Annotated in this window: 68 protein-coding genes; 53 read left to right on the top strand and 15 right to left on the bottom strand. The window is 44.7% G+C overall.

What is annotated here, in order from left to right; genetic code table 11:
* Positions 1-71: 71 nt before the first annotated feature.
* Positions 72-920, bottom strand: a complete 849-nt coding sequence (locus tag IM753_RS02405; RefSeq protein WP_065255115.1) for a DUF2382 domain-containing protein — start codon at positions 918-920, stop codon at positions 72-74.
* A 529-nt stretch (positions 921-1,449) separates the two neighbouring features.
* Here IM753_RS02405 and IM753_RS02400 point away from each other — a divergent pair.
* From IM753_RS02400 to IM753_RS02370, 7 genes are all read left to right on the top strand, one after another.
* Positions 1,450-1,863: a ribosome-binding factor A gene (locus tag IM753_RS02400; RefSeq protein ID WP_194108571.1), complete on the top strand. Its 414-nt coding sequence runs from the start codon at positions 1,450-1,452 to the stop codon at positions 1,861-1,863.
* Positions 1,863-2,786: a tRNA pseudouridine(55) synthase TruB gene (gene truB / locus IM753_RS02395; protein ID WP_194108570.1), complete on the top strand. Its 924-nt coding sequence runs from the start codon at positions 1,863-1,865 to the stop codon at positions 2,784-2,786. Before IM753_RS02400 ends, truB begins: the two co-directional genes overlap by 1 nt.
* A 186-nt stretch (positions 2,787-2,972) precedes the next feature.
* Positions 2,973-3,239 (top strand): 30S ribosomal protein S15, encoded by a 267-nt coding sequence (gene rpsO / locus IM753_RS02390; RefSeq protein ID WP_065255111.1) that lies wholly within the window; start codon positions 2,973-2,975, stop codon positions 3,237-3,239.
* A gap of 231 nt (positions 3,240-3,470) precedes the next feature.
* Positions 3,471-5,561, top strand: coding sequence for a polyribonucleotide nucleotidyltransferase (pnp, locus tag IM753_RS02385; RefSeq protein ID WP_194108569.1), 2,091 nt, complete (start codon positions 3,471-3,473; stop codon positions 5,559-5,561).
* A 133-nt stretch (positions 5,562-5,694) separates the two neighbouring features.
* Positions 5,695-6,924 (top strand): antiviral reverse transcriptase Drt3a, encoded by a 1,230-nt coding sequence (gene drt3a, locus IM753_RS02380; protein ID WP_194108568.1) that lies wholly within the window; start codon positions 5,695-5,697, stop codon positions 6,922-6,924.
* Between the two features lies 1 nt (position 6,925).
* Positions 6,926-8,080: an antiviral reverse transcriptase Drt3b gene (gene drt3b / locus IM753_RS02375; RefSeq protein ID WP_194108567.1), complete on the top strand. Its 1,155-nt coding sequence runs from the start codon at positions 6,926-6,928 to the stop codon at positions 8,078-8,080.
* Positions 8,081-8,163: 83 nt separating this feature from the next.
* On the top strand, positions 8,164-8,940 hold the full coding sequence (locus IM753_RS02370) for a hypothetical protein (protein WP_194108566.1): 777 nt from the start codon (positions 8,164-8,166) through the stop codon (positions 8,938-8,940).
* A 234-nt stretch (positions 8,941-9,174) separates the two neighbouring features.
* Here IM753_RS02370 and IM753_RS02365 read toward each other — a convergent pair whose 3' ends face one another.
* On the bottom strand, positions 9,175-9,747 hold the full coding sequence (locus tag IM753_RS02365; RefSeq protein WP_194108565.1) for a biliverdin-producing heme oxygenase: 573 nt from the start codon (positions 9,745-9,747) through the stop codon (positions 9,175-9,177).
* Positions 9,748-10,018: 271 nt separating this feature from the next.
* Here IM753_RS02365 and IM753_RS02360 point away from each other — a divergent pair, with 271 nt between their 5' ends.
* A complete protein-coding gene (locus tag IM753_RS02360; protein WP_083108270.1) occupies positions 10,019-10,468 on the top strand; it encodes a YbaN family protein in 450 nt (149 codons plus the stop codon).
* Positions 10,469-10,540: 72 nt separating this feature from the next.
* Positions 10,541-12,346 (top strand): DUF294 nucleotidyltransferase-like domain-containing protein, encoded by a 1,806-nt coding sequence (locus IM753_RS02355; RefSeq protein ID WP_194108564.1) that lies wholly within the window; start codon positions 10,541-10,543, stop codon positions 12,344-12,346.
* Positions 12,347-12,499: 153 nt separating this feature from the next.
* Here the strand turns inward: IM753_RS02355 and IM753_RS02350 are convergent, their stop codons facing one another.
* Together IM753_RS02350 and IM753_RS02345 are read right to left on the bottom strand one after the other, a co-directional pair.
* A complete protein-coding gene (locus IM753_RS02350; RefSeq protein ID WP_194108563.1) occupies positions 12,500-13,087 on the bottom strand; it encodes a hypothetical protein in 588 nt (195 codons plus the stop codon).
* A gap of 15 nt (positions 13,088-13,102) precedes the next feature.
* Complete coding sequence (locus IM753_RS02345; RefSeq protein WP_194108562.1) at positions 13,103-13,255, bottom strand: hypothetical protein; 153 nt, start codon at positions 13,253-13,255, stop codon at positions 13,103-13,105.
* A gap of 138 nt (positions 13,256-13,393) precedes the next feature.
* On the opposite strand from IM753_RS02345, the gene rarD reads away from it, so the two are divergent.
* Complete coding sequence (rarD, locus tag IM753_RS02340; protein WP_194108561.1) at positions 13,394-14,308, top strand: EamA family transporter RarD; 915 nt, start codon at positions 13,394-13,396, stop codon at positions 14,306-14,308.
* A 7-nt stretch (positions 14,309-14,315) separates the two neighbouring features.
* Here rarD and argA read toward each other — a convergent pair whose 3' ends face one another.
* The gene (gene argA, locus IM753_RS02335; RefSeq protein ID WP_194108560.1) at positions 14,316-15,608 is read right to left on the bottom strand and encodes an amino-acid N-acetyltransferase; all 1,293 of its coding nucleotides are present in this window, start codon (positions 15,606-15,608) and stop codon (positions 14,316-14,318) included.
* Positions 15,609-15,865: 257 nt separating this feature from the next.
* Between argA and IM753_RS12930 the strand changes: the two genes are divergently transcribed.
* From IM753_RS12930 to IM753_RS02315, 4 genes are all read left to right on the top strand, one after another.
* Positions 15,866-16,717, top strand: a complete 852-nt coding sequence (locus IM753_RS12930) for a hypothetical protein (protein WP_227713051.1) — start codon at positions 15,866-15,868, stop codon at positions 16,715-16,717.
* Between the two features lie 236 nt (positions 16,718-16,953).
* Positions 16,954-18,231: a glutamate-5-semialdehyde dehydrogenase gene (locus IM753_RS02325; protein ID WP_194108559.1), complete on the top strand. Its 1,278-nt coding sequence runs from the start codon at positions 16,954-16,956 to the stop codon at positions 18,229-18,231.
* Positions 18,232-18,337: 106 nt separating this feature from the next.
* The gene (locus tag IM753_RS02320) at positions 18,338-18,661 is read left to right on the top strand and encodes a hypothetical protein (protein WP_194108558.1); all 324 of its coding nucleotides are present in this window, start codon (positions 18,338-18,340) and stop codon (positions 18,659-18,661) included.
* A 26-nt stretch (positions 18,662-18,687) separates the two neighbouring features.
* Positions 18,688-19,044: a hypothetical protein gene (locus IM753_RS02315; protein WP_194108557.1), complete on the top strand. Its 357-nt coding sequence runs from the start codon at positions 18,688-18,690 to the stop codon at positions 19,042-19,044.
* A 92-nt stretch (positions 19,045-19,136) separates the two neighbouring features.
* Here IM753_RS02315 and IM753_RS02310 read toward each other — a convergent pair whose 3' ends face one another.
* Complete coding sequence (locus tag IM753_RS02310; protein ID WP_370582810.1) at positions 19,137-19,403, bottom strand: hypothetical protein; 267 nt, start codon at positions 19,401-19,403, stop codon at positions 19,137-19,139.
* Positions 19,404-19,423: 20 nt separating this feature from the next.
* Here IM753_RS02310 and IM753_RS02305 point away from each other — a divergent pair, with 20 nt between their 5' ends.
* Both IM753_RS02305 and IM753_RS02300 read left to right on the top strand, forming a co-directional pair.
* Positions 19,424-19,564 (top strand): hypothetical protein, encoded by a 141-nt coding sequence (locus IM753_RS02305; RefSeq protein ID WP_194108556.1) that lies wholly within the window; start codon positions 19,424-19,426, stop codon positions 19,562-19,564.
* Positions 19,565-19,574: 10 nt separating this feature from the next.
* Positions 19,575-19,931 carry a hypothetical protein gene (locus IM753_RS02300; RefSeq protein WP_227713050.1) on the top strand — a complete coding sequence of 119 codons (357 nt, stop codon included), beginning with the start codon at positions 19,575-19,577 and terminating at the stop codon, positions 19,929-19,931.
* A 110-nt stretch (positions 19,932-20,041) separates the two neighbouring features.
* Here the strand turns inward: IM753_RS02300 and IM753_RS02295 are convergent, their stop codons facing one another.
* The 6 genes from IM753_RS02295 to gatC all read right to left on the bottom strand — a co-directional run bounded on the left by IM753_RS02295 (position 20,042) and on the right by gatC (position 28,166).
* On the bottom strand, positions 20,042-22,903 hold the full coding sequence (locus IM753_RS02295; RefSeq protein WP_194108554.1) for a TonB-dependent receptor plug domain-containing protein: 2,862 nt from the start codon (positions 22,901-22,903) through the stop codon (positions 20,042-20,044).
* Positions 22,904-23,236: 333 nt separating this feature from the next.
* Positions 23,237-24,706, bottom strand: coding sequence for an Asp-tRNA(Asn)/Glu-tRNA(Gln) amidotransferase subunit GatB (gene gatB, locus IM753_RS02290; protein WP_194108553.1), 1,470 nt, complete (start codon positions 24,704-24,706; stop codon positions 23,237-23,239).
* Between the two features lie 33 nt (positions 24,707-24,739).
* Positions 24,740-25,681 carry a class A beta-lactamase BRO-1 gene (locus tag IM753_RS02285; RefSeq protein ID WP_003657002.1) on the bottom strand — a complete coding sequence of 314 codons (942 nt, stop codon included), beginning with the start codon at positions 25,679-25,681 and terminating at the stop codon, positions 24,740-24,742.
* Positions 25,682-25,756: 75 nt separating this feature from the next.
* The gene (gene gatA, locus IM753_RS02280) at positions 25,757-27,235 is read right to left on the bottom strand and encodes an Asp-tRNA(Asn)/Glu-tRNA(Gln) amidotransferase subunit GatA (protein ID WP_194108552.1); all 1,479 of its coding nucleotides are present in this window, start codon (positions 27,233-27,235) and stop codon (positions 25,757-25,759) included.
* Between the two features lie 26 nt (positions 27,236-27,261).
* A complete protein-coding gene (locus IM753_RS02275) occupies positions 27,262-27,864 on the bottom strand; it encodes a hypothetical protein (protein ID WP_194108551.1) in 603 nt (200 codons plus the stop codon).
* Positions 27,865-27,878: 14 nt separating this feature from the next.
* A complete protein-coding gene (gene gatC, locus IM753_RS02270) occupies positions 27,879-28,166 on the bottom strand; it encodes an Asp-tRNA(Asn)/Glu-tRNA(Gln) amidotransferase subunit GatC (protein ID WP_065255099.1) in 288 nt (95 codons plus the stop codon).
* Between the two features lie 131 nt (positions 28,167-28,297).
* Here gatC and IM753_RS02265 point away from each other — a divergent pair, with 131 nt between their 5' ends.
* From IM753_RS02265 to IM753_RS02095, 36 genes are all read left to right on the top strand, one after another.
* Positions 28,298-28,465 carry a hypothetical protein gene (locus IM753_RS02265; RefSeq protein ID WP_194092537.1) on the top strand — a complete coding sequence of 56 codons (168 nt, stop codon included), beginning with the start codon at positions 28,298-28,300 and terminating at the stop codon, positions 28,463-28,465.
* A 294-nt stretch (positions 28,466-28,759) separates the two neighbouring features.
* The gene (locus IM753_RS02260) at positions 28,760-29,791 is read left to right on the top strand and encodes a rod shape-determining protein (RefSeq protein ID WP_065255098.1); all 1,032 of its coding nucleotides are present in this window, start codon (positions 28,760-28,762) and stop codon (positions 29,789-29,791) included.
* An 86-nt stretch (positions 29,792-29,877) separates the two neighbouring features.
* Complete coding sequence (mreC, locus tag IM753_RS02255) at positions 29,878-30,729, top strand: rod shape-determining protein MreC (RefSeq protein ID WP_065255097.1); 852 nt, start codon at positions 29,878-29,880, stop codon at positions 30,727-30,729.
* 32 nt (positions 30,730-30,761) lie between these two features.
* A complete protein-coding gene (gene mreD / locus IM753_RS02250) occupies positions 30,762-31,250 on the top strand; it encodes a rod shape-determining protein MreD (RefSeq protein WP_065255096.1) in 489 nt (162 codons plus the stop codon).
* Positions 31,250-31,837 (top strand): nucleoside triphosphate pyrophosphatase, encoded by a 588-nt coding sequence (locus IM753_RS02245; protein ID WP_194108550.1) that lies wholly within the window; start codon positions 31,250-31,252, stop codon positions 31,835-31,837. The genes mreD and IM753_RS02245 overlap by 1 nt, the downstream gene beginning before the upstream one ends.
* 198 nt (positions 31,838-32,035) lie before the next feature.
* A complete protein-coding gene (locus IM753_RS02240; RefSeq protein WP_065255094.1) occupies positions 32,036-33,694 on the top strand; it encodes an Rne/Rng family ribonuclease in 1,659 nt (552 codons plus the stop codon).
* A 478-nt stretch (positions 33,695-34,172) separates the two neighbouring features.
* On the top strand, positions 34,173-34,484 hold the full coding sequence (gene rpsJ / locus IM753_RS02235) for a 30S ribosomal protein S10 (protein WP_003656991.1): 312 nt from the start codon (positions 34,173-34,175) through the stop codon (positions 34,482-34,484).
* A gap of 44 nt (positions 34,485-34,528) precedes the next feature.
* Complete coding sequence (rplC, locus tag IM753_RS02230) at positions 34,529-35,167, top strand: 50S ribosomal protein L3 (RefSeq protein ID WP_029102628.1); 639 nt, start codon at positions 34,529-34,531, stop codon at positions 35,165-35,167.
* Between the two features lie 14 nt (positions 35,168-35,181).
* Positions 35,182-35,784, top strand: a complete 603-nt coding sequence (rplD, locus tag IM753_RS02225) for a 50S ribosomal protein L4 (protein WP_029102629.1) — start codon at positions 35,182-35,184, stop codon at positions 35,782-35,784.
* Positions 35,781-36,110, top strand: coding sequence for a 50S ribosomal protein L23 (gene rplW / locus IM753_RS02220; RefSeq protein ID WP_029102630.1), 330 nt, complete (start codon positions 35,781-35,783; stop codon positions 36,108-36,110). Before rplD ends, rplW begins: the two co-directional genes overlap by 4 nt.
* 11 nt (positions 36,111-36,121) lie before the next feature.
* Positions 36,122-36,949: a 50S ribosomal protein L2 gene (gene rplB, locus IM753_RS02215; RefSeq protein ID WP_029102631.1), complete on the top strand. Its 828-nt coding sequence runs from the start codon at positions 36,122-36,124 to the stop codon at positions 36,947-36,949.
* 12 nt (positions 36,950-36,961) lie between these two features.
* A complete protein-coding gene (gene rpsS, locus IM753_RS02210) occupies positions 36,962-37,237 on the top strand; it encodes a 30S ribosomal protein S19 (RefSeq protein ID WP_062498708.1) in 276 nt (91 codons plus the stop codon).
* An 8-nt stretch (positions 37,238-37,245) separates the two neighbouring features.
* A complete protein-coding gene (rplV, locus tag IM753_RS02205) occupies positions 37,246-37,575 on the top strand; it encodes a 50S ribosomal protein L22 (protein WP_194108549.1) in 330 nt (109 codons plus the stop codon).
* Between the two features lie 2 nt (positions 37,576-37,577).
* On the top strand, positions 37,578-38,303 hold the full coding sequence (gene rpsC, locus IM753_RS02200; RefSeq protein ID WP_065255093.1) for a 30S ribosomal protein S3: 726 nt from the start codon (positions 37,578-37,580) through the stop codon (positions 38,301-38,303).
* Positions 38,304-38,306: 3 nt separating this feature from the next.
* Positions 38,307-38,720 (top strand): 50S ribosomal protein L16, encoded by a 414-nt coding sequence (gene rplP / locus IM753_RS02195; protein ID WP_029102635.1) that lies wholly within the window; start codon positions 38,307-38,309, stop codon positions 38,718-38,720.
* Complete coding sequence (rpmC, locus tag IM753_RS02190; protein ID WP_065255092.1) at positions 38,720-38,917, top strand: 50S ribosomal protein L29; 198 nt, start codon at positions 38,720-38,722, stop codon at positions 38,915-38,917. The genes rplP and rpmC overlap by 1 nt, the downstream gene beginning before the upstream one ends.
* Positions 38,914-39,183, top strand: coding sequence for a 30S ribosomal protein S17 (gene rpsQ, locus IM753_RS02185; RefSeq protein ID WP_065255091.1), 270 nt, complete (start codon positions 38,914-38,916; stop codon positions 39,181-39,183). Before rpmC ends, rpsQ begins: the two co-directional genes overlap by 4 nt.
* Positions 39,184-39,314: 131 nt before the next feature.
* Positions 39,315-39,683, top strand: a complete 369-nt coding sequence (gene rplN, locus IM753_RS02180; RefSeq protein WP_029102638.1) for a 50S ribosomal protein L14 — start codon at positions 39,315-39,317, stop codon at positions 39,681-39,683.
* Positions 39,684-39,701: 18 nt separating this feature from the next.
* Complete coding sequence (gene rplX, locus IM753_RS02175; RefSeq protein ID WP_029102639.1) at positions 39,702-40,019, top strand: 50S ribosomal protein L24; 318 nt, start codon at positions 39,702-39,704, stop codon at positions 40,017-40,019.
* Positions 40,020-40,039: 20 nt separating this feature from the next.
* Positions 40,040-40,576 carry a 50S ribosomal protein L5 gene (gene rplE, locus IM753_RS02170; protein ID WP_029102640.1) on the top strand — a complete coding sequence of 179 codons (537 nt, stop codon included), beginning with the start codon at positions 40,040-40,042 and terminating at the stop codon, positions 40,574-40,576.
* Positions 40,577-40,586: 10 nt separating this feature from the next.
* Entirely contained in the window at positions 40,587-40,892 is a 306-nt protein-coding gene (gene rpsN / locus IM753_RS02165) for a 30S ribosomal protein S14 (RefSeq protein ID WP_029102641.1), read from the top strand.
* An 11-nt stretch (positions 40,893-40,903) separates the two neighbouring features.
* Entirely contained in the window at positions 40,904-41,302 is a 399-nt protein-coding gene (gene rpsH / locus IM753_RS02160) for a 30S ribosomal protein S8 (RefSeq protein WP_029102642.1), read from the top strand.
* Positions 41,303-41,486: 184 nt separating this feature from the next.
* The gene (gene rplF, locus IM753_RS02155) at positions 41,487-42,020 is read left to right on the top strand and encodes a 50S ribosomal protein L6 (RefSeq protein WP_065255090.1); all 534 of its coding nucleotides are present in this window, start codon (positions 41,487-41,489) and stop codon (positions 42,018-42,020) included.
* Positions 42,021-42,038: 18 nt separating this feature from the next.
* Positions 42,039-42,386: a 50S ribosomal protein L18 gene (gene rplR / locus IM753_RS02150; protein WP_029102644.1), complete on the top strand. Its 348-nt coding sequence runs from the start codon at positions 42,039-42,041 to the stop codon at positions 42,384-42,386.
* Between the two features lie 2 nt (positions 42,387-42,388).
* Positions 42,389-42,886: a 30S ribosomal protein S5 gene (rpsE, locus tag IM753_RS02145; protein WP_029102645.1), complete on the top strand. Its 498-nt coding sequence runs from the start codon at positions 42,389-42,391 to the stop codon at positions 42,884-42,886.
* A gap of 15 nt (positions 42,887-42,901) precedes the next feature.
* Positions 42,902-43,081: a 50S ribosomal protein L30 gene (rpmD, locus tag IM753_RS02140; RefSeq protein ID WP_062498703.1), complete on the top strand. Its 180-nt coding sequence runs from the start codon at positions 42,902-42,904 to the stop codon at positions 43,079-43,081.
* Entirely contained in the window at positions 43,081-43,521 is a 441-nt protein-coding gene (rplO, locus tag IM753_RS02135) for a 50S ribosomal protein L15 (protein ID WP_065255089.1), read from the top strand. Before rpmD ends, rplO begins: the two co-directional genes overlap by 1 nt.
* Positions 43,522-43,524: 3 nt before the next feature.
* Complete coding sequence (gene secY, locus IM753_RS02130; RefSeq protein WP_062498701.1) at positions 43,525-44,847, top strand: preprotein translocase subunit SecY; 1,323 nt, start codon at positions 43,525-43,527, stop codon at positions 44,845-44,847.
* A 14-nt stretch (positions 44,848-44,861) separates the two neighbouring features.
* On the top strand, positions 44,862-44,978 hold the full coding sequence (gene rpmJ / locus IM753_RS02125) for a 50S ribosomal protein L36 (RefSeq protein ID WP_036364264.1): 117 nt from the start codon (positions 44,862-44,864) through the stop codon (positions 44,976-44,978).
* A gap of 128 nt (positions 44,979-45,106) precedes the next feature.
* On the top strand, positions 45,107-45,463 hold the full coding sequence (rpsM, locus tag IM753_RS02120; protein WP_029102649.1) for a 30S ribosomal protein S13: 357 nt from the start codon (positions 45,107-45,109) through the stop codon (positions 45,461-45,463).
* Positions 45,464-45,483: 20 nt separating this feature from the next.
* Positions 45,484-45,876 (top strand): 30S ribosomal protein S11, encoded by a 393-nt coding sequence (gene rpsK, locus IM753_RS02115; protein ID WP_003656963.1) that lies wholly within the window; start codon positions 45,484-45,486, stop codon positions 45,874-45,876.
* 11 nt (positions 45,877-45,887) lie between these two features.
* Positions 45,888-46,529 (top strand): 30S ribosomal protein S4, encoded by a 642-nt coding sequence (rpsD, locus tag IM753_RS02110; protein WP_065255088.1) that lies wholly within the window; start codon positions 45,888-45,890, stop codon positions 46,527-46,529.
* A gap of 22 nt (positions 46,530-46,551) precedes the next feature.
* A complete protein-coding gene (gene rpoA, locus IM753_RS02105) occupies positions 46,552-47,556 on the top strand; it encodes a DNA-directed RNA polymerase subunit alpha (RefSeq protein ID WP_065255087.1) in 1,005 nt (334 codons plus the stop codon).
* A gap of 18 nt (positions 47,557-47,574) precedes the next feature.
* The gene (gene rplQ, locus IM753_RS02100) at positions 47,575-47,934 is read left to right on the top strand and encodes a 50S ribosomal protein L17 (RefSeq protein ID WP_029102652.1); all 360 of its coding nucleotides are present in this window, start codon (positions 47,575-47,577) and stop codon (positions 47,932-47,934) included.
* Positions 47,935-48,412: 478 nt separating this feature from the next.
* Positions 48,413-48,544: a hypothetical protein gene (locus IM753_RS13185; RefSeq protein WP_255518622.1), complete on the top strand. Its 132-nt coding sequence runs from the start codon at positions 48,413-48,415 to the stop codon at positions 48,542-48,544.
* A 69-nt stretch (positions 48,545-48,613) separates the two neighbouring features.
* A complete protein-coding gene (locus tag IM753_RS02095) occupies positions 48,614-50,140 on the top strand; it encodes a fumarate hydratase (protein ID WP_065255086.1) in 1,527 nt (508 codons plus the stop codon).
* A 72-nt stretch (positions 50,141-50,212) separates the two neighbouring features.
* Here the strand turns inward: IM753_RS02095 and IM753_RS02090 are convergent, their stop codons facing one another.
* Positions 50,213-50,863, bottom strand: coding sequence for a phosphoglycolate phosphatase (locus IM753_RS02090; protein WP_065255085.1), 651 nt, complete (start codon positions 50,861-50,863; stop codon positions 50,213-50,215).
* 780 nt (positions 50,864-51,643) lie between these two features.
* On the opposite strand from IM753_RS02090, the gene IM753_RS02085 reads away from it, so the two are divergent.
* Positions 51,644-52,198, top strand: a complete 555-nt coding sequence (locus tag IM753_RS02085; RefSeq protein ID WP_065255084.1) for a porin family protein — start codon at positions 51,644-51,646, stop codon at positions 52,196-52,198.
* Positions 52,199-52,587: 389 nt separating this feature from the next.
* Here the strand turns inward: IM753_RS02085 and IM753_RS02080 are convergent, their stop codons facing one another.
* On the bottom strand, positions 52,588-53,943 hold the full coding sequence (locus IM753_RS02080) for an FAD-dependent oxidoreductase (protein ID WP_065256899.1): 1,356 nt from the start codon (positions 53,941-53,943) through the stop codon (positions 52,588-52,590).
* Between the two features lie 20 nt (positions 53,944-53,963).
* Positions 53,964-55,082 carry an acyl-CoA/acyl-ACP dehydrogenase gene (locus tag IM753_RS02070; protein WP_194108548.1) on the bottom strand — a complete coding sequence of 373 codons (1,119 nt, stop codon included), beginning with the start codon at positions 55,080-55,082 and terminating at the stop codon, positions 53,964-53,966.
* Positions 55,083-55,239: the final 157 nt, after the last annotated feature.

The following is a 55,239-nucleotide window of genomic DNA, read 5'->3' as shown; positions in this document are numbered from 1 at the left end:
CAGATGGTAAATAATAACCCCAAAACCCAAAAAAGCCAGAGCATTGCCCTGACTTTTTGGTGGTGGTCGGATTATAGACCACGAGCACGGCGAACTTCATCGGCGGTAATGCCTTCATAGCTAACCACGTTGCCTTCACGGTCAACCACGTTACCTAGGTCGTCCACGTTTAGCTCTTCACGCTGAATGGTTTCCAAAATGGTCTCGGTGCGAGTGCCAGTGGTTTTACCTAGCGTTACTTCTTCGGTAACAAAGGTGTCTTTGCTTACGTTGGCACGTTCTGCTTCTAGCTCAACACTCACCGTGGCAGCCCCAGCATCATCACCGATACGGCGGTCAGTTGGGCGGTTTACGGCAGTACGCTCGATGTGGGCGTGCTCTTCTTGTAGTTCAACTTCAACACGTTGCTCTTCGCTCACCACACGTTTGCCGATACTTGCCACGCCAGAGACGATACGGTCTTTGTTCACAGACAGACGCTCTTCGAGTAGTTCTAGGGTATTGGGTGCGGTGTAGTGGTTTTCGGTCAGCTCAACACGGCTCTCGGCAGGTAGTGTTTCGGCAGCGAAAAACTCACGGTCTTTGGCATATTGCTCTTGGTAGTTATAGACATAATCACGGTCATAGGCTTCCATTGCTTCCGCTTGGTCTTTGGTTAGGCTGTCAAAGTACACGTCATCGCCAACAATGCGAGATAGACCTGCTGGGATAAGCACTTCTTTTGAGCTGAACCAACCGCCTACATCAACGATAAGATAACGCACACGTCCTGTTTCTACTTCTACAAGGGCATCTTCTACTTTACCGATTTTCTCTTCGCCAATGCCATAAGCGGTTTTCCCTGCTGGGTTGTAGTAGTCTGTACCCAATACTTCACGCTCGGTGGCTTCAATGTCTTGTAAACGAACTAAACGGCTCATATATTTCTCCTAAATCATGTTAATAAATGCCTTATGGCAACTTACAAGTGCTTAATGTGCTTGACTTGATGAGTGTATTGTAGGAGGATTTTGAGACGAAAAATAGGATAAGTTGGTAAAAAATAGGGGTTTTTCACGGGTGTTTGGTTCGTCAAATGTAAGACTTGGTAACTTCATGTAAACTGTGAAAAATTGTGTTGGATTGTGTTATGGCTGGGTAATTTTTCATCAAATGGTCATCAAATTTTCATGAAAAAATGGCAGGTTATTTTAAATTTATCTTTATAATTTTATTAAATTAACTTAATAAAATAAGCATGATTGGATAAAAATTATCATAACCCATTGATTTTTATAAAAATAAAATAATTAATGGTATAAATAAAAATGCCAATGATGAGTGCATTGACATTAAAAATCGCCAAAATCCCAAAAATCGGCTATACTAACCGCCATATTAATTTGCCTAACATCACAGATTAGGAAACCCAAATATACCAACACCAAGTAAATACAAGAGAGAAAAACCATGAGCCAACGTTTACAACGCCTAGCCGACCAGATTCAGCGTACCTTATCGGTGCTTATCCGTGATGAGATTAACGACCCACGTCTGACGGGGTTTGTTACCATTTCTAGTGTTAAAGTTAGCCCTGATTTGGGTTATGCCGATGTTTATGTCACCATTTTGGAGCCGTCCAAAAATGGCGATACGGACGGTGGCATGAACATTGATGCTCACCGTGAGAGCCTGCAAGTATTAAAAAACGCCTCGGGCTTTTTGCGTACCGAGCTGTCCGCCACCATGAAAACCCGCACCACGCCACGCCTACGTTTTCACTATGATGAAGTTACCGCTCACGGCAACCACATGATGAATCTGGTGAATGAAGCGATGAAAAAAACAGGCGAGAGCAGTGCCGATGAAGTGGATAACAGCTAATGGCAAAACAAATCGTCTCTGGGGTGCTACTCTTGGATAAGCCAAGCGGTATCAGCTCGCATTCGGCTCTTGCTCAAGCCAAACGCCTGTTTATGTCATCAGACTTTGACAGTAAAAAAGCAGGGCATACAGGCACGCTTGACCCCATGGCGACAGGGCTTTTGCCGATTTGTTTGGGCGATGCGACCAAATTTAGCTCCTTTGGGCTGGACGCTGATAAGGGCTATACCGCCATTATCAAACTTGGCGAGCAGACCGACACAGGCGACAAAGAAGGGCAAGTCATCGCCCAACAGGACATTTTGCCCTTTGACGAGCAGGGGCTTGATGAGCTTGCAGGTAGTTTAATGGGCGAGCAATTACAAACTCCGCCCATGTACTCCGCCCTAAAAAAAGACGGCAAAAAACTCTACGAATACGCCCGAGACGGTATCGAGATAGAGCGAGAGCCACGCCTCATTGTCATTCATCATTTGGCTTTGACCAAATTAAGCGATGATGAAGTCGCCCTTGATGTCATCTGCTCCAAAGGCACTTATGTGCGAGTGCTTGGCGAGACGATTGCTAAGCGTCTTGGCACGGTGGGGCATTTGACCGCTTTGCACCGCACCAGTACGGGCGGATTTGACGTGGCAAATGCCGTAAATCTCAATGATTTGGCGGAGTTGTCATTTGATGAGCGATTTGGCAAACTGTTGCCCATTGATGTCCTGCTTAATCATTTGCCTGTTATCAAATTGACAACAGACGAAACGGCACGCATTAAACTGGGGCAACGGCTAAACATCAAAGACCGCCTTGATGATTTACACTTTACCGATGACATCGCACAGATTCGGCTATATCATGATGATGATTTTGTGGGGCTTGGGCAAGTGGCGATGAGTGGGCGACTGCAACCTGTCAAAGTGATGCAGGGTTAAATATTGGCAAAATCCCTTGTTCTCCACGCAGGGGATTTTGATTTTTGGGGTGTGTCCTAATGCTTTTTTAAAATTTTTATGCTATAATGGCAAAATTGCCTTATCTATGGGGGTAGGGCTTAGGCAAACCTTAGCAATGCAATGTTTGCCTGTATGTATCCGCATTGCGTATTTTAAGGATTAGTTATGCTAACCAACCAACAACGTGAAGAGATTATCGCCAAATTCAAACGTGGCGAAAACGACACTGGTAGCCCAGAAGTGCAAGTGGCTCTATTGACCGCTCGTATCAACGACCTACAAGACCACTTTAAAGCCCACAAAGCTGACCATCATAGCCGTCGTGGTCTTATCCGCATGGTAAACCAACGCCGTAAGCTACTAGACTACCTAAAAGGCAAAGACGCCGGTCGCTACACCGCTCTTATCGGTGAGCTTGGACTACGCCGTTAATTTCAAATTAGGCTGTCTAATTTTGTCAAAAACGGTGTGCGTTTGCGTGCCGTTTTTGTTGTTTTAAGTTTTAACTTATTGATCATGATTGATGAGATTAAGTTTAGAACTCTAAGAGATGTTTTTTAAAGTAGTGAGCATGTTATTAGAGTATGAAAAATCCAGCCAAAAACATCTCTTAGGGCTTTAAATCATCTCATCAATAAAATAAGTGAATTAAAAGGAAAATCTATGTTTAATATCATTCGTCAAGAATTTCAATATGGCAATCAACAAGTCATCCTAGAAACAGGGCGTGTCGCTCGCCAAGCCAATAGCGTGCTTGTGCATATGGGTGATGTGTCGGTGCTGGTGGCAGTTGTGGTACGCCCAGAAGCTGTGGCAGGGCAAAACTTTTTCCCATTGACCGTAAACTACCAAGAAAAAATGTACGCTTCGGGCAAAATCCCCGGGGGCTATGGCAAGCGTGAAGGTCGTGCGTCAGAATTTGAAACTTTGACTTCTCGTTTGATTGACCGCCCAATCCGTCCGCTATTCCCAGAAGGGTATTTTAACGAAATCCAAGTAACGGCAACGGTCATCTCATCGGGCAAAACCCAAGATGCCGACATTGCAGCGATGATTGGTGCGTCTGCGGCATTGGCAATCTCTCCTGCTCCGTTTAGCGGTCCAATCGGGGCGGCTCGTGTGGGCTTTATTGGCAACGAATATATCCTAAACCCAAGCCTTGCCCAGATGAAAGACAGCTCGCTTGACTTAGTCGTGGCAGGTACCAAATCTGCCGTGCTGATGGTTGAGTCAGAAGCGGACGAACTCTCCGAAGACCAAATGCTCGGTGCGGTGCTGTACGGACACGCCCAACAGCAAATCGTCATTGACAACATCAACGCCTTCGCCCAAGCGGTAGGCAATGCCAAAGCCGAATTTGTCGCCCCTGCTATCAATGAAGAGCTAAACGCCCAACTAAAAGAGCAGTTCACCGCCAAAGTCAGCGAAGCCTACACCATTACCGTCAAGCAAGACCGCTATGCTCGCTTAGATGAGCTTGCCACAGAAGCGTTGGCACTGGCTGGCGATGAGAGTGCAGAAGACTATGCCGATAAAGTCGCTCAAATCAAAGAGTTGTTTGAAACCCTAAAATACCGCACCGTGCGTGATAATATCCTATCAGGCAAACCCCGTATTGACGGACGTGATTTAGAGACCGTGCGTGCGTTGGACATTCAAGTGGGCGTGTTGCCTTATACGCATGGTTCTGCCTTGTTTACCCGTGGCGAAACCCAAGCCCTTGTAACGACAACGCTAGGCACAAGCCGTGATGTGAACCTTGTGGATACATTGTCAGGCACCAAGCAAGACCACTTTATGCTACATTATAATTTCCCACATTATTCGGTGGGCGAGACAGGTCGTGAGGGTGGCCCAAAACGCCGTGAAATCGGGCATGGTCGTCTGGCTCGCCGTGGCGTACAAGCGGTACTGCCTAAGGCGGAGCGTTTCCCTTATACCATTCGTGTGGTGTCGGACATTACCGAATCTAACGGTTCGTCATCTATGGCGAGCGTGTGCGGTGCGTCATTGTCGCTTATGGACGCAGGCGTGCCACTAAAAGCCCCTGTGGCAGGTATCGCCATGGGTCTGGTCAAAGAAGGCGAGCGTTTTGCCGTATTGTCCGATATTTTGGGTGATGAAGACCACTTGGGCGATATGGACTTTAAAGTGGCAGGTTCGGTCAATGGTATCACCGCCCTACAAATGGACATTAAGATTGACGGTATTACTGCCGACATCATGGAGCAAGCCCTAAAACAAGCTCACGCAGGGCGTATCCATATCCTAAATGCCATGAACGAAGTCATCGCCACGTCTCGCACCGAGATTAACGCTCACGCTCCAAACTATGCCACCATTGAGATTAACCCTGAAAAAATCCGTGATGTGATTGGTAAGGGTGGGGCGACCATTCGTGCCTTGACCGAAGAGACAGGGGCGACTGTGGATATTGATGACAACGGTACAATCCGTATCTTTGGCGAGTCAAAAGCGTCTACCCGTGCCGCCATTGCCAAGATTGAAGCGATTACCGCCGAAGTGGAAGTGGGTGCGGTCTATACAGGTACAGTGGCTCGCATTGTGGAGTTTGGGGCTTTTGTTACCATTTTACCAGGTACGGACGGCTTGGTGCATATCAGCCAAATCTCTGATGAGCGTGTTGAGAATGTAACCGACTACCTAGCCGAGGGTCAAACCGTCAAAGTTCAAGTGCAAGACATTGACAATCGTGGACGCATTAAGCTAACCATGAAAGGCATTGAGCAGTAATTGCTTGATTGATACAAAAACCGCTCCATAGGGGGCGGTTTTTGTAAATAAACTCTCTTGGTTAGAAAAAATTATAAAACTTTTATTAATGTTGAATGCACAGAGTGCTCTTAAGGAATAATCGGAGTTTACAGTGTTAGATCAATCAATTAATCTTGACAGCTTAAAGTTTGCATTAAATGATTATGAGAAAAACTTCTTATTTAATGACTATTTTCAGCATGGTGAAGACGAGATATTATTGGAATTAATCAATGATTACAGAAAAAATAAACCAATAAGAGCACCAATGAAAGGAAGTTTAAAGGGAAAATCTGTTTATAGTTACTGTGACTTGCGAGAATATCTATTTCAAAAAAGATTTATAACTTCTTTTAAATCTATCAATAAAGTAACTCAACAGAATCGTAATGAGATTGTGTTATCTATTATAGCATTAATACAAGAACATAAGCCTTATAGTATTCTAAGATTGGATATTAAGAGTTTTTATGAGTCAATAGACAGGACTGATTTATTAGAAAAAATCAAACGAGATAAAATTTACTCTGTTGATACGGTAAAGATTTTAGAAAGATTTTTTGAGTGTTTTGAAAGGGAAGGCATTCTTGGATTGCCAAGAGGTTTGCCGATGAGTGCTATTTTAGCAGAATATTATATGAGGAGTTTTGATAAAGCGTGCAAGAGAATGGATGATGTGTTTTTTTATGCTAGATTTGTTGATGATATTATTATTTTTACCACAAATCAAGAAGTGAGAGAGAGTGACTTAGAAGATAAACTGCCTGAAGGCTTGCAATTTAATACCCAAAAAAGCAAAATAATTAAATTTCTTTTTGATAGAAGTTCCACACCTATCAAAGAATCATTCTCATATTTAGGTTATCAATTTACTATTGATTGCAAGAAGAATAAAATTAATTCTTATATTGATATTGCACCAGAAAAAATCAAGAAAATAAAAACAAGAATTATTAAATCTTTTTTGGATTATAATAAGAATAAAAATTTCGATTTATTGCTAAAAAGAATAAAGTTTTTAACAAGTAATTATTTTATTTATAATAAAAATCGTGATACCAAAATCAAAAGTGGTATTTACTACAATTATAAATATATAACCATTGAAAAAATAGATAAATATCAATTAAGCCTTTATAGTTTAGATAAACTTCTACAATCGATAATTTTTAATATAAAAGTACAAAAAGATATTCTTGGTTGTGAGCATTGGCTATCTAATGATGAAAAGGACAAATTATCTAAATATAAATTTATTAATGGTTTTAAATTTAAGAAAATTCAAAAATTATCCCGAAATCCAAAAGAATTCAAACGAATCAATCGTTGTTGGAGTTATTAATATGCGTAAGTCAAAAAATGGTAAAATATTACTTTCTTCGGATGATTTTTATAGAGTTCTGATTACAGATACTCAACCTTACCATATGCCTATAATTTTCAATAACTATGGATTTTACAATGCAATAGATAAAAATAAAAAATCAATTGATTTTTATGAAAATTTCATTGAACCTTTGAATATTTCTAGTTTAAAAAATTGTTTTATTAATGATAGATACACCATACCATTTGAATATCAAATCTCAAAAAACATACATTCATTTCGCTCCTTAAAATTAATTCATCCACTTTATCAACTTAGATTTGTTGATTTTTATAGAAAATTTTATTCTGTTATTTTGTATAATTGCGGTCGTAGTGAGTTTTCCTTGCGTTACCCAAGCAAGGTAAACAGCACTGTTTTTCGATTAAAAAATGATGGTATTTATCAAAAGTTAATGAATGAAAATGATTTGGATGAATTTCGATCAAATGAATATGAAATAGATATTGAAGATAATAATAAAGAATTTGCATCATCTTTTTTTTCATACAGAAAATTTGAGTTTAATTATAAATTCTATGACTCTGTAGAATTTTTACGACTAGAGAAAAAGTTTATTTATTTAACTATGCTGGATGTTGCTCATTGTTTTGATTCTATTTACACACATAGTGTGACTTGGGCAATTAAAGGCAAAAAATATATTAAAGATAATTTGAAAAGTTTAAGTGAAAATAATTCTTTTGAGGATGGTTTTGATAAATTAATGCAATCTATTAATTACAATGAAACAAACGGTATTGTGATAGGTGCCGAGTTTTCTAGAATCTTTGCCGAATTAATTTTTCAGAGAATTGATTTTGAGATTCAAAAAGAGATAGAGAAAAAGTATCAATTAAAACATAATAAACATTATGCCATAAGAAGGTATGTTGATGATTATTGCGTGTTTCTGAAAGAAAGGGGAGATGAGGATAAAATTTTGGAGACGATATCGGATAAATTAAAGTCTTATAATTTATCTTTAAATATGGCTAAGACAAGGTATTTTCAAAGACCGTTTATCACTCAAAGAAGTCGTAATATTACAGAGATTCGCCGTTTTTTATTATCAAAAATGAGTGAAATTTTTTATTTAAAAATGATGAAAATGGTCAGTATTATTTCCTAGATGGGAATAAGTTAAAAAACCCACAGCATAGAGCTAATGAATTTATTGGAGAAATAAAAAGCTATTGGAATGTTAATGATGATTTGAATTCAGGATTTTCCGGGTACGTCATAAAAGCATTTTTATCTCAAACTTTGAAATTTATAAGCCATAGTGATAGGGTTTTAAATGATGAGAAAGATAATTGCAATCCTGTTATAAACTTTTTCTTATTTATTTTTGAAGTATCGTTATATTGTTTTACGATAGAGCCAAATGTCAGTAATTCAATTGAGTTTTCAAAAATTGTTATTTTCATTGATAGGTTTATTGGAAATAATAAACTTCTATTTGATTATCAAGAGCGATTTAGATATAATGCTAGAAATTCATTGCTAGAAATCTTGGATAATGAGTTATCTGGGCAAAAAACAACATTGATAGAAAGATTAAATATTTTATTGACTTACTGTGAAATATCAGAAATTGAAATTGAGCATGGTGATGTTAAGAAGTATTTGTTTGGTGTCAATGGTGATGAATATAATTATTTTAGCCTAATTGTTGCATTATTTATATTTAAAAATAACTACATTTTATTAAAAAATGAAATCATTAATAAGATTAAAGAAAGAATTTCTGAAAATCCAATCCATACACACTCTGAAACTTTTCATTTATACCTTGATTGTATGAGTTGCCCTTATTTGACCAACAATGAAAAAATAGAAATAACAAAAGTCGTTTTACCAGAAGTAAATCGTAATGATAATGCACAAAAAGTTGTGATGGGACTGGAGAAATACAATTGGTTTGTTGATTGGAAGAATATTGATTTTTTAAGATATTTAAAGAAAAAGCAATTGAGAAGTGCTTACTGAAATGTTATAATACAGATGTCTTACCTACAGATATTCGATGTCAATTTATCTTGGCAATACTTGTATTGATGAAAATATCCATTTCTTCAAATTTATCTAAGAAATGGATATGACATTTCTACAGGAGTGCTTTGGCACACACACCATAATGGAGTAGGTAAGACTTTTTTGTTTTTTTGTGGTTTTGTACGGCTTTTAAATGGAAAGACCAGCTCATCACTGGTCTTTTTAGCATTACGCCACATCATAAATCTTACGAATCACTCGCTTAAAGTAAGCAAAGGCATCATCCGCTCCTTTCATGGCGGCTGCTCGCTCGTCATCTGATATAGGCAGGGCATCTATTTTGGCTTTGACTGCACGCCAGTGGGGCATACGTCCGTCTGCATGGGCCGCCAGATGAGACGCACCAAACTCATCTTTTAGGTCAATTTTACCCGCTTCTTTGTACAAAATCGCCGCCCCCACGTTTGAGCCTTCCACGCAGTACAGCCAGCCAATCGCTTCGCTATCGGTAAAAGTGGGCGTTTCTACGTCCTTACCAAAAGGCTCAACTTCTAGGTCTTTCATGTCGGATTTGACACGGTCAAGACGGGCAAGCTCTGCCAAGCCGTCAAGCTGACTGGCTAGCTTTTCATTGTGATAAATGGGGTTTACGGTGCTATGAAACTCATATTGGGCTTGCAAAAATTTGCGGTAGTTGTCATGACTGGCAAAGGGTTGCATGCTCATGACAAGGTTGTCCACGGCATCGTGGGTGGTGCGTGAATGCTCTTTTAGGGCTTCGGTTAGGGTAAGTTCGCTCATAAATCACCTGTGTGAAACGCATATTAAAAACCGATATAAAATAACCTATTTTTATCAATTTGTAAATAAAAAAATAATAATCATTCATGTTTACAAACATACCTTATTTGTGCTATGCTGTATCGCTCTATAAGGTGGGTGATTTTTATTTTCAATATTTTAAATCTCGCACTGATTGCCAAAGTGCTATAATAGGGCTTTTATGACAAGATGAGCCTGCCTGCCGTCTTGCCGATAGCAGGTATCAGCCTGCCTTGATTGTTGTATTGCCATGTCCGACCACATCGACCCTGATTATACCGACCCCGACCATACCCCATCATCACGACCGTCCAAACACGACATACATCAGAATGTCTTGTTACGTTGGGCGTTTTTTATCATGGGGTTTATTTTTGTGGGACTTGGGATTTTGGGGGCGATACTGCCCGGTATGCCGACCACGGTATTTATCCTGCTGGCAGGTTACTGCTGGGCGAAAAGCTCTCGGCGGTTTCATGGCTGGCTAATGCGACATAAGATTTTTGGCAAAATGCTCATCGACTGGGAAGAGCGACGTGCCATGCCACGCTTTGCCAAATATCTGGCGTGGAGCATGATGACGATATCCAGTGTGTTTTTGTTTTGGCGACTGCCTGCGGATAAGCTGTGGGTGGCGGTGCTGACAAGTGGGATTTGTCTGGTGACTGCCATTTGGATGTATCGCCTGCCTGACGCTTAGCACGCCTGACGCCTTGTCCTGTGGTTATTTTGTGCTATAATGCTTATCAACCAAAAAGCACGGACAGCCATCATGGACAGATTTAATTTCAATTTTGCCCCCTACAACACCCTAACCCCCACCGAACAAAAACAACTGCAAAAACAAGTCCAAATCGTCTTTTTTGATGACAATGCTCCCATCATTACCGCAGGCGAGCCGATGGACGCTCTGTATGTCGTCATCAAAGGCGTGGTCAAAGAGCTTGGCGATGATGGCGACGTGGTGGCGTTGTACCGCACCAATGACAGTTTTGAGACACGGGCGTTGTTTGAAAATGTCAGTCCGCACAGCTTTATTTGTGCCGAGCAATGCCTTGTCTATGCCTTGCCTAAGTCCTTGATTTTAAATCTAATAAGCTCAAACGTGCGTTTTGGGGCGTATTTTTATACAGGCATTGCCGAGCGGTTATCCAGCATCACTTGGCACGAAGGGCATGAGCTATCTCAGCTTTTTCATGCCAAGGTATCGGACGCTTTTCATCATGACACGTTGTGGGCAGATGGGGGCATGAGCCTTGCCGAGCTTGCTCGCCTGATGCGTGAACACAAAGCCAAATCGGTGCTGGTACGCCATGATGACAAGGTGGGGCTGATTACCGAATCGGTATTTCGTGATGTCGTGGCAAATGGGGCGGACACAGGTGGGGCGATTTTTACTCATGCCAACTTTGGGCTTGTTGGGATTGGCGGAGATGACTTTTTGTTCAATGCCTTGCTTACCATGATGAATCACCGCATTCAACGCCTTGTGGTCAAGGATGATGGGCAGATTGTGGGGATTTTGGAGCAGATGGATATTTTGGCATATCTGTCAAGCCATAGCCATTTGGTTGCCGAGCGGTTGCACCGAGCGGACAGCCTTGACGAGCTTGCCAAAATTGCCCACAGCATGAATCAGTCCATCTCATCCTTGCAAGCCAGTGGCATGAGTGCCGTTCAGCTTGCCCGCCTGATGCAAGTGCTAAACGGACAACTGTTTGAAAAAGCATGGCAGATGATAGCACCGCCTGACATGGTCGCCAAGACGTGCCTTGTCGTCATGGGGTCGGAAGGGCGTGGCGAGCAGGTGTTAAAGACCGACCAAGACAACGCCCTAATCGCCGATGATGACGTGGACATGACTGCCTTGCATGAATATGCGGTGAAGTTCTCCGATACGCTTGATAAGTTCGGCTATCCGCCATGTATGGGCGGAATTATGGTATCCAATCCCAAATGGTGTCAGACGGTCAGCGACTTTAAACGCACGGTCGCCCATTGGTGCAAAAGTGCCGATGGCGAGAGTCTCATGGACATGGCGATATTTTTGGACGCACGGACGGTGGCAGGTAAGGCGGATTTACTTGATGAAGTCAAACACCATCTGAACGCCCATTTGGATAAAGACGTGGGTATGCAGATGAATTTTGCCCGTGCGATTATGCAGTTTGATGAGCATAATCGGGGCTTTTTTGCCAAAATGCTTGGTAAGACGGACAATCACAAAATGGACATCAAAAAAATGGGGCTGTTCCCTGTCGTGCATGGCGTGCGTGCGTTGGCATTAAAGGCAAGGATAGACGAGACCAGCACCTTTGAGCGACTTATTGCCCTAAAAAATCAAGGCGTTATCAGTGACACGCTCGCCAAAGATACGGTAGACGCTCTGGGGTATCTGATGAACATTCGCCTAAATGCAGGGCTATTTTATGTGCGAAATGGCGAGCCGATTAGCCCCAATCAGGTGGATACCGAGCTACTTTCTACCTTGGAGCGTGATTTGTTAAAAGATGCGTTGGCGGTGGTCAAACGCTTTAAACATGAAGTTAAATCGCAGTTTGGACTGCATAATGTGTGATGATAAATTGACGCAAACACTCATCTAAATACAACACACAGGCAGGGCGGGCTATTATCCGTCCTAACCATGCTTTAAAATAATGCCTTTAAAATAACATCTTTAACATCATTTCTTTTAACATCATTTCTTTTAACATTATTTCTTTTAACATTATTCCTTGGGCTGTATTACCACTGGTAACACCAAACCACGCCCAAACTCGTCGGCAAAGACATAATCAAACTTATCCGCCACGACATCGGGAGTGGTCGTGATAACAAGCGTCATGTCTGCCCCGTCGGTGAGCTGATGAGTGATGTATCTGCCATCTCTTAATTGGTCTAGGATTTTACTTAGCACTTCGGGGCTTGCCATGGCGATGACCATGCTGTGCTGGGCTTGTTTGTCCGTGATGTCATAGGCTTTGGCGTAGTTTTTTACCGCCATGCTGTCAAGGGCGATGGGGTAGTCATACGTTGCCGTGTCCGCCTCAGGTGTGTCGGTGAGAATGTGGGTCTTGTCAAGGGCGATTTTGCCGTCAGCGGTGGTTAGTGGCTGTACATCAGGCAAGGCGGACGGGTCGGATGTGCTAAGCTCACTGGCAAGGGCTTGTAAGTCGTGGGGGTTCTCGGGAGCGGACGGCTCGCTCGGTTGCTCGGCAGGCGACTGACTTGTGGTAGGGGCAAAGTTATGCTCGGTGGCGGATTTGTCGCAGGCACACAGGGCAAGCATGGCGACCAAAAGGGGGATGTATTTCATGATAATCCTTATGAGTTAAAGCGTGATACGTCTTGGCAGGGCTGACTGATATAACTGCCCACGGTGGCGATGTGCCTGTGTGCTCGGCAAGGGTTTTAAGTGGTGAGTGCAGTCGTCTTGGAGTGGGTTTGGCAGGGTTTTGTCGGGGTCATCTAGGTCTTGGGTCATGGTCGGCAAGCAAAATTTTTGGTAAATTTTATCAAAATCAACCAATGTTTGCAAAAATTAGTCATGATGATAAAGTTCAAAACTTTATCAAAAAACCTTTTATAATACATCATCTTTTACCAGTACACCAACCAAGTCATGAGCTTTGCCCTGCCACGCCAATTTATCCCACCCAAAAACACCTTTGCCCTAGGCGTAACCCTTGCTATCTTGTCCAATGTCATGTTTGCCATGGTCTATGCCTATGGCAAGTGGCTACCGCCCTTGACGGGGACGGCGGTGTTTTTGTGGCGGATGGTCATGATGTGGGGGTGTTTGGTGATACTCATCAGCACGCTTGGCAAATGGGAATTTGTGTTGGGCGGGCTGTCTCGGGTCAAGGGGGTTCGGGGCTGGGCGTGGCTACTTGCTCCCACGCCCATTCTTGCCAGTCAGTTGTGGCTGTTTGTCTATGCACCCCTAAACGGTCATGGTGTGGCGGTGTCTATGGGCTATTTTTTGTTCCCGCTTGTCATGGTGCTGGTCGGCTTTGTCATGGGCGAGAGACTAACTCGCTTGCAGTGGCTGGCGGTGGCGTGTGCAGGTGTGGGTGTGGGCATGGAGATTGTGCGGACGGGGCAGGTCAGCTGGGCGACGTTTTGGGTGTGTTTGGCTTATCCGATTTTTTATGTGATGAGACGGCGACAAAATATCCCTGCCTTGACGGGGCTGTTTGTGGATTTGAGTATCATTGCCCCCATTTGCCTTGTGGCGTTGTGTTTTCATGAGTCTGCAATGTCGGCGGTTATCGGCTCGCCTGTGATGATATTCAAGGTCATCGGTTTGGGGCTCATTAGCGTATTATCGCAACAGGCGAACCTAGAAGCCAACCGCTTACTGCCCACGTCTTTGTTTGGATTGCTCGGTTATCTTGAACCTGCGTTGCTGTTTGTCCTTGCCATTACGGTGCTGGGCGGGGTGTTTGAATGGCAAATGCTGACAATTTTTGGGCTGATTTGGGTGGGGATTATTTGTTTGTTGATACAGGGTGTGGCAAAGCGGTTGGGGTGGTAATATCAGGCTAAATGTGTTTAATCAGTACCTTAGAATTTCGCCCATTTTGCCATTGTTTAAACCGCTCACAAGGTAACTCATTTGGGGTGGTTTCGCTAAATCCATGTTCAATAAACCAATGCAAGGTGCGTGTGGTCAGGGCAAACAGGCGGGATTTGCCTTTGTGTTTGGAACTTTGCTCGGCAAATTTTAAAAGGTTTGCCCCACGCTCGCCACTGCGATAGTCGCCATGCATGGCAACGCTGGCAATCTCCACGCTCTCATCGTCTAGCTCATGCATGGCGATACAGCCGATGATTTTGCCGTCTCGCTCCATGACGCTAAATTCATCTATCATCTCTTCTAGGCGTTCACGACTGCGAGCAACCAAAATGCCTTGCTCTTCTAGGGGGCGAATGATTGCCATGATACCAATGATGTCAAGGGCGGTGGCTTGCCTGATATGGTCGTAGTCGCTTTGGCTTATCATCGTGCCACGCCCGTCGGTGGTAAATAGCTCGCCCAGCAAGGCATCATCTTTGTCAAAGTCAATGAGCTGAACACGCCCCACACCATGCTGGCAGGCGTGAATGGCGTGCGTGAGTGTGGGGGCGAGCGTGGATGTGGGGATGAGCTTGTGGGCTTCTGTGGCGGTCAACTCCTTGATGAGCGAGCCGTGCGAGTCGGTCAGGCTTTTGCCTAAGATGATGAGCTTATCCGCCACCAGCGATGTGGCGATGTGCGTGGCGACATCTAGGGCATCAAGGTTAAACAAATCGCCCGTTGCCGAAAAGCCGATGGAGTTGGCGATGACGATGTGATGATTGTCAAGGCTGTGTTTGATGGCTTTGGTGTCGATACGGCGGACTTCGCCCGTCTGCATAAAGTCCACGCCATGACGTACGCCAAAGGGTTTGGCATTGACAAAGTTGCCTGTTACTGTGCTGATTTTTGCCCCAAATAGGGGGGTGTTGGCAAGCCCTTTGGAAAACTCGCCTTGGATTTTTAGGGTGAGCTGTCCGACCACCGCCAAAATGGTCGGCATGGCAGATGTGGGAGTAACACGCACGCCATGACAAAAGGGTGTGTCATCGGTGAGTCCCGCCTGTGCTAGGGCATCATTTATCTGCACCCTTGCCCCATGTACCAGCACCAAGCGAATGCCCAAGCTGTGCAGTAGTGCCAAATCCTGCACCAACGTGGCAAAGCTGTCATGGGCGACCGCTTCACTGGTCATCATGACGACAAAGGTCTTGCCCCTGTGGGTGTTGATGTAGGGCAGAGAGTGGCGAAACCAGTGGATGGGATTTGGGTGGGTCATGGCGTGCTGTTATGATGTGTTTGGCAAATTTTACCATAAAATCACATCAAAACTGTCAAATTATTATCGCTCATTTTTTATCTTTGCCTTTTGCTGTTTTTGCCATGCCATAAAAACAAAAACAAGTGATGTGTGATATGCCCAATCATGGCAAAAGTTACCATAAATAAACGCACGCTTAACGCATGTAACAGCTTTTCGTGTTATCATGAGCAACGTTTATTATTTGTGTCATTTATTGTGATGAAGGAATGCTTATGACTATCCAAATGTTGCGTGGCGGTGTTGCTGTGTTGTCCTTGACTGCCTTGTCAGTTGCCATGTCGGCTCATGCCATGCTACCCACCCCGACCGAGACCCCCGCCCTAAATCAGACAAATGCAGGGGGCGAGATTAGCTATACTGCCAACCCCCAAGCCAATCCGAATGCCCCAACGCTAAACACCCCAACGGCAGGCAGGGTGGTCACGGTCACACCGCACAGCACCCCCATTCACAATCCATTGGCTCAAAATCCTACCCCTGCCGCCACCCCGATGGCGGTCAGTCCCTTGCAAGCCCCTGTGGCATTTCCTGCACCCAATATCCCTGCCAGTCCTGCCACACCTGCGACTGCTTCGACAGCTTATGCAACTGGCATTCAGAACCCAGCCCAACAAGTCCCCACTCAAACCCAAAACCTTGCTCAAACCCAAACCCCCCAACGTCAAGGCTCATCAGTAGGGATTCAAAGCGTGGTGAATGCGTTCATCGTGCAAAACATCAATGGTCAGGAGACGCTAACCCCCATTAATGCTGGTACGCCCGTCAAGTCAGGCGACATCTTAGAATATCAAGGTTTGTTCACCAACAACAGCTCGGAGCGGGTGCGTTCGATGGATGTTACCCTAAGCATTGCCGATGGTTTGGAGTTGGTTGGCGGTATCCACCCCAGATTTCCCCATGCGACCATTGATGGCAGTCGCTTTGTCCGCTCGCCCATTCGTGCCAACGTGGGCGGACAAGTCCAAGAGTTACCCCTGTCGAATTATAAAGCCCTAAGATGGACGCTAGAAGACATCGGTCTTGGTGGTACGAGTGTGGTTAAATATCGTGCCAAGGTAAAATAAACCACAATAAAACCAAACAAATATGGTTTTAAAACTTTAAAATGACGGCTTTGGGTCGTCATTTTTTGTGTGTTTGTTTTTAAAAATCATGGTTTAAAAGTGTGGTGTGAAAAGATGTTTTTAAAAAGTCATGACATGCCAGCGAGATAAGGCTGTTTTTACGGGTGTTTTTATAAAAGTTGCTTTTTATAAAAAATGCCTTTAATATAAGCCCATCACTCACATCAAGGATTATCATGACCGACCTAACGACCTACATGAATGACGTGGGAGTGCGTGCCAAGACCGCATCCGCCACGCTTGCCCGAGCCGACACTGCCACCAAAAACCACGCCTTAGCCTGTATCAAATCGGCTCTTATCGCCCAAAAAGATGGGATTTTATCCGCCAATGAGCTAGATGTACAAAACGGCAAGGATAAGGGGCTAGATACTGCCTTACTTGACCGCCTTATCATCAGTGATAAGGTGTTTAATGGCATATTAAGCTCGCTTGATGACGTGATAGCCCTTGCCGACCCCATTGGCGAGATGAGCGAGATGACCTACCGCCCGAGTGGCATACAGCTTGGCAAAATGCGAGTACCGCTTGGCGTGATTGGCATGATTTATGAAAGCCGTCCCAACGTTACCATAGAAGCAGGGAGCCTTGCCATAAAATCAGGCAACGCCATTATCCTGCGTGGCGGTTCAGAAGCCTTTCACTCCAACCAAGCCCTAGCCCATGCGGTGCATACAGGCTTACAGCAGACAGGACTACCGACCGACTGCGTGCAAGTACTGACCACCACCGACCGTAATGCGGTGGATAAGCTCATCACTATGGTGGGCGTGGTGGACGTGATTATCCCACGGGGCGGACGGGGGCTGATAGAGCGTATCGCCAATAACGCCCGTGTGCCAGTCATCAAGCACCTAGACGGCAACTGTCATACTTATGTGGACAGTCTGGCGGACATGGACATGGCGGTCAAGGTATGCGTCAATGCCAAAACGTCTCGCTACTCGCCGTGCAACGTCATGGAAACCTTGCTTGTTCATGCGGACATTGCCGATACCGCCTTGCCACGGATTGCCCAAGCCATGCATGACGTGGATAACGCCATGACGTTTAGAGTGTGCGACAAATCCAAAGAGATTTTGGCAAATACTGGCGTAAATACAGAGCCTGCCACCGATGACGACTGGTACACCGAATATCTTGCCCCTATGCTCGCCGTCAAAGTCGTGGACGACCTAGACCACGCCATCGCCCATATCAATCACTACGGCTCGCACCATACGGACGTGATTATCACAAACAGCTATGAGAACAGTGGGCGATTTATCCGTGAAGTGGATTCAAGCTCGGTCATGGTCAATGCGTCTAGCCGTTTTGCGGACGGGTTTGAGTATGGACTGGGGGCGGAGATTGGTATCTCAACGGACAAAATCCACGCCCGTGGGCCTGTGGGACTGCATGGGCTGACTTCCCAAAAATGGGTGGTGTTTGGGCATGGGGAAGTGCGTATTTGATAATCATGTTAAATATTGATTGATAATTATTACTTTTTGGGATATAGTGTGCGGTGGAATTGCTCATTTGGGTAATTTCGCCCTTTCATTTTTATAAGGAATTATCATGAAAAAACTTATCGCAATCTCCGCCCTAAGCCTTGCCACGTTTGGCATGACTGCTTGTCATCACACCGCACAAGCCCAAATCAAGCCCACCGCCACCGCCCTTGCCACCACCAACACCAGCTACAAAAACGAACGCCACATGACCATTGACGGCGTATCTTTTCCTGTTAGCGAAACGTCCGCACGCATTTTGGTAGGGGCGGATGGTCAGCCCTTGCTCGTGGACGATATTTTTGACGGTAAGGCGGACACCCCTGTGGCAGGCTATCGTATCATGGTGATGAACCGTGCGTCATCGGTGGTGGTGGAAGGACGCACCTAAAAGATGGTAAGGTCATTGATAACCGCATGATTCATCGTGGTTCAAAAGCCCGTATCGGCATTCCTGTGGTGGGTGGTAAAGTGGCGTTGGATAAGGCGGTACTACTGGATTTAGACATTATCTATGACGACCCAAATGCACCCCTTGCTGAAGGTCAAGCATTTAAGCCCCGTGGCGAAAAACTTACCAAAAAAGACGTGCCTGTCAATGACAAAAAAGTCGTGGTACGTTCATTTACTCTGCCAAACCTAGCCACGGGCGAAAATGCAGGCGGGGGCATTGACTTTACCGCCACAGCAACCATTGAAGGCAAACAGGTCAGCACGGGGGCAAACTCGGCGTTTCAAATCTTTGAAGGTGGTATGGACGAAAAGCGTTTTTGATAAAGGCAAGTAAGGCAAGCCATGAATAACAAAGGTGTGTAGAAACGCCTTTGTTGTCATTATTACCCATCAGTCATTGTCTATTGCACCAGTCACTCACACAACGCCCGCCAAATCTCATCTAATCCATTCATGCCCGTCATACCAAGCTCAATACCGCCTTGGGGCGTGGTAGGCTCTCGCAGGTTAATACGAATCAGGCGTGGGGCAAAGCCATCGCCAAACCGCCTTACGGTTGGTATTGCCGTCCCTGCCCCAATCTCGATGACGACAGGGTTTTGGTGGGTCGTCAAAAACTCGTGCAGGCGTGTCTCTTGCTCGTCCGTGCGATAAGACTGCCAACCCCCAAGCCAAATCAAATGTCTCAATGACAGGCAAAATGGCAGCAGTCGCTCCACAAAGTATCTTCATCCAAAATCCACTGGGTCAAAGCCCCACTCCTACCGTTACGCCCATGACGGTCAGTCCCCCCCCAAACCCCCCAACAAGGCTCATCAGCAGGCATTTGGAGCGTGGTTAATGCGTTTGTCGTGCAAAATATCAACGGTCAAGAGACGCTCACGCCCATCAATGCTGACACTACTGTCAAATCAGGCGATACCTTAGAGTATCAAGGTCTATTCACCAACAACAGCCCAGAGCGTGTGCGTTCAATGGAGGTTACCCTAAGCATCGCTGATGGTTTGGTGTTGGTTGGTGGCATTCATCCCAAATTCCCCCATGCAACCATTGATGGCAGCCGTTTTATTCGTTCACCGATTCGTGCTAATATTGGTGGACAAGTTCAAGAATTGCCCTTGTCTGACTATAAAGCCCTAAGATGGACATTGGAGGACATTGGTATTGGCGCTACAAGTGTTGTCAAATATCGTGCTAAGCTAAAATAAAACAAAAATGACGGCTTTGAGTCGTCATTTTTGTTTTATGTTAATTGCTTTGTTATATCACACAAAAGCAATTAACACCAATTATTTAAGCTTACTCATCAATCAAACAACTACCACTTATAAGTCATTGAAAATAATAAAGAACGCCCTTTGGCAAAATTGGTCAATACCGAGCGAGTAGTACCGCCGTATTTTGCATCAGGCTTACACAACTGCCCCGCTGCACAAGGTGCACCTTCATCTGCATCATTATAATATGAATGATAATAACGCTGAGTGGCGGCATCATTGTTGGCATCTAAGGGGTCAAGATAAAGTTTATCAAACGCATTTTGCACATCAAGACGCATCACCAAATCTTTCATCGGCTCATAAGCAACATAAAAATCATGCACCAAAGGTTGTCTTTTTAGCATCTCAATTTGTTTGATGACATGGGCGCCTTTATCATCTGAGTGCGATGTATTACCGCCATGCGTGCCATCAATGTATCTGGGTTCAATGGTCGCTCGTGGGCTTTGTCCATAATAACGCACCATACTGCCCACGGTGAGTTTATTATCAAATGCACGCACACCAAACTCAAATCGTCCATAATCTTTGGGCAACATTGACACTTTGCTTAGCCCATAGCCTTGGGTTAATTGGTCTTCTTTTGAGCTATTTAGTGGGGACTCGCTGGCATCGCTATAATTGGTTGGCTGGTCGGTCTTTTGTCTGGCATAAGACAAATTGGTAAAATATCGCCCAGCATCATAGTTTATTTCAAGCTCTAAGCCCTGTTTATGCACAGGCATTTGCCAGTTGCGATGTTGTATGGTATTGCCTTTTAATGCACCACTGGCAACCCAACTGGGTGGATTTTTTGTGTCATACCATTTGCCATAAACATTATGAATGTAATTGTTGATACGGCTTTCATAACCCAATACTTTTAGCCCCAAAGTATCGTTGTCTGTCAATAGATTGTGCTTAAAAACATTAAAACCCAACTGATATGTATTGGCTTGTTCTGGTTTTAATGCGGTATTGACACCAACATCACCAATTTGAGAAAAGAACATTTCTTGAATGTTGGGCATTCTGTGCGTGCGTGCAAAGCTGACAAAAGGCATAAAACCTGTGTCATATTTGGCACTTAAAGTAACAGAATGGTTGATGGCGTGTTTTTTACCAGAAGTGGTTACCAAAGGCTCATACACATCACAACTTGGCGAGCAGTGCTGTTTATAAATTTGCGAATCTTCACCAAACTTATCTTTAAACTCTTTTTGGCTACTATAATAACTGGCATGCTCACCACTAAAATGATACTGACTGGCATTAACGCTATAATCTAACTGATATTTGTCTTTTTGTAATGATGTGTCCAAATAAATAGAATGAAAACGCTGTTTGCCTGAGGGCTGTACAATCACCGATTTTTTTGGCAATGTGCTGCTTGTCCCCTGAAAACGACCACCACAGGCATCATAACCGCCGCCACATAATAAATCATTGGTATAAAATAGCCCAAGCTCATCTGGGAAGCGATTTTTTGAATATTCATTATGCAATATGTTAAGCCCAATGGTTGTGGTCAAATCCATTTGCTTTGGCAAATTAAAGGTGTGAGTGTTGTTCAGGTCAAAAAGATTGGCAGTGTTTTTGGCTTCAAAATCTTTATCCAATTTCCAGCCTGTAAAAGTTGAACCTTTGGGGTATTTTTGTACGCCCACATTATGGGCTGCCAACACTTTTAAATCAATGATCTCATTTGGATTGTAAGCAACATCAAGCTGATAATTATCATTGCTGATACGGCGACTGCCTATCGTGGTGTCCATTTTACGCAGTTGTAGACCAACATCGCTGGTGTCATTGTTATAGTTAATTTTTGCCAAATGGCTTTTTGAGGTTTGGTTTAAGGCGGTGATATCAATGGGGGCGATGCTGTACTCTTTTGCACCATGCTCTTGCCATTGTTTCTGTTTGTCAGCAACATATTCATCAAATTTTTCTTTTGTATCAATACAGCCCAGCCCATAGCACTTACCGCCAAATCGATATTTTCTGTCCCATAAAGGCTTGCCTGTTTCTTCATCTAATTTGGTCAAATCTTTTTGCCAAGACTGGCTGGCTTCATCGTAAGTGAGTGCATGCTCTTTGGCAAAAACTTGTTTTTGTTTACTAAGTAGCAAATCATCACCAACATTGCCAATGTGTGTCCCACCACCGCCAACTTTATAATTTTGGCTAATGTCTTTGTGGCTATAAGCATATAAAGCACTGATACTGCCATTATCAAGCCACCCACGTCCGCCAGCTGCCAGCATAAAATTTTTATCCGTCACATTTTTACCTGTCAAACCCTTGGCAATGACGCCAAAATTTTTGTCATCTTTAATCACATCATCAGCATTTAGCGTACGAAAATTGGCCGAACCTGTTAAGGTATTTAGACCACCTTTACCATTAAAACTGCCTTTGTTTAATTCAACGCCTGCAATGAAATTTTGGTCAATCACCGCACCAAACTGTGAGGTACCACCCCCACGCCCAGCATCGGTTGAGGTGCTGTAAAAGGTTTGGGTTACACCATCAACCATGCTGTTGGCACGCCCAAATCCGCTATCGCCTCGTACATTTAATGATACCAGCCCAGAGGATTTATCCTGCTGAGTGAACGCCCCTGGCATACTGCGCACAATGGCATCAACATTCTCACTGGCATTAAATACATTTTCTCGCACGCTGGTGGCTGATGCTTTGGTAAAGGGTTTTTGGGTTTTTTTGGTGCCGTGGGTTGCTGTTACGACAACCTCATCTAAGATGACAGAAAAATCGGTTGTCTTTGCAGCTTTGGGGTCATCATCTGCCATGGCGGTTTGGGTGATGTGTAGCAAACACAAGGACAGCATGCTAAGTTTTAGTACCTTTTTAGCATGATTTTTATGTTTGGTTTGTGTCGTTAAATGAAAGATTTGGTTCATGAGTGTTACCTATTGTCATTGCTTTTGCTGACTGTGTTAATCATTTTAACAATTTAACAATTTAACAATGGCAAACGCCATCACATTGTGCCTGCTTTTATTACCAATCATCACAAAAGCAGGCAGAATTTGTTAAAAAGTTTGTCAAAATGTAAAAGACGATAATATACATCATTATCATTTAATTTTCAAGCATGGCAATCAATTATCCATTTTAAATCAAAAATGGGTGGTGTTTGGGCATGGACAGATTGGGACATAAATTAACAAAACCCAACATACAAGGTTGGGTTTTATAAGGACTTGGCTTTTTAAGATAAAACAGTCGTGTGCTTAGCTAATCATCTGTTTTAACAATGCATTGACCTGAGCGGGGTTTGCCTTGCCACGGCTTGCTTTCATCACTTGTCCGACCAGTCCATTAAAGGCTTTTTCTTTTCCGCCTTTGTATTCATCCACCATGGTTTGGTTATTGGCAAGCACATCGGCGATGATGGCTTGAATTGCTCCTGTGTCGGTCTCTTGTTTTAGTCCATGCTCGCTGATAATTTCATCAGCACTTTTGTCAGACTCCCACAGATGACCAAACACCTCTTTGGCGATTTTACCGCTGATGGTATCATCCAAAATTCGCACAATCAGCCCTGCCAAGCGTTCGGCAGAGATTGGCGATTTGTCAATGGTCAGCTCGTTTTTATTGAGTGAACCTGACAGCTCGCCCATGACCCAGTTTGCTCCGATTTTGGCGTTATTTTTGCCAATGAGTTCAACAACTTGCAAGAAATAATCCGACAGCTCACGGCTACCATTTAGCACGTTAGCATCATAAGCGGTCAAGCCAAACTCACTGGCAAATCGCTCTTTACGCACGCTTGGGAGTTCTGGCATATCGGCACGCACTTTGGCAAGCGTTTCATCAGAGATAACGACAGGCAACAGGTCGGGGTCGGGGAAGTAGCGGTAATCGTTGGCTTCTTCTTTAGTACGCATGGCACGGGTTTCGTCTTTTTCGGGGTCGTATAGGCGTGTGGCTTGCACAACTTTACCGCCGTCCTCAATTACGTCAATTTGCCGTTCAATCTCGGATTTAATGGCACGCTCAATAAAGCGAAATGAGTTTAGGTTTTTAAGCTCACAGCGAGTACCAAAGGGCGTGTTTGGCTTGTGTACCGACACGTTGATGTCCGCACGGAACGAGCCTTCTGCCATGATAGCGTCCGAGATACCAAGCCATGTAACCAGCTCGTGAATGGTCTTGACATAAGCAACCGCTTCGCCCACCGAACGCATGTCAGGCTCGGAGACGATTTCAATGAGTGGCGTGCCAGCACGGTTCAAATCCACGCCCGTCATCTGTGGCACAGCGTCATGCACCGATTTGCCTGCATCTTCTTCTAGGTGGGCTCGTGTGATGCCGATACGTTTGGTGTATTCGTCCTTTTGCCCTGCGTTTACAAGGATGTCAATGTAGCCACGTCCGACAATGGGGTTTGCCATTTGCGTGATTTGATAGCCTTTGGGTAGGTCGGGGTAGAAGTAGTTTTTGCGGTCAAAGGTGTTGTAAGTGCCAAGCTCGGCATTGACACCCATGCCAAATTTTAAGGCACGTTCAATCACGCCTTCATTGAGTACAGGCAATGCCCCTGGAAAGCCCAAATCCACAATGGTGGCTTGGGTGTTTGGCTCTTGCCCAAAGGCGGTGGGGGCGTTTGAAAAAATTTTGCTGTCGGTGTTTAATTGGCAATGGATTTCAATGCCAATCACGACTTCATAGCCGTCAATTAGGGGGGCTTGTTGGGTCATAAATTTTTCTATTCACTATAAAAATTTAATGGATTATAAAAATGGATAAATTTCTTTACCAATTTGTGCCATTATTTCATCTTTTTGATTTTTAAAATCAAGGGATTTACCATCATGGGGCTGGGTGATAAATAGGCTGATAAAATAAGGTTTATTATTTTCATTCCAAATCACAGCAATGATATTTTTTGATTCACTACCTGTGCCTGTTTTGTCGCCAATTCGCCAATTTTTTGGTAAATATTTTCTCAATAAATTATCAGCAACTTTATCATTGATAAGCCAAGTTATCAACTGTTCTTTGCTTTGATTGGATAGGATATTGCCTACAATCAGTGCTTTTAGGCTTTTTGTGTAAGGAATTGGTTTTGCGGTATCACTGGTTTCACCATAATGTGAGCGATTTAATAAAGGCTCATTATTTGCCAGCACCATATCCGCCCCAATCTCTTTCAAAAATTGATTGAATGCAGTCAAACCCCCAATTTTATCCAACAAGATATTAGCAGAACCATTATCACTCAGTGTTATGGTAGCTTCGCACAATTCACTAATAGAAATTGGTTTATTCTCATCAAAGTATTTTTTACAGACAGGAGAATATTCTATCAAATCGCTTTCTTTAATGATGATTTTTTCGTTTAAATCCAATTTTTCTTTATCTACAAGTAATAATATATGACTTGCAATAAAGGCTTTAATGGTACTATTAACAGGAAAATATTCATTACCACGATGACTGGATAGTTCACCATTGTCAGCAATAATCGTCATACCAATTTTGGCATTAAATTTATTTTCCCAAATTGGCAATATCTCTTTTAATTTATTTTGTAATAAATTTGGATTGTTTGTTATCTTATCATCGGGCAAATAATCATCAGATAAATTCGTTTTACATCCAGTTAATAAATTGCCAGAAAAAATAATAGGTAGTGCCAATAAGGTTTTTTGTAAAAAATGACGGCGTTGCATCATTATCTCCTTTTATTGTTTGGGATAAATTTATTATTGTTTGGGATAAGTTTATCATTCACCCCAATCCAAAAATCACTTCACCAAATCCGCCTTTGCCTGATGAAAATCGGTATGGCTTTGGTAAATGTGAGCGGTTTTTAACAGCTCGCTTTCCGCCCAATGTTTGCCAATGAGTTGCAAGCCCACAGGCAAGCCGTTCGCTTGTCCCACAGGGTGCGATAGGGCGGGCAGACCTGCCAAGTTTACGCCAATGGTATATACGTCAAGCAAATAAATGCTGGCAGGGTCAAGGCTTTCGCCCAATTTATAGGCAGGGGTTGGGGCGGTGGGGCTTGCGATGATGTCGCATTTTTCAAACGCCTTTTTAAAGTCGTCCACGATGAGACGGCGAACCTTTTGGGCTTTGGTATAATAAGCGTCAAAATACCCTGCCGATAGGGCGTATGTTCCCATGATGATACGGCGTTGCACTTCTGCCCCAAAGCCTTCGGAACGTGAACGGGTGTATAAGTCGTGCAAATCTTTGGGATTTTCACAGCGATAGCCAAAACGCACACCGTCATAACGAGACAGGTTTGAGCTGGCTTCGGCAGGGGCGAGCAGATAGTAGGTAGCAAGCGTTACGGCAGGGTCGGTGATGTCCACTTCTACAATCTGAGCCCCTAGCTCTTCGTATTTGGCTAGGGCGGTGCGAATGGATTTTTCTACGTCGCTGTCAAGACCTGCCCCAAAATACGCCTTCGCCACGCCGATTTTTTTGCCTGCTAGGGGTTTGCTGTCTGTGTTGGTTGCCAAAATGTCCGCCACATAATCTTCGGTGGGGCGGTTGATAGACGTTGCGTCCTTGGGGTCGTGTCCTGTCATCGGGGCGAGTAGGTAGGCACAGTCTAGGGCGGATTTACCAAATGTGCCTGCTTGGTCAAGGCTTGACGCATAAGCAATCATACCGTAGCGAGACACACGCCCATAGGTGGGCTTAATGCCTGTGATACCACAAAAGCTCGCTGGCTGGCGAATAGAACCGCCCGTGTCCGAGCCTGTTGCCACAGGCACAAAACCGCTTGCCACCGCTGCTGCTGACCCACCAGACGAACCCCCTGGTACGCGAGCGGTATCCCAAGGGTTGTGCACTGCTCCAAAGTAGGAGCTTTCGTTGTCTGACCCCATGGCAAATTCGTCCATGTTGAGCTTGCCTAGGCTGACAAAGCCAGCGTTGGCGATGTTTTCTACCACGGTTGCGTTATAAGGCGAGACGAAGTTGGATAGGATTTTTGAGCCTGCCGATGTCAGCACGCCTTGGGTGCATAGGTTGTCTTTGTGAGCCATTGGCACGCCAAGCAGGGGGCGAGTGTCGCCTTCGGCACGCAGTTTGTCGGCAAGTTCGGCGTGTTTTAGGGCGTTGTCAAAATCTTTGGTGATAAAGCTGTTGATTTGCCCGTCTAGGCTGTCAATGCGACTGGCAAAATGTTTGACCAGTTCTTGACTGCTAAATTGTTTGTTTTTTAAGCCGTCTGCTAATTCATGGACGGATAGGTGGTGTAGGTCTGTCATAAAATGCCTTTGTTAAAAGTGAAAGTTTAAATTGTCCATTCGTCTGTGATGATGGCAACTAAATAAGGGCGACCTTGATGATGTTCAAAAACCAATCTTAACACTCGCCAATCAAGATAACCCCAACGTTTAGAGCCTTTAAAGCCAAATTCCACAAAATCATGCTTGTGATATATCTGTTTTAGATTATTTAGGCTATTGCCCCCATGATAAAACTCATTGATGGCAACGCTGTCAAAATCAAGCGAGACATCACGCACTACCCAATTGGTCAAATAATCAGGCAAGGTGGTGATGAGTAAATCGCCTTTGCCGTCTTGCTCTCCCCATGTGAATTTTATCCGAGAGCGTTTTAGGTAGTGATGAAAATCACTTCGGCTAAATACCTTATCTGTCGTTGGGTCAATGTGGGCATACATACTAAAACGCACGCCTTTTTTGGGGTGAATGTGGGGCGTGATGGCATGATAATTGCCCTGCCAAAGTGCTTGTTTAATGGCGTGGGCGTTCTGCACAAAAGGGGCTTGTTGCACGTTTGTGATGGTATCAGCATGAGCGGTTGGCACGACTGCAGTCATGACCAATAACGGTAAGATTAAGCCCGATAAGGCACTTGCCCATGATTTCATGATGCGTCCTTTAATCACTCAATCACCTGTGGCACAAGATATAAACCGTCTTGTACCGCAGGGGCGACCGTCTGAAAGCCGTCTCGGTCAATGTCGGTATTGGCGACATCGGCACGCAACTCGGTACAGGCTTCATGAATGTTGGCAAGGGGCTTAATATCATCGGTATTGACATCGGACAAGACATTCATCATCGCAAGGATTTTGTCAAGACTACCAGCGTAGCTTTGGGCGGTGGTGTCGTCAATGGCAAGACGAGATAAGTTGGCACAATTTTGCACATCTTGGGCGGTGATTGTCATAAATTTTCCTAAAATAACAGTTAAAATGTTAATGTTTGATAAAAGCGAATAGACTGGCTAATTTTACCATAAAGTTAATGATTTCAAAAAACTAAAATTTAAGTAGGGCGTGCCTGCCTTTGGTATTTGCAATGAAAAATGAGAAAAATCGCACGTTTTTCAAGGAAAAAACAAAGGCTGTGAGTCTTCTGTCAGACAAGTTTTTGACGACGAAAAACAAGATTGAGCCATTTGCCATGCAAAAATTGGTTGAAATTATCAAACTTTCATCTTATTTTATAAAATGTTATCAATGGTAGGCACGCCCTAAATAAGTCGGTTAAAATTTACTCAGGTATATTCTTACGTTTATCTTAATTTTTGGTAAAATTTAGTAACTTTGGTTAAAAATCGGCAAATTTAACCCGTTTTGCAAAAATTTCTTGCAAATTAGGCAAAATTTTTCATAAATCATCATGATTTTTTTGTCGTAAATCGGTATAATTTACCACAATTTTTAACTATTTGGCATTTGGCTAATTTTTAATCATATTTTTGCTCATGGATTAAGATGAGCGATGCCTTGCCACTCTTATTTTTTGGAATCATGCGTTATGAACCTGCTGGGATTTTTATCGACCAACATTGCCATTGACTTGGGTACTGCCAACACCTTGATTTATGCCCCTGGTAAGGGCATTGTGCTTGATGAGCCAACGGTGGTGGCACTGCGTTCTAACCGCACCCAAAACCCAACGGTGGCGGCGGTAGGTATCGATGCCAAGCAGATGCTTGGGCGTACCCCTGATAACATCACCGCCATTCGCCCCCTAAAAGATGGCGTGATTGCTGACTTTGAAGTCACCCAGCAGATGTTAAAGCACTTTATTAAAAAGGTTAAGGTCAAACGCTTTTTGGCAGACCCGAATGTGGTCGTGTGTGTGCCATGCAAATCCACGCTGGTGGAGCGACGTGCCATCGAAGAAGCGGTGCGTTCGGCAGGGGCGAACAGCGTGCATATCCTAGAAGAGCCGATGGCAGCAGCGATTGGAGCGGGTCTGCCTGTACATGAAGCCAGTGGTTCGATGGTGGTGGACATCGGCGGTGGCACGACCGAGATTGCTGTGATTTCGCTGTCGGGCTGTGTGTATTCAGATTCTATTACCATCGGTGGTGATAAATTTGATGATGCCATCATCAATCACGTCAAAAAGACCCACGGCTGTTTTATCGGTGAGACGACCGCTGAGCGTATCAAAAAAGAAGTGGGTACGGCGGTTTTTGATGACAAAGAGAACCTAGAAGTCGAAGTGCGTGGACGCTCGATGGCAGAAGGCGTGCCAAAGACCTTTACCGTCAATTCCAAAGAAATCCAAGAAGCACTTGCTGAGCCTGTCTCGGGTATTGTCGATGCGGTCAAACTTGCCTTGGAGCAGACCCCGCCAGAGCTGTCATCGGACATCGCCGAGCATGGCGTGGTACTGACAGGGGGTGGGGCGTTACTGCGTAACCTAGATAAGCTCATCTCCAAAGAGACAGGACTGCCTGTGTTTGTCGCCGAAGACCCATTGACCTGCGTGTCTCGTGGCGGTGGTAAGGCACTTGACTTTATCCATGATAAGTCGCTCTCGATGATTTTTGTCTAAATCCATGAAATCATGAGCGGTGTTCACGCACCGCTTTTTGTGTTTTGGGCTTGTGAATATTCATAAGTACATAAAAAGGTCTGGCAATGCTCCCAAGTATATTTTCACAAAAACCTGTATTTGCACGCATGACGGTTGCGTTTTTGGTGCTTGCCTTGATTTTTATGTTGCTTGACAGCAAAAACCCCCAGTGGTTTGATGGTATTCGCCGCCTAAGCCATGCATCCATGCAACCCATTTATCAAGCGTCCCTAGGGCCGTCTTATGCCATGGAATATGCCAGTCATGCCGTCCATACCAAAGAAGCCTTGCGTCGTGAGAATATCCGCTTGCAAACCGAGCTGCTCCAAGCCCGTGCCAAACTCCAAACCCAAGATTATCTACTTGCCCAAAACGCCCGCCTAAAAGGCGTACTCAGCACCACGCAGTCCAGCGAACATCATCTACTGCTGGCACGCATTATCGGCACGGATTCCAACCCCTTAAAGCAAGTGGTGGTGCTTAACAAAGGCACCAATGATGGCGTGCAAATCGGGCAGACAGTCATCGATGAGCATGGCATCATCGGACAGGTGCTAAACGCCTACCCAAATACATCTCGCTTGCTACTCATTACCGATGAACAGCAGTCGGTGGCGGTCGTGGTGGCACGCACAGGACAGCGTGCGATGGTCTCAGGTGGGGGCAAGCCTGATAGTCTAAGCCTAGATTATATCTTTAAGACCGCTGACGTCAAAGTGGGCGATGAGCTTATCTCGTCAGGGCTTGGTGAGCGTTTTCCTGCGGGTTATAAAGTGGGAGAAGTCTCAGACATTGACACCACTCGCACCGATAATTTTGCCGACATTCGTGTCAATCCTGCCGCTGATTTTCTAAACAGCAGTTATGTGCTGATTTTACAGCCCAAAGATAGCCCTGCCCCAAAAAAGAACAGCTAAATCACGCCATATAGGACTCATAAAACCCACTTATGAACTCAAAACCCTTTTTAGTCATCGGTATCATCATCAGCTTCGTGGTGGCATCCATGCTCAATGTCTACCCTTTGGGGCATGACATGGCAAGCGTTCGCCCCATGTTTTTGGCGATGGTGCTTGCCTTTTGGGTGATGTATCGCTCGCCCATGATGGGGGTGTGGGTGGTGTTTTTGGTGGGACTGGTCTCGGATTTGTTGTTGGGTACGCATTTGGGGCATCAGGCATTTAGTGCGGTGCTTATGGCGTTTGTCATACGGGTGTTACTGCTGTATGCCAAAGAGCTTGCCCTGTCGCAGGCGTGGGTATTGGGGGCGATTGCCCTAAGTGTCTATCAGGTGTCGCTGTGGATATTACAGGCATTTTCTCATGCTCAGTTTGTGTGGACAGGCATGGGGTCGCTCATGAGTAGTGTTGTGCTGTTTCCTGTGATGTGGTATCCGCTATATTGGATAAACCGCCAATTAAAAGAGCGAGCCTATTGATGATACCCCTTATCCTAGCGTCCACATCGCCCAGACGGCATGAGTTATTGACACAGTTGCATATTCCCTTTACAGTCAAGTCAGTCCAGATTGACGAGCGTTTTTATTCCCACGAAAATCCCCACGACTATATCATGCGTATGGTGAAGACCAAAGCGGACAAAGCGTGTGCGGATGTGTCATCGGCGATTGTTATCACGGCAGATACCATTGGTGTGGCAGATGATGAGATTTTAACCAAACCTGCCGATAAGGCTCATGCTTTTGCCATGTGGGACAAATTATCAGGTGGTACACACGAGATTTGGACGGCGGTGTGTGCCAGCACTGTCAAAGATAGGCAAGTCATTTTTCAAAAAATCATCAAAGTCACCACCCAAGTCACCTTCATCAAACTCACCGCCCACCAAAAAGAGCGATACTGGGCAACGGGCGAACCTGCCGACAAAGCAGGGGCGTATGCCATTCAAGGCGGAGCAATGGCGTGGGTGCGGTCTATCAATGGCGGTTATACCAACGTGGTGGGCTTGCCCCTTGCCCAGACGGCAGAGCTGATTGATGACTGTATGCAAATATTGGCGGAGTGATGGCGTATTAAATGATGATAAAATTAGCCCATTATCATAGCCAAGCGATTGACTTCTAATTTGCCCAATCAGCTTTCAATCAGTGATTGATTCATCAAGGGCAAATTGCAATTTGCCCCTACAATCCAAAAATAGTTATTAACTCAATAAGTTGTTATTCAATCCACAAACCAAATCATCCAATCCCACACCATCTTTATGTCAAAACACGCCCTAATCAACGCCACGCCCTTTGAGACTCGCCTTGTCATCGTTGATGACGGCAGGCTTGATGAAGTGTTTATTGAGCGGGTACAGGCACGTAGTTTGGTGGGAGATGTCTATTTGGGGACGGTGGTGCGGGTACTGCCTGCCATGGGGTCGGTATTTATTGACATCGGGCGTGAGCGTTCGGCATTTTTGCACCAAAGCGACATCATGCTACCGACTCGCCCGTCATCCCAAGATGATGTTGCCACGCCCACACCCATCACGACATTGCCCATGGCTCATCAGGTAGGAGATAAAAGCCCCACGCAGTCCCAGCCTAGACCCAAGCCTAAGCCTGCCAAGCCCAAACTTGACCCCAAACTTTTGCCCAAGCTCCTACCCAAAGTTGGCGAGCGAGTTGTCATCCAAGTCACCAAAGATGAGTTTGGCACCAAAGGGGTGCGTGTGACCATGCACATCGCATTGGCAGGGCGATATTTGGTCTATCTGCCCACGTCGCCACAGTCGGTCGGTGTATCCACTCGTATCGGTACCAAGGCTTATCGCACCAAGCTAAAAGCCCATTTGACAACCTTGCTTAGCCAATCATCGCACGCAGGTGGGCTCATCGCTCGTAGTGCGTGTGAGCAGGCACTTGGCGGTGATGAGACATTGGCAGACATGGGCGAGCGTATGCAGGCAGAGCTTGACCATCTGGGTGCATTGTGGGTGGATATTAGCCAAGCACGCACACAGGCGAGCCTGCACAAAGCCAAGCATGCCTTACTCTACCAAGAGCTACCTTTGGCCGAGCGTGCCTTGCGTGACATCATCACTGACGACATCCAAAGCGTGTGGATTGACGATAGGGCGACTTATGAGCGAGTACGGCATGCCAGTTGCATGCTCATGCCGTCCATCACATCTGCCATTTATCATCATGATAAGCCGACCCCACTGTTTGCCCAGTCTGTGCCTGATGAGTGTCGCTCGCCTAAGCCTGACATTGAGACTCAGCTGACACACGCCTTGTCACGGCATTGCCCGTTGCCATCGGGTGGTTATCTCATCATTGAGTATACCGAAGCGATGACGACCATCGATGTCAATACAGGCTCGTATGTGGGGCAGGGCAGGGCAGGCGTGGACGTGGTGTATGAGACCAACAAAGAAGCGGTGACCGCCATCGCTCGTGAGTTAAAAGTGCGTAACATTGGCGGTATTATCATTCTAGATTTTATCGACATGGACAAATCCGCCCATCAACAAGCAGTGCTAGACATGCTCGCCCATGCATTAAAAGCCGACCCTGCCACGACCAACATCACCCAAATCAGCGAGTTGGGCTTGGTTGAGATGACTCGCAAACGCACCCGTCCCAGTCTATCTGATGAGCTGTGTGAGCCTTGCCCTGCCTGTCATGGCACGGGCAAAATCAAAAGCGTGCAGACGGTGGCATTTGAGATTCTAAGGTCACTCATGGGTCAGTTGGCAAACAGCACTTCTTTTAAAAAACCCAACGTGACGATAAAGGTCAGTCAGCTGGTGGCGGACTATTTGTCATCACATCAGGATTTATCAAATTTACAAAAATTAACAAATACATCCATTCATCTATCCATAAATACATCTTATCATCAAGAGCAATATGCGATTTTGGTGGAGTAAAAATGGTTTTTTGCCAATAAATCTGCCTAAAAATCAATCAATTTATTAAAATTGTAACATTTTGTAAATTTGATGAATTTTAAGGCAAAGACAGGCAAATTTAGCCACTTTTTTATCCAAAAATAAAGCATGGCTCTTGCTTTATCTGATTTTTCGTGTATAATACGCACACTTTTCTTGTTTAGCGTTGCATTTAAGCAAAAGTCTGTTTTTGACTACATTTGGCTTAGATGAGTGATTATCTTCGGATATATTACAAGTAGTGAGTAGGGCTTGCCCCAAAGCGAATCAACGCCACAGCCGAAGCATCGATTTTGGCACTATAAACAACAGCTCTGTTGCCAACATTCATGTCTGGCGGACAGGGATTGTATTATTTTGTCCAAAGCGGTTCTAGGACAAAATTTAATCAAAATAACATGACTGAAATCCAAGCGATGGAAGTTTTATAAAGCACTTAATTTAGGAGCTTGTTGGCATGGCTAACCAGAGAATCCGTATCCGACTAAAATCTTTCGACCATCGTCTGATTGACCAGTCGGCACAAGAGATTGTCGATACCGCAAAGCGTACAGGTGCACAAGTTTGTGGTCCTGTTCCCTTGCCGACTCGTATTGAGCGGTTCAACGTATTGACATCACCACACGTCAACAAAGACGCTCGTGACCAGTATGAAATTCGCACCCACAAACGCATGATTGACATCGTTCAACCTACTGACAAAACAGTAGACGCATTGATGAAGTTAGATTTGGCGGCCGGTGTTGATGTTCAAATCGCCCTAGGCTAAGAACAACTGGTTTAATATAAACGATTATAAGTAAGAGGTCTAAAATGGCGATTGGTTTAGTCGGTATTAAGCGTGGTATGACCCGAATCTTCACTGAGGCAGGTGCATCTATTCCTGTAACAGTGGTTGAGGTTAACGCAAACCGTATCTCACAAATCAAGACAGTAGACACTGACGGTTATGACGCAATTCAAGTCACCACAGGTGAGCGTCGTGAAAGCCGTGTAACTGCTGCACAAAAAGGACACTTCGCAAAAGCTGGCGTTGCCGCTGGTCGTGGTGTTTGGGAATTTAGAGCTGACGCAAGCGAACTTGAAGGTCGTGAAGTTGGCGGCGATATTTTGGTGGATTTATTTGAAGTTGGTCAGTTGGTTGATGTCACTGGTCAGTCTAAGGGTAAAGGCTTCCAAGGTGGCGTAAAACGTCATAATTTCCGCACTCAGGACGCAACACACGGTAACTCTGTGTCGCATCGTGTACTTGGTTCTACCGGTCAGAACCAAACACCAGGTAAAGTATTCAAAGGCAAAAAAATGCCAGGTCAAATGGGTAACAAACGTGTTACTGTTCAAGGCCTTGAAATTGTGTCTATTGATACCGAAAAAGGTGTACTGGTCATCAAAGGTGCCTTGCCTGGTGCTAATGGTGGCGATGTTATCGTACGTCCGTCAGTCAAAGCCTAGTTGAGGGGATTAACGTGAATTTAAAAACTGTTACAGGTGCGGCGGTTGAACTATCAGAGACGACATTTGGTCGTGAGTTCAATGAAGCCCTAGTACACCAAGTCGTAACTGCTTACCTAGCTGGTGCTCGTCAAGGTACTCGTGCACAAAAAACTCGTGGCGAAGTATCTGGTGGCGGTAAAAAACCATGGCGTCAAAAAGGTACTGGTCGTGCCCGTGCGGGTTCTATCCGTGGACCAATTTGGGTAGGTGGTGGTCGTGCATTTGCTGCCAAACCACAAGACTGGTCTCAAAAAGTAAACCGCAAAATGTATCGTGGTGCCATGCAATGCATCCTAGCAGAGCTTGTACGCCAAGAGCGTTTGGTTTTGGTGGACTCTATCAGTGTTGATAGCCCAAAAACCAAAGGTTTGGTTGCTAAACTTGCCGAGCTAAATGCCCCACGTGCATTGATTGTTACTCACGAAGTTGATGAAAATCTATACTTGGCAGCTCGCAACATTCCATACGTGAATGTACTAGGTACTCGTGAAGTTGACCCAGTTAGCTTGGTTTCTTTCGACAAAGTTATCATGACGGTTGAAGCCGCCAAGCAATTTGAGGAGACACTAGCATGAGTAACGCAAGACTATATCAAGTACTAAAAGCCCCTGTTTTTTCTGAAAAATCTCAACGTTTGGGTGACAGCCTAGGTGTTCAAGTTTTCAAAGTGGACAGCAGTGCAACCAAGCGTGAAATCAAACAAGCTGTTGAGCTTATGTTTGAAGGCGTTGAAGTTGTCAAAGTAAACACGCTAAATACCAAAGGTAAAACCAAGCGTTTTGGCCGTGTTGTTGGCAAGCGTTCTGACGTTAAAAAAGCGTATGTAACACTAAAAGCAGGTTCAGACGTACAAATCGGTGCTGGTGAAGAAGCCACTGGCGAAACAGCGACTAACGAATAAGGATTATAATCATGCCTATCGTAAAAGCAAAACCAACCTCACCAGGTCGCCGCTTTGTTGAAAAAGTTGTGCATCCACACCTTTATAAAGGTCGTCCTTATGCACCGCTTGTTGAATCAAAAGCAAAAACTGGTGGTCGTAATAACAACGGTCGTATCACTACCCGTCATATCGGTGGTGGTCACAAGCAACATTATCGTCTAATTGACTTCAAACGCAACAAAGACGGCATCATTGCAACTGTTGAGCGTATTGAATATGACCCTAACCGTACTGCACACATTGCTCTACTAAAATATGCAGACGGTGAGCGTCGTTATATCATCGCACCTAAAAAATTGGCAGTAGGCGATCAGGTTCAATCTGGCGAAGGTTCTCCTATCCGTCCAGGTAACTGCTTGCCACTTAAAAATATCCCAGTGGGTACCGTTATTCACAACATCGAACTAAAAATCGGCAAAGGTGCACAACTTGCACGTTCTGCTGGTGCAGCAGTTCAACTGCTTGGTCGTGACGGTGCTTATGTGATTGTTCGTTTACGTTCGGGTGAGACCCGTCGTATTCACGCAAATTGCCGTGCGGTTATTGGTGAAGTGTCTAACACTGAAAATAACCTAAAATCACTTGGTAAAGCAGGTGCAGCGCGCTGGCGTGGCGTTCGTCCTACCGTTCGTGGTACGGCAATGAACCCGATTGATCACCCACACGGTGGTGGTGAAGGACGTAACTTTGGTAAACACCCAACCAGTCCTTGGGGTCAGAAAGCTAAGGGTCTTAAGACTCGTTCTAACAAGCGTACTGACAGTATGATTATCCGTCGCCGTCGTGCCAAGAAATAAAGGAAGAGTTTTATGCCTCGTTCGTTAAAAAAAGGCCCGTTTATTGACGCACATCTGTTTGCTAAGGTGGAAAACGCCCTAGAAACAAACAGCCGTAAGCCAATCAAAACTTGGTCTCGTCGTTCCATGATTCTACCACAAATGGTCGGTTTGACCATTTCTGTTCACAACGGTCGTACCCATGTACCTGTTATCGTGAGTGAGCAAATGGTTGGTCATAAACTTGGTGAATTCGCCCCAACCCGTTCATATCGTGGTCATGGCGTTGACAAGAAATCTAAGAGATAAGGTGTACCATGGAAGTAACTGCAAAATTACGTGGTGCCGCTATTTCGGCACAAAAAGTAAGATTGGTTGCGGACGAAGTTCGTGGTAAATCAATCGAGCATGCTTTAGACATTTTGACATTTAGCAACAAAAAAGGTGCTAAACTTGTTAAAAAATGCCTACAATCAGCAATTGCAAACGCTGAACACAACAATGGTCTAGACATTGACACACTGCGTGTTTCTACCATTTATGTGGATGAAGGTATTACTTTGAAGCGTATTATGCCCCGTGCCAAGGGTCGTGCTGACCGTATCAGCAAACGCACTTGCCACATCACTGTTAAAGTAGGAGCATAATCATGGGTCAAAAAGTACATCCAATTGGTATTCGTTTGGGCGTTATCAAAAAGCACAACGCTAACTGGTATGCCAGCCCAAAACAATATTCAGAATACTTGCTAAATGACTTCAAAGTGCGTGATTTTCTACGCAATAAGCTAAAAGAAGCCATGGTAAGCAACATCAGCATCGAGCGTCCTACGGGTGCCGCTAAGATTACCATTCACTCAGCACGTCCTGGTGTGATTATTGGTAAACAAGGTGCTGACATTGAAGCACTTCAAAAAGACCTAACCAAGCTTATGGGCGTTCCTGCTCAGGTAAATATCCAAGAGATTACTCAGCCTGACCTAGACGCGCGTTTGGTTGCTGTTGGTATTGCCAGACAGCTTGAAGGTCGTGTGATGTTCCGTCGTGCGATGAAACGTGCCGTGCAAAACAGCATGCGTGCTGGTGCTGGCGGTATCAAAGTTGAGCTGTCAGGTCGTCTAGGCGGTGCTGAGATTGCTCGTACTGAGTGGTATCGCGAAGGTCGTGTACCACTACACACATTGCGTGCTGACATTGATTATGCAGAAGTTCGTGCAGAGACCACTTACGGTACTATCGGTGTGAAAGTTTGGATTTTCCGTGGTGAAATTCTAGACGGCATGAACAGCGTTTACAATCCAGTTGCAGAAGAGAAGACTCGCGCACCAAAACGCCGTGGTCGTACCAGCAACCGTCGTAATTCAGACAAGGGGTAAGCCATGTTACAACCAAAACGTACCAAATTCCGCAAAATGCACAAAGGTCGTAACACAGGCCTTGCCCAACGTGGTAACACTGTTGCATTTGGTGAGATTGGTCTAAAATCTATCGGTCGTGGTCGCATGACTGCTCGTCAAATTGAAGCAGCTCGTCGTACCATTACTCGTCGCATCAAGCGTGGCGGTAAAATTTGGATTCGTGTATTCCCAGACAAGCCGATTACCGAAAAACCATTGGAAGTTCGTATGGGTAAAGGTAAAGGTCCAGTTGAGTACTGGGTAGCCGAAATCAAGCCAGGCAAAATGCTATACGAAATCCAAGGTGTGAGCGAAGAGCTTGCGCGTGAAGCCCTAACATTGGCTTCCGCTAAGCTTCCTTTCAAAACCACCATTGTTAAACGGACGGTAATGTAATGAAAACAAGCGAATTACGTGAAAAATCAGTAGAAGAGCTGGCTACATTGCTTGACGAAAAGCAACTTGACGCATTTCGCCTACGTATGGCAAAGGCAACCGGTCAGCTAGGTAATACTCACGAAGTTAAAGCAAATCGTCGCACGATTGCAAAAATCTTGACTTTGCTTAACGAAAAACAAAGAGGTGAGGCATGAGCGAGAATAAAACTCAAGAAGTTGGTGTTGTAACTGGTAAAGTTATCAGCAACAAAATGGACAAGTCTATCACTGTCCTTGTTGAACGCCAAATTCGTCACCCAATGTATGGCAAGCAAGTTCGTCGTTCTACCAAGCTAAAAGCTCATGATGAGAACAACGTTTGTCAAGAAGGTGATATCGTTCGTATCAAAGAAACACGTCCTATCTCAAAGACCAAAACTTGGACTTTGGTGGACGTGGTTGAAACTGCGGTAAAAATTTAAAGTTATTTGCATTAAAAGTCATTTGCTAGTATAATGAACGTCTTTATTGGCGTTCATCTACCAAATTTGTGCAAAATAGCATAAATTGGAGCGAGTGGCTTTTATTGTATTATTATTTATGGAGTAATGCGATGATTCAGACTGAAACAATGCTGGAAGTTGCAGATAACAGTGGTGCAAGACGTGTACAGTGCATTAAAGTGCTGGGTGGCTCGCATCGTCGTTATGCATCAGTTGGCGATATTATTAAGGTAACAGTAAAAGAAGCCATTCCTCGTGGTCGTGTTAAAAAAGGCGACGTGATGAATGCGGTCGTTGTACGTACCAAAAAAGGCGTACGTCGTCCAGATGGTTCTGTATTACGTTTTGATGATAATGCGGCAGTTATTCTAAACAATAACAAAGCCCCTATCGCAACTCGTATTTTTGGACCTGTTACTCGTGAACTACGTGGTGAGCAATTCATGAAAATTGTTTCACTAGCACCAGAAGTACTGTAAACTTTTAGAGGCTATCCTATGGCAAAGTTACGCAAAGGCGATACCGTGGTTGTGATTGCTGGCAAAGATAAAGGCAAGCAAGGCACAATTTTGGCGGTTAAAGCAGACCGTGTAAAAGTTGAAGGCATTAACATTGTAACCAAACACCAAAAACCTAACCAAATGCTAGGTAAAGAAGGTGGCATCGTTAAGCAAGAAGCATTTCTACACATTTCAAACGTTGCGATTTATAACGCAGCAACCCAAAAAGCAGATCGTGTTGCTTACCAAGTAAACGAAGAGGGCAAAAAAGTCCGTATCTATCGTTCTACTGGTGAAGTAGTGGCGACTGCATAAGATACTAAGGGTATATAGTAATGGCAAGATTAAAATCTTTATACAATGATAAGCTAAAGCAACAAATCAAAGATGAGCTTGGCTTAGAAAATGTCATGCAAGTGCCAAAAATCACCAAAATCACTCTAAATATGGGTGTTGGTGGTGCAGCACAAGATAAAAAACTACTTGAAGGTGCCTTGGCAGACATGACTGTCATCGCTGGTCAAAAACCAGTTGTTACCAAAGCACGCAAATCAGTGGCAGGCTTTAAAATTCGTGAAGAATGGCCAATTGGCTGTAAAGTTACCCTTCGTGGCGACCAAATGTACGAATTCTTAGACCGCTTAATTGCCATTGCGATTCCTCGTATTCGTGACTTCCGTGGTTTTTCTGCAAAAGCATTCGATGGTCGTGGTAACTACTCGCTAGGTATCAAAGAACAAATCGTTTTCCCTGAAGTTGATTTTGATAAGATTGACCGTATTCGTGGTCTTGACATCACCATCACAACGACTGCTGCTAATGACGACCAAGGTCGTGCATTACTAAAAGCATTCGGTTTCCCATTTAGATAAGGTAAACGTTATGGCTAAGAAAAGCATGATTAATCGCGAATTAAAACGCGAAAAAACAGTTGCTAAGTACGCCGAGAAGCGTGCACAGCTAAAAGCAGTCATTAGCGATGTGAATGCCAGTGATGAAGAGCGTTTAGACGCAATGCTTGCTCTACAAGCATTGCCACGTAACTCATCACCAGTTCGTTTGCGTAATCGCTGTGGCTTGACTGGTCGTCCACACGGCTATTTCCGTAAATTTGGTCTATCACGCAACAAACTGCGTGAGCGTGTAATGCAAGGTGATGTACCTGGCGTTCGTAAAGCTAGCTGGTAAGGAGTATCGCAATGAGTATGCAAGATCCAGTTGCTGATATGCTAACCCGCATTCGCAACGCACAATCAAGAAATAAGCCAAGTGTAGAAATGCCTGCTTCTAAGCTACGTAAATCAATTGCTGATTTATTGGTTGCTGAAGGCTATCTAACTTCTGCTGAAGTTGTTGACGGCGAAAACAACAAAAAAGTTCTAAACATTGAACTAAAATACTACCAAGGCAAAGGTGTTATCGCTGAACTTAAGCGTTATAGCCGTCCCGGTCTACGCCAATATCGTGGTAAAGATGAACTACCAAGCGTTCAAAAAGGCTTGGGTGTTGCCATCATTTCTACCAGTAAAGGCATCATGAGCGACCGTGCAGCACGTGCAGCTGGCATTGGCGGTGAAGTTATCGCTTTGGTTGCCTAATCACTTTACTTGTTATTTTATTTAAAGTGATAAAAAATAAAAATCCTTAGTTTACTCTAAGGATTTTTTGTGTTATAATACCCTGCTTTTTTAACCAATTTAAATTATCTTGGATGGTGAGAGTTGGTTATTATTCGTTGCCATCAATTATTGATGGTTGTTTTTATCATTAAAGGAAATTCCTATGTCTCGTGTGGCTAAAGCCCCAGTAACGCTACCTGCGGGTACCAGCGTTACTTTGAACGGTCAGCAGGTTGAAGTTAAAGGCAAGAATGGTTCTTTGTCTTTACGCCTGCATGATTTGGTCGAGCTAAAGCAAGAAGATAACGTGGTTACTCTTGCTCCTGTCAAAGACACCAAAGAAGCGTGGATGCACACAGGTACTGTGCGTGCATTGTTGAACAACATGGTTCAAGGTGTGAGTGAAGGTTTTGAACGTCGTTTGCAACTTATCGGTGTTGGTTACCGTGCCCAAGTTGCTGGTAACGTAGTAAACCTTAACTTAGGTTTCTCTCACCCGATTGCTTACAATCTTCCTGAAGGTGTGACTGCCGAAAGCCCAAGCCAAACCGAAATCGTTCTAAAATCAAACGACAAGCAAAAATTGGGTCAAGCAGCAGCTAAGATTCGTAGCTTCCGTCCGCCAGAGCCTTATAAAGGTAAAGGTGTTCGTTATAGCGATGAAGTGGTTCTTCGTAAAGAAGCTAAGAAAAAATAAGTAAGGTGAGCAAACATGTTGGATAAAAAATCAGCTCGTCTTCGCCGAGCAAAAAAAACCCGTGCCCATATCCGTCAATTAGGTGCTAACCGTTTGACCGTTACTCGCACGCCACGTCACATCTATGCCCAAATCATCGCCCCAACAGGTGGTGTGGTTTTGGCTCAGGCATCAACCCTTGACTCAACCCTTCGCTCAGGTGCGACTGGTAATGTTGAAGCAGCAAAAGCTGTGGGTGCACTGATTGCAGAGCGTGCAAAAGCTGCGGGCATCACTAAGGTTGCATTTGACCGTAGTGGTTTTAAATATCATGGCCGTGTTAAAGCATTAGCTGACGCTGCTCGTGAAAACGGATTGGAGTTCTAATCATGGCAAAAGTTGAACAAACTGACGGTTTGGTAGAAAAATTGGTTGCCGTTGACCGTGTGGCAAAAGTTGTAAAAGGTGGTCGTATCTTCTCTTTCACTGCATTGACAGTGGTTGGTGATGGTAATGGTCGTGTTGGTTTTGGTCGTGGTAAGGCTCGTGAAGTGCCTGCCGCCATCCAAAAAGCACTAGAAGCTGCTAAGCGTAACATGATTACTGTTGAGCTTGCTGGTACAACACTACAACACCCTATTAATGCTCGTCACGGCGCATCAAAAGTATACATGCAACCTGCATCAGAAGGTACTGGCGTTATTGCTGGTGGTGCAATGCGTGCTGTGCTAGAAGTTGCTGGCGTTCAAGACGTATTGGCAAAATGCTATGGTTCTACCAATGCTGCCAACGTGGTCTATGCAACCTTTAAAGGTCTGCGTGACATGGTTTCACCAGAGCAAGTTGCTGCTAAACGTGGCAAATCTGTTGAAGAAATTTTGGGCTAAGAGTAGGTGAGTGTTATGAAAACAATGAAAATTACTCAAACTAAGTCTAGCTCACACCGTTTGGCAAGCCATAAAGCCTGCCTAAAAGGTTTGGGACTACGTCGCATCGGTCATACCGTAGAAGTAGAAGATACACCATCTACTCGTGGTATGGTAAATCGTGTACATTACATGGTTAAAGTGGAGGAAGCGTAATGGGTCTTCGTTTAAATGAACTTGCCCCAGCAGTGGGTGCAAAAAAGACTGCCCAACGTCGTGGTCGTGGTATTGGCTCAGGTCTAGGTAAGACTGGTGGTCGTGGTATCAAGGGTCAAACTTCACGTTCAGGCTCAAGCATTCCAGCAGGCTTTGAAGGCGGTCAAATGCCTATCTATCGCCGTTTGCCAAAATTTGGTTTTACCAGTCAGTTAGCCTTGACAACTGCCGAAGTGCGTTTGTCAGAGCTTAACAAAATTGAAGGCAATGAGGTAACACTTGAAACGCTAAAAGCTGCCAACATTATCCGTGGTGACATGAAGCGTGCTCGTATTATCCTATCAGGCGAGATTAGCCGTGCTTTAACCTTTAAAGGCGTAAAAGTTACTAAAGGTGCAAAAGAAGCCATCGTTGCCGCTGGCGGTAGCGTCGAGGAGTAATCCATGTCTAAATCAACGCCTAAATCAGGCATTCCATTAAATCCATTGGCTTTTATTCGTAAGTACGATGAGCTGTGGCATCGCATGTTATTTTTGCTTGGGGCGTTGGTTGTCTATCGTTTGGGTTCGCACATTCCTGTGCCAGGCATGAATCCCATTCGTCTTGCTCAATTTTTTGATGGCAGTCAAAACACCTTTTTGGGCATGTTTAACATGTTCTCAGGTGGTGCTTTGGAGCGCATGTCCATCATGGCATTGGGTATCATGCCTTATATCTCAGCATCCATTGTGGTGCAGATGATGTCGGCGGTGATACCTTCGCTTGATGCCCTAAAAAAAGAAGGCGAATCAGGTCGGCGTATTTTGAATAAATACACCAGACAAGGTACACTGGCTTTGGCATTTGTGCAAGCGGTCGGTATGTCAGCAGGTCTTGTTGCTGGTGGCTTGACATTGAGTTCTGGCTTGACTTTTATGATTCCTGCGGTAACTTCATTGGTTGCAGGAGCGATGTTCTTGATGTGGCTTGGTGAGCAGATTACTGAGCGTGGCATTGGCAACGGCATATCCATGCTTATTTTTGCCAGTATCATATCAAGTGCCCCTGGCATGATTGCAGGTGCATTTAGTCAGGACATGAACTTAATGGTTGTCCTTATCTTTGCTTTGCTCGGCTTAGCAGTGACGGCTGGTATTGTTTATATTGAACGTGCCCAACGTCGTGTGCCTGTTAATTACGCCCAAAAACAGCAAGAAGGGCGTAAAGTTTATGCTCAGCAACAATCACATTTGCCATTAAAGCTCAATATGGCAGGGGTGATTCCAGCAATTTTCGCCAGCTCATTGCTGATGCTGCCTGCAAGTTTGGGGCAATGGTCAGGTTCTTCGGCGAATCCAACCACACTGCAAAATATCATGCAGAACATCTCACTCATCTTGCAGCCAGGCAGTCCTTTGTATCTATTACTGTTTGGCGTGCTAATCATCTTTTTCTGTTATTTTTATACAGCATTGATGTTTAATCCAGGTGAGGTGGCAGAGAATTTAAAGCGTAGTGGTGCTTATATTCCTGGCATACGCCCAGGACAGCAAACGAAACGATATTTGGATTTTGTCCTAAATCGCCTAACGTTTATTGGTGCGATGTATATGGCAATCATTTGCCTAATGCCAATGGTGATTCAAACGTCATTTGGCGTGCCTTTTCAGTTGGGTGGTGCATCTTTATTGATTATGGTGGTTGTACTTATGGACTTCATCGCACAGGTGCAAGCACATCTGATGACCCATCAATACCATGATCAAACTTTAATCCAGTCTAAATGACATTAGGAGTAGACATGAAAGTTCAAGCGTCTGTTAAAAAAATCTGTGGCAGTTGCAAAATCGTACGCCGTAAAGGTAAAGTATTGGTTATTTGCAGTTCAGAGCCACGTCATAAGCAACGTCAAGGTTAATTTTACAAATTAATACTTGCAATTTTGTAGCGGATATTGTATTATCCGCTACTTGCCATGCTGTTATCTAGGATAGCAGTAGAGTAAAACAGCAAATGCCTAGCATTTGTGCTAACGGAGAGAAATCAATGGCTCGTATTGCCGGTGTAAACATTCCGGACAACAAACACGCTGTGATTTCGCTAACTTACATTTTTGGTATTGGTCGCACTACCGCTAAGAAAATCTTAGCAACTGTAGGTATTAGCGAGACTACCAAGATTGGTCAGTTAGATGATTCACAACTGGATGCTGTTCGTGCAGAAGTTGCAAATTACGCTACTGAAGGTGACCTTCGTCGCGAAATTTCAATGAACATCAAGCGTTTGGTCGATTTGGGTTGCTACCGTGGTCTTCGTCACCGCCGTGGTCTTCCAGTTCGTGGTCAACGCACTAAAACTAACGCGCGTACCCGTAAAGGTCCTCGCAAAGCAATTAAAAAGTAACTAATTTAGGAAGCTAAAAGATGGCAAAAGACACTCGTAGCCGCAAAAAAGTGGCACGTCGTTCGGTATCTGAAGGTATCGCCCATATCCATGCGTCTTTTAATAACACCATTGTAACCATTACCGATCGTCAAGGTAATGCATTGGCTTGGGCCACCTCAGGTGGACAAGGCTTCCGTGGTTCACGTAAATCAACGCCTTTTGCCGCACAGGTTGCTGCTGAAGTTGCTGGTAAAACAGCACAAGAAACCTATGGTGTTAAAAACGTTGATGTCTTGGTTAAAGGTCCAGGACCAGGTCGTGAGTCTGCGGTTCGTGCATTAGGTGCATTGGGTTATAAAATTAACAGCATTAGCGATGTAACCCCGATTCCACACAACGGCTGCCGCCCGCCTAAGAAACGCCGCGTTTAAGGAGATAACTCATGGCCCGTTATATTGGTCCAAAATTAAAATTGTCTCGCCGTGAAGGTACTGACCTGCAACTAAAATCAGGTGTAAAAGCTTACGACGTTAAGACAAAAAAATCAGGTCGTGTACCTGGTCAGCATGGCAATAGCCAAAATAAAGCCTCTGAATACGCTCTACAACTTCGTGAGAAGCAAAAAGTAAAACGTATGTATGGTGTGCTTGAGCGTCAATTCTCAAACTACTATAAAGAAGCTGCTCGTATGCGTGGCGCTACTGGTGAAAACCTACTTGGCATGCTAGAACGCCGTTTGGATAACGTTGTTTATCGTATGGGCTTTGGTGCTACTCGTGCAGAAGCACGTCAGTTGGTGAGCCACCGTGCAATCCTGCTAAAAAAAGCAGGTCGTGATGAGTTTGTTCGTGTGAACATTCCTTCAATCCAAGTTCAAGACGGTGATGTGATTGCTGTACATGAGAAGTCAAAAGAACAACTTCGTATCAAAAACGCAGTAGAGCTTGCGACTCAACGCGGCATTCCAGAATGGCTAGAAGTTGACCACAGCAAACTACAAGGTATGTTTAAAACTGCTCCAGATCGCAGTGACCTACCTGCTGAAATTAACGAAAGCTTGATTGTAGAACTATATTCTAAATAATCCGAACTAATCGAGGTGACTTATGACAAATGTAACTGAGTTTCTAACACCGTCTGCAATTAATGTAGATACGGTTAATGAAACGACTGCTAAGGTCACGCTCGAGCCGTTAGAACGTGGCTTTGGGCATACACTAGGTAATGCTCTTCGTCGCATTCTTTTATCTTCGTTGTCTGGTGCTGCCGTGATTGAAGCTGAAATTGAAGGCGTTGATCATGAATATTCAACACTAGAAGGTTTGCAAGAAGATGTATTAGATTTGCTTTTGAACCTAAAAGGCTTGGCAATCATTTTACATGACCAAAACGAAGCTTATTTAACATTGGATAAAAAGGGTGCAGGCATTGTAACTGCTGCTGACCTTGAACTGCCACATAATGTTGAGATCGCCAATCCTGAATTGGTGCTTGGTACGTTAAGTGAACGTGGACATTTAAAAATGCGTCTGCGTGTGGTGACAGGTCGTGGCTATGAGCCTGCCAATCAACGTCGTGAAGATGCCAATTCTAAAGCGATTGGACGTTTGAAACTTGATGCAAGTTTTAGCCCTATATTGCGTGTGGCTTATGATGTTGAGAATGCTCGTGTTGAGCAACGTACTGACCTTGACAAGCTTATCATTGAGCTTGAAACTAATGGTACGATTGACCCTGAAGAGGCGATTCGTAAGGCTGCTACGATTTTGCAACAACAAATTGCAATATTCGTTGATCTAGAAGCCGAGGAAGCCCCTGAGCCAGTTAAAGAAAAAGAAGAGATTGACCCTGTGCTATTACGCCCAGTGGACGACCTTGAACTAACGGTTCGTTCAGCAAACTGCTTGAAAGCTGAAAACATTTACTACATCGGTGATTTGGTGCAACGTTCTGAGACTGAACTTCTAAAAACACCAAATTTAGGTAAGAAATCATTAACCGAAATCAAAGACGTACTTGCGTCAAAAGGTTTGGAGTTGGGCATGCGTTTAGAGACCTGGCCACCAAGCGATTTGCGAGTTGATGACCGTTTTTCTTACCGTAGCCGTTAATTTTAAAGGATACTGACCATGCGACATCGTAATAGCGGAGTCAAGCTGGGTCGCACCAGCAGCCATCGTAAGGCTATGTTCCAAAACATGACCAATTCATTGATTGAACATGAGCTAATCAAAACCACGTTGGTAAAAGCAAAAGAGCTACGTCGTGTAGCAGAGCCACTCATCACTTTGGCAAAAGAAGACAGCGTTGCTAATCGCCGTCTTGCTTTTAATCGTACTCGTAACAAGGCAACCGTTGGTAAGCTTTTTAATGAGCTAGGACCACGTTACAAGACTCGCCCAGGTGGTTATTTGCGTATCATCAAATGCGGTTATCGTGATGGCGATAATGCACCAATGGCTTATGTGGAATTGGTTGACCGTCCATAATAGTCACTATTTCTACGAAAACCAAACCTTTTTAAGGTTTGGTTTTTTTATTGCATGGATTTTGGTTTGTTGGTGTTTTTGATAAATAAAAAGACGATTGATGTCAAATTATAGTTGAAAACTTTAAAACTAGGACGAGTCTGCCTTTGCTATTTTCCATGCAAAAATTGATTGAATCATCAAATTTTTATCATGTCTAGAAAAATGTTACCAATGGTGAGTGCGTCTTGTTAATTTGTGCTGTATTAAATTTAATTTTAGTAAGTGGTCATGTCAAACTTTCTATTAAATATAAGAATGAGAACTTTGTAAAATGGGTCTTATCTTGAACAGTTGTTGTTTGGTGGGGTGTGGTATGATTGCTCTGTGCGGTAATTGGGAAAAACATTTTAAAGCAGTGATAATCTATGCTACAATAACACCGCTTTTTAGCAAAATCTAGCCAGCTTTGGGGCGTGCCTGACTTTATATATTTGCAATGAAAAATGAGAAAAATCGCACGTTTTTCAAGGAAAAAGTGAAGTTTGATAGTCGTTCTATCAAACGAGCTTTTGACGATGAAAAACAAGATTTAGCCATTTTTTATGCAAAAACAGAGTTGTATCTCTGACGTGTTTAAAAATGCAAAAGTGTTATTAAAGTTAGGCACGCCACAGCCAGCCAATCACAAGGAACTCACATGACTGTCATCAAAAAAGACGACTTTATCCAGTCCATTGCAGATGCATTTCAATACATCAGCTACTATCACCCCACCGACTATATCCAAGCCCTAGCCGAAGCCTTAGAGCGTGAAGAAAACCCTGCTGCTCGTGATGCCATGACCCAAATTTTGGTAAATAGCCGTATGTGTGCCGAGGGCAAACGCCCGATTTGCCAAGATACAGGGATTGCGACCGTGTTCCTAAAAGTTGGCATGAACGTAACTTGGGAGTCTGATATGAGCGTGGCGGATATGGTAAACGAAGGCGTTCGCCGTGCCTACAATCACCCTGATAATACCCTGCGAGCGTCTGTACTTGCCGACCCTGCGGGCAAACGAGTGAACACCAAAGACAACACCCCTGCCGTCATTCACATGGAAATCGTGGCAGGCGACAAGGTGGAAGTTACCTGTGCTGCCAAAGGGGGTGGTAGCGAGAACAAATCCAAACTTGCCATGCTAAATCCGTCTGACAGCATTGTGGACTGGGTGTTAAAGAGCATTCCTGAAATGGGTGCAGGCTGGTGTCCCCCGGGTATTTTGGGTATTGGTATTGGTGGCACGCCAGAAAAAGCAACCCTTTTGGCCAAAGAAAGTCTTATGAGCCACATTGACATTCATGAGCTAAAAGCCAAAGCCGAAAGCGGAGCAGAGCTATCTACCACAGAGAGCCTACGCCTTGAACTCTTTGAAAAGGTAAACGCACTTGGCATTGGGGCTCAGGGCTTGGGTGGTCTTACTACCGTGCTTGATGTCAAAATCCTAGACTACCCAACGCACGCAGCGTCTAAGCCTGTGGCGATGATTCCTAACTGTGCTGCCACTCGCCATGTGGAATTTGAGCTTGACGGTACAGGGGCGGTAAACCTAGAACCACCAAGCATGGACGTGTATCCTGACATTACTTATAGCCCTGATAGCGGCAAGCGTGTCAATGTGGACACCCTAACCAAAGAAGAAGTGGCGACATGGCAAACAGGCGATGTGCTACTGCTTAACGGCAAAATCTACACAGGGCGAGATGCCGCTCACAAACGCATGACTGACATGCTAAATAATGGCGAAACCTTGCCTGTGGACTTGTCGGGCAAGCTCATCTACTACGTTGGGCCTGTGGACCCTGTGCGTGATGAAGTGGTGGGGCCGGCAGGGCCGACAACTGCCACTCGTATGGATAAATTTACCCGTCAAATGCTAGAACAAACTGGTCTTTTGGGTATGATTGGTAAATCCGAGCGTGGTAAAATCGCCTGTGAAGCCATTGCCGACAACAAAGCAGTCTATCTCATGGCGGTGGGCGGTTCGGCATATTTGGTCTCAAAAGCCATCAAAAACGCCAAAGTGGTTGCTTTCCCTGAGCTTGGCATGGAAGCGATTTATGAATTTGAAGTCAAGGACATGCCCGTAACGGTGGCGGTAGATAGCAATGGTGTATCGGTACACGCCACCGCCCCAAAAATTTGGCAAGCCAAAATCGGTAAAATCCCTGTGGTGGCAGGCTAAACGCTTGATAGATGTCTGATAAATAAACCGCAGCACACCCCAAAGCAAGGTCTTTGGGGTGTGTTTTTTAGGTCATAAAAGAAAAGCAACCAAATCGCCAAAATTATCAAACACCCCATCAGGGCGACTGTCCGCAATCGGCTCGCCATAGTTATAACCATAGGTTAGGGCGAGCGTGGTTATCCCTGCATTTTGCCCTGCTGTGATGTCATTTTTGGAGTCGCCCACCATGACCGCTTGCGATTTATCCACGCCAAGCGTGGTGCAAATATGCAAAAGCGGAGCAGGGTCAGGCTTTTTAGTGGGCAAACTGTCGCCCCCGATGATGCAGGCGAATTTGTCCGTCCAGCCCATGTTTGCCAAAATGTCGGGCAAAAATTGGGCGGGCTTATTGGTACACAGGGCAAGCGTCAAGCCTTGTTTGATAAGGCGATTTAGCCCGTCTGTTACCCCGTCATACTCTACTGTCTTACCTTGACAAGTGGTATATTCTGTCAAAAACAGCTCATGGGCGTGGTGCAAATTATCAAGTGATAAACCCGCCCATACCAATGCCCGTTCTACGAGTTTGGTGGAGCCGTTGCCCACCCATGTTCGCACGTTGTCGGTGCCAGCAGGGGGCTTGTCAAAATGAGCAAGCATTTTATCCACGCCGTCCGCCAAATCAGGCACACTGTCAATGAGCGTGCCATCCAAATCAAAAATGATGAGTGATTTTGTCATAAATTTGCCTATTTTTTAAAATTTACCAAAAAATTTACCCTAAATTTTATTAAAAAATCAGGGCGTGCCTACCGTTGATAGCATTCTCATAAGATATGGTAAAAATTTGATGATTTCAATCCATTTTTGCAGGAAAAATGGCTATCTGACCACTTAAATCGTGTAAATTTTTAAGGTTTTTACTTAATTTTTTAAATTTAAGTGGTCGGATTGTGGCTCGAAGTCAAAATCCTTGTCGATATTTCAATATCAACTGCGAACTTTCCTTGAAAAACGTGCGATTTTTCCTGTTTTTCATTGCAAATACCAAAGGCAGGCACGCCCTGTAACATTGACCAAAAAACTGGCGAAAATGGGCGTAAATTGTAACAATTTATGTAAAACTTGCCGATTTTGCCCAAATTTGACTGTTTTAATGGCGTGCTTTGTCAAAAGGCTGGGCAATTTTTTTAAAATTTATCAAAAAATTTTAAAAAATGGCGGTATTTTGGGATTTTTGGCTGTGAAATGGGATAAATAAGCTGAGTTTTGGGATAATTTTGGCAAAATAACGCAATATTTGAGCATGGATTGTGATAAAAGTAACAAAATATTGCAAAAGACATCCAATGTAAAAGGGGGTGGGGGTAAATTTTGCAAAACTTTACATTTAACACCACAAATACGCACAGTTTTTTAGAAATATTTTGTTACTATACACACATCGGCACTGATGATGAATTCGTCAGATGGCGACATAATAAACAAACTCGGTGCTTGCACCATAATTGGAGAGAAACCATGAAAACATTAAACAAAGCCCTACTAGCTCTTGGTGCGTCATCACTATTGGCAATGAGTGCCACTGCTGCTGTAAGCTACGGTGCAAATAGTGTGGGTCAGCCTTATGTGGGCGTAAAAGTAGGTCAATTTGACGTTGATAACGCTCGTGGTCATAAAGGTGACTTGACTGCTTATGGCGTATATGGTGGTTATAACTTCGACCAAAACGTCGGTGTTGAGCTAGAATACCAAGGTGCTGATAGCGAAAAATATAACCATAATGGCAATGAGTACGAACTAAAAGCGAAGACTTATGGTGCGTATGGTACTTATCGTTACCACTTCAACAACTCACCAGTCTATGCCAAAGGTAAATTGGGTCTGTCTAAAACAGAAGTTGAAAACAAAACAACCAACAGCAACCTATATTCTAGCGAAACAGACAAAACGTCAATCGCTGGTGGCGTAGGTCTAGGTTTCCAACCAACCGCTAACTTCGGTATCGAAGCAGGTTATAACTACCTAAACTCTGATGCCAACATGTGGGGCGTAGGTGCTCACCTAGCATTCTAATCCTAGTATTCTCAGTTTAGCACTCCATGACATGAACAGCCGTAAAGCAATTTACGGTTGTTTTTTGTCGTTCAAAGTATCGTAAACTCAATTATAATCGTTTAACTTGAAAATGCACCACCAAAGGGCGTGTTGAACATTGATAACATTCTTATAAAATAAGATGAAAATTTGACAATTTCAATCAATTTTTGCATGAAAAATGGCTAAATCTTGTGGCTCGAAGGCGAAAACTTGTCTGATAGAATAACTATCAGCCTACGTTTTTTCCTTAAAAAACGGGCGATTTTTCTCATTTTTCATTGCAAATACCAAAGTTCAACACGCCCTAATAAAAAAGGGGCAAATCATCGCCCCAATTTTTTATTTTGCATTTTTATTTTTGCTTGCTATACTGCTTTTATCGTTGCTGTTGCCACGACATTGCCATGCTCTCTCATCTCTAACATAAGCCCGTTTTCATCATCGCTAAGCACATGCCAGTCGCCCACGCCTTTGGGCAGACCGTTGGCGGTGACGCTGATGCATTTATTTTTTAGGCGAATCATCGGTGGGGTGTGTTTGTAGATGGTGGCTTGCCCGTCTTGTTGGATGATTTGCCCTGCAATGACACTCGCCTGTGAGCGGTGGGGGGCGACATAGCGACAAGGCACGCCATCAATGCTGATACAGTCGCCTAGGGCATAGATGTCAGGCACACTCGTTTGTAGGGTTTGGGGATTGACGGCGATGCCTGTGTGTTTGTTAAAGGTCAGATTGGCACGCAAGGGCAGGCGTTCGTGAACGTGAAGTCCTGTGGCGACGATGATTTCATCGACCAGTAAGGGGCTGACCGTCTCGCTGTCGCAGTCAAATAAGTCAATCTCATAGCCGTGTGCGGTGGCATTTACACCTTTGACCATGCTATGACCAAGCCAATTTACCCCAAGGGCTTCGATGGCATTTAAAATCCGCTCGCCCGCCACGGCAGGCAGTAGGGCGGATAAGGGTCTGGGATGTACGTCAATGAGACTGACCTTGTGACCTGCCTTTATCAAATCTTCGCTCAGCTCGGTGCCAATCATGCCTGCCCCGATGATAGCGACGTGCTTGGGGGTGGTTAGGCGGGATTTGAGTTCGTCAAACCGTTCCAAATGATTGACGTGCCATGCCATCTCTTTGGCGATGGTGGGCGGATAGGCAGGGCTGGCACCGATGGCAAGGATGAGTTTGTCATAATACACCGTACCACGGGTGGTATGCAGACTCTGGGTGTGAGTGTCAATGTTGGTGACGTAGGTGTTGGCAAGCAGACGTACGTTGTTGTCAAGGGCGGACTGACTGCCCGTGGCACGCACCAGTTCGGCTCGTCCTTTGCCTTGGGATAGGGCGACCGACAGCATGGGCTTGTGATAGCGGTCGGCGTCATCGGCACTGATGAGTGTGATGAGCAAATCCTTGTCCAAAGCACGCAAAGCGTCTACCATCGCCCAACCTGCAAGACCTGCCCCAACGATGACCACGCCACGCTCGGTGCGGTCAAAGACGACAGCAGGAGCGACATGGCTTGTCTCTTCATAAGGCTCAAAGTCGCTCTTGCGTACGCCACATAGTGGACATTGCCAATCATCGGGAATGTCTTCAAAGCGAGTGCCAGCAGGCAAGCCATCTTCGGGGTCGCCTAATTCTTCATCATAGATATAGCCACAGGCAAGGCAGATGAATTTACGCCATGCACCACGACCATCGGTGGGGGAAGTTGTCATGATTACCTTTTTATATAAATTTAAATGAAATATTCAATCGGACGAACTTTGGGTTCATCCATCAGCTGATGAGACAGATAACGCAAATGCTTGATGGCAGGCGTGACAATCGCCACAAACTGAGCTTCACGCAGACGGCGTTGGGGGTGGGCGGTCATCAGATAACCTTTTGCTCCTTGATGAAGCATGGCAGATTGGGTGGCTTTTAGGGTGAGCATTGCCTCTTGTTCACGCACGTTTAGCACGTCCAAGAAAAACTCTTTGTCGCTGTTAAAGGGGTCTTTGCCAAGGCTTAGGGTTTTGGCGACCAGGTTATCAAGCTCCAAGGTCAGACTGCCTGCTTGGTCTTCTAAAAAGGCGTTAGAGACTGCCGTGCCTTCTTTGATGTCATCAATGGCTCCCATGATAATCCCTGCCCCGATACCAAGTTGCATGAGCACAAACGCCGAGCGAATACGGGCGATAAAATCTTTGCAGGGCAAGGCGATGATGTCATCGGTGCTGATGGGGTAGTCGGTCAGCTCAATGCGTAGCGTGCTAGACCCTTCCATGCCACTAAACGCAGGGCAAGGGTGCAGTTGCCATGAGCTTTGGCGTGCCTTGTCAAACTGTAAAAGGAAAAAAACTTCATCGTCCGTGCCGTCTATCTGTGCCACGGCACCGCAGTATTGACCGTCTTTGATGTGGCTAATCCACGGCAGGATGCCGCTGACTTTGTAGCCGTTGCCGTCCTTTTTGGCGACAAATTTCATGCTCTCGATGTTCGCCCATGTCTTCATCGGGTTGGACAGTGCTGTACCGCCAAAGGTGTTGGCAAGGGCATGGTTGTCCAAAAATTCGCCCTTTAACAGGCTGTTGTCCGATTGGTCAATATACAGCCCCATCACTTGATGACACCATGTCAAAAAGGCGGTCGTGCCACACACTCGCCCTACGTTGGCATTAGCAAGGATTGCCAAATCAAAACGGTTGCCGTGGGCGTTTAGGTGCGGGGCGAACAGTCCTGCCTTGCCCAATTCTGCCATCTCAGCAAGGGGGTAATAACCCTTGTCAATGTCGATGACTTTGGGGGCGATGTGCGTGTCGGCGAGTGTGGCGATGTTGTCTAAAAAGGCGGTTTGGTCGGTAAAGTGAAACATGAAAAGGCTCTTATGTCGTTTTGGAATAAGTGGTATTATAAAATGAAAGGATGGGCTTGTTATTTTCCAATTTGGCATAAGTATAGCATATTTGGGAACATGGCGATAGGAGTGTGTACATTTATTCGCATTCGCCATGTACAGCTAACAAAATTGA

The organism is Moraxella sp. K127, assembly GCF_015223095.1.
GTDB lineage: Bacteria > Pseudomonadota > Gammaproteobacteria > Pseudomonadales > Moraxellaceae > Moraxella.
This window is presented reverse-complemented; position numbering and strand designations above follow the sequence as displayed.

Excerpts from the sequence above, each read along its gene's own strand:
- IM753_RS02405 (WP_065255115.1), bottom strand. The coding sequence starts at position 920 with ATGAGCCGTTTAGTTCGTTTACAAGACATTGAAGCCACCGAGCGTGAA.
- IM753_RS02400 (WP_194108571.1), top strand. The coding sequence starts at position 1,450 with ATGAGCCAACGTTTACAACGCCTAGCCGACCAGATTCAGCGTACCTTA.
- truB (WP_194108570.1), top strand. The coding sequence starts at position 1,863 with ATGGCAAAACAAATCGTCTCTGGGGTGCTACTCTTGGATAAGCCAAGC.
- rpsO (WP_065255111.1), top strand. The coding sequence starts at position 2,973 with ATGCTAACCAACCAACAACGTGAAGAGATTATCGCCAAATTCAAACGT.
- pnp (WP_194108569.1), top strand. The coding sequence starts at position 3,471 with ATGTTTAATATCATTCGTCAAGAATTTCAATATGGCAATCAACAAGTC.
- drt3b (WP_194108567.1), top strand. The coding sequence starts at position 6,926 with ATGCGTAAGTCAAAAAATGGTAAAATATTACTTTCTTCGGATGATTTT.
- IM753_RS02365 (WP_194108565.1), bottom strand. The coding sequence starts at position 9,747 with ATGAGCGAACTTACCCTAACCGAAGCCCTAAAAGAGCATTCACGCACC.
- IM753_RS02360 (WP_083108270.1), top strand. The coding sequence starts at position 10,019 with ATGTCCGACCACATCGACCCTGATTATACCGACCCCGACCATACCCCA.
- IM753_RS02355 (WP_194108564.1), top strand. The coding sequence starts at position 10,541 with ATGGACAGATTTAATTTCAATTTTGCCCCCTACAACACCCTAACCCCC.
- IM753_RS02350 (WP_194108563.1), bottom strand. The coding sequence starts at position 13,087 with ATGAAATACATCCCCCTTTTGGTCGCCATGCTTGCCCTGTGTGCCTGC.
- IM753_RS02345 (WP_194108562.1), bottom strand. The coding sequence starts at position 13,255 with ATGACCCAAGACCTAGATGACCCCGACAAAACCCTGCCAAACCCACTC.
- rarD (WP_194108561.1), top strand. The coding sequence starts at position 13,394 with ATGAGCTTTGCCCTGCCACGCCAATTTATCCCACCCAAAAACACCTTT.
- argA (WP_194108560.1), bottom strand. The coding sequence starts at position 15,608 with ATGACCCACCCAAATCCCATCCACTGGTTTCGCCACTCTCTGCCCTAC.
- IM753_RS12930 (WP_227713051.1), top strand. The coding sequence starts at position 15,866 with ATGACTATCCAAATGTTGCGTGGCGGTGTTGCTGTGTTGTCCTTGACT.
- IM753_RS02325 (WP_194108559.1), top strand. The coding sequence starts at position 16,954 with ATGACCGACCTAACGACCTACATGAATGACGTGGGAGTGCGTGCCAAG.
- IM753_RS02320 (WP_194108558.1), top strand. The coding sequence starts at position 18,338 with ATGAAAAAACTTATCGCAATCTCCGCCCTAAGCCTTGCCACGTTTGGC.
- IM753_RS02315 (WP_194108557.1), top strand. The coding sequence starts at position 18,688 with ATGATTCATCGTGGTTCAAAAGCCCGTATCGGCATTCCTGTGGTGGGT.
- IM753_RS02305 (WP_194108556.1), top strand. The coding sequence starts at position 19,424 with ATGGCAGCAGTCGCTCCACAAAGTATCTTCATCCAAAATCCACTGGGT.
- IM753_RS02295 (WP_194108554.1), bottom strand. The coding sequence starts at position 22,903 with ATGAACCAAATCTTTCATTTAACGACACAAACCAAACATAAAAATCAT.
- gatB (WP_194108553.1), bottom strand. The coding sequence starts at position 24,706 with ATGACCCAACAAGCCCCCCTAATTGACGGCTATGAAGTCGTGATTGGC.
- IM753_RS02285 (WP_003657002.1), bottom strand. The coding sequence starts at position 25,681 with ATGCAACGCCGTCATTTTTTACAAAAAACCTTATTGGCACTACCTATT.
- gatA (WP_194108552.1), bottom strand. The coding sequence starts at position 27,235 with ATGACAGACCTACACCACCTATCCGTCCATGAATTAGCAGACGGCTTA.
- IM753_RS02275 (WP_194108551.1), bottom strand. The coding sequence starts at position 27,864 with ATGAAATCATGGGCAAGTGCCTTATCGGGCTTAATCTTACCGTTATTG.
- gatC (WP_065255099.1), bottom strand. The coding sequence starts at position 28,166 with ATGACAATCACCGCCCAAGATGTGCAAAATTGTGCCAACTTATCTCGT.
- IM753_RS02265 (WP_194092537.1), top strand. The coding sequence starts at position 28,298 with ATGAAAAATGAGAAAAATCGCACGTTTTTCAAGGAAAAAACAAAGGCT.
- IM753_RS02260 (WP_065255098.1), top strand. The coding sequence starts at position 28,760 with ATGAACCTGCTGGGATTTTTATCGACCAACATTGCCATTGACTTGGGT.
- mreC (WP_065255097.1), top strand. The coding sequence starts at position 29,878 with ATGCTCCCAAGTATATTTTCACAAAAACCTGTATTTGCACGCATGACG.
- mreD (WP_065255096.1), top strand. The coding sequence starts at position 30,762 with ATGAACTCAAAACCCTTTTTAGTCATCGGTATCATCATCAGCTTCGTG.
- IM753_RS02245 (WP_194108550.1), top strand. The coding sequence starts at position 31,250 with ATGATACCCCTTATCCTAGCGTCCACATCGCCCAGACGGCATGAGTTA.
- IM753_RS02240 (WP_065255094.1), top strand. The coding sequence starts at position 32,036 with ATGTCAAAACACGCCCTAATCAACGCCACGCCCTTTGAGACTCGCCTT.
- rpsJ (WP_003656991.1), top strand. The coding sequence starts at position 34,173 with ATGGCTAACCAGAGAATCCGTATCCGACTAAAATCTTTCGACCATCGT.
- rplC (WP_029102628.1), top strand. The coding sequence starts at position 34,529 with ATGGCGATTGGTTTAGTCGGTATTAAGCGTGGTATGACCCGAATCTTC.
- rplW (WP_029102630.1), top strand. The coding sequence starts at position 35,781 with ATGAGTAACGCAAGACTATATCAAGTACTAAAAGCCCCTGTTTTTTCT.
- rplB (WP_029102631.1), top strand. The coding sequence starts at position 36,122 with ATGCCTATCGTAAAAGCAAAACCAACCTCACCAGGTCGCCGCTTTGTT.
- rpsS (WP_062498708.1), top strand. The coding sequence starts at position 36,962 with ATGCCTCGTTCGTTAAAAAAAGGCCCGTTTATTGACGCACATCTGTTT.
- rplV (WP_194108549.1), top strand. The coding sequence starts at position 37,246 with ATGGAAGTAACTGCAAAATTACGTGGTGCCGCTATTTCGGCACAAAAA.
- rpsC (WP_065255093.1), top strand. The coding sequence starts at position 37,578 with ATGGGTCAAAAAGTACATCCAATTGGTATTCGTTTGGGCGTTATCAAA.
- rplP (WP_029102635.1), top strand. The coding sequence starts at position 38,307 with ATGTTACAACCAAAACGTACCAAATTCCGCAAAATGCACAAAGGTCGT.
- rpmC (WP_065255092.1), top strand. The coding sequence starts at position 38,720 with ATGAAAACAAGCGAATTACGTGAAAAATCAGTAGAAGAGCTGGCTACA.
- rpsQ (WP_065255091.1), top strand. The coding sequence starts at position 38,914 with ATGAGCGAGAATAAAACTCAAGAAGTTGGTGTTGTAACTGGTAAAGTT.
- rplN (WP_029102638.1), top strand. The coding sequence starts at position 39,315 with ATGATTCAGACTGAAACAATGCTGGAAGTTGCAGATAACAGTGGTGCA.
- rplX (WP_029102639.1), top strand. The coding sequence starts at position 39,702 with ATGGCAAAGTTACGCAAAGGCGATACCGTGGTTGTGATTGCTGGCAAA.
- rplE (WP_029102640.1), top strand. The coding sequence starts at position 40,040 with ATGGCAAGATTAAAATCTTTATACAATGATAAGCTAAAGCAACAAATC.
- rpsN (WP_029102641.1), top strand. The coding sequence starts at position 40,587 with ATGGCTAAGAAAAGCATGATTAATCGCGAATTAAAACGCGAAAAAACA.
- rpsH (WP_029102642.1), top strand. The coding sequence starts at position 40,904 with ATGAGTATGCAAGATCCAGTTGCTGATATGCTAACCCGCATTCGCAAC.
- rplF (WP_065255090.1), top strand. The coding sequence starts at position 41,487 with ATGTCTCGTGTGGCTAAAGCCCCAGTAACGCTACCTGCGGGTACCAGC.
- rpsE (WP_029102645.1), top strand. The coding sequence starts at position 42,389 with ATGGCAAAAGTTGAACAAACTGACGGTTTGGTAGAAAAATTGGTTGCC.
- rpmD (WP_062498703.1), top strand. The coding sequence starts at position 42,902 with ATGAAAACAATGAAAATTACTCAAACTAAGTCTAGCTCACACCGTTTG.
- rplO (WP_065255089.1), top strand. The coding sequence starts at position 43,081 with ATGGGTCTTCGTTTAAATGAACTTGCCCCAGCAGTGGGTGCAAAAAAG.
- secY (WP_062498701.1), top strand. The coding sequence starts at position 43,525 with ATGTCTAAATCAACGCCTAAATCAGGCATTCCATTAAATCCATTGGCT.
- rpmJ (WP_036364264.1), top strand. The coding sequence starts at position 44,862 with ATGAAAGTTCAAGCGTCTGTTAAAAAAATCTGTGGCAGTTGCAAAATC.
- rpsM (WP_029102649.1), top strand. The coding sequence starts at position 45,107 with ATGGCTCGTATTGCCGGTGTAAACATTCCGGACAACAAACACGCTGTG.
- rpsK (WP_003656963.1), top strand. The coding sequence starts at position 45,484 with ATGGCAAAAGACACTCGTAGCCGCAAAAAAGTGGCACGTCGTTCGGTA.
- rpsD (WP_065255088.1), top strand. The coding sequence starts at position 45,888 with ATGGCCCGTTATATTGGTCCAAAATTAAAATTGTCTCGCCGTGAAGGT.
- rpoA (WP_065255087.1), top strand. The coding sequence starts at position 46,552 with ATGACAAATGTAACTGAGTTTCTAACACCGTCTGCAATTAATGTAGAT.
- rplQ (WP_029102652.1), top strand. The coding sequence starts at position 47,575 with ATGCGACATCGTAATAGCGGAGTCAAGCTGGGTCGCACCAGCAGCCAT.
- IM753_RS13185 (WP_255518622.1), top strand. The coding sequence starts at position 48,413 with ATGAAAAATGAGAAAAATCGCACGTTTTTCAAGGAAAAAGTGAAGTTT.
- IM753_RS02095 (WP_065255086.1), top strand. The coding sequence starts at position 48,614 with ATGACTGTCATCAAAAAAGACGACTTTATCCAGTCCATTGCAGATGCA.
- IM753_RS02090 (WP_065255085.1), bottom strand. The coding sequence starts at position 50,863 with ATGACAAAATCACTCATCATTTTTGATTTGGATGGCACGCTCATTGAC.
- IM753_RS02085 (WP_065255084.1), top strand. The coding sequence starts at position 51,644 with ATGAAAACATTAAACAAAGCCCTACTAGCTCTTGGTGCGTCATCACTA.
- IM753_RS02080 (WP_065256899.1), bottom strand. The coding sequence starts at position 53,943 with ATGACAACTTCCCCCACCGATGGTCGTGGTGCATGGCGTAAATTCATC.
- IM753_RS02070 (WP_194108548.1), bottom strand. The coding sequence starts at position 55,082 with ATGTTTCACTTTACCGACCAAACCGCCTTTTTAGACAACATCGCCACA.